The organism is Nocardia sp. NPDC051900 (assembly GCF_044452545.1).
Lineage (GTDB): Bacteria > Actinomycetota > Actinomycetes > Mycobacteriales > Mycobacteriaceae > Nocardia > Nocardia sichangensis.
This window is the reverse complement of record NZ_JBITBU010000030.1, coordinates 1-49,338: the sequence shown is the minus strand read 5'-3', so window position 1 is coordinate 49,338 and position 49,338 is coordinate 1. Positions and strand designations below refer to the sequence as shown.

Annotated in this window: 45 protein-coding genes and 1 pseudogene; 17 read left to right on the top strand and 29 right to left on the bottom strand. The window is 68.5% G+C overall.

Annotation, left to right across the window (positions count from 1 at the left end; translation table 11 throughout):
• Both ACIA5H_RS34800 and ACIA5H_RS34795 read right to left on the bottom strand, forming a co-directional pair.
• Window positions 1-786, bottom strand: a 786-nt coding sequence (locus tag ACIA5H_RS34800) for a pentapeptide repeat-containing protein (RefSeq protein ID WP_397080246.1), incomplete at its 3' end; no start/stop codon positions are given.
• 370 nt (window positions 787-1,156) lie between these two features.
• Window positions 1,157-2,938 (bottom strand): hypothetical protein, encoded by a 1,782-nt coding sequence (locus ACIA5H_RS34795; RefSeq protein WP_397080244.1) that lies wholly within the window; start codon window positions 2,936-2,938, stop codon window positions 1,157-1,159.
• 81 nt (window positions 2,939-3,019) lie between these two features.
• On the opposite strand from ACIA5H_RS34795, the gene ACIA5H_RS34790 reads away from it, so the two are divergent.
• Window positions 3,020-3,271, top strand: a complete 252-nt coding sequence (locus tag ACIA5H_RS34790) for a hypothetical protein (RefSeq protein WP_397080242.1) — start codon at window positions 3,020-3,022, stop codon at window positions 3,269-3,271.
• Between the two features lie 138 nt (window positions 3,272-3,409).
• Here ACIA5H_RS34790 and ACIA5H_RS34785 read toward each other — a convergent pair whose 3' ends face one another.
• From ACIA5H_RS34785 to ACIA5H_RS34730, 12 genes are all read right to left on the bottom strand, one after another.
• Window positions 3,410-4,078: a hypothetical protein gene (locus ACIA5H_RS34785; protein WP_397080240.1), complete on the bottom strand. Its 669-nt coding sequence runs from the start codon at window positions 4,076-4,078 to the stop codon at window positions 3,410-3,412.
• A 776-nt stretch (window positions 4,079-4,854) separates the two neighbouring features.
• Window positions 4,855-5,310, bottom strand: coding sequence for a hypothetical protein (locus ACIA5H_RS34780; RefSeq protein ID WP_397080238.1), 456 nt, complete (start codon window positions 5,308-5,310; stop codon window positions 4,855-4,857).
• A gap of 25 nt (window positions 5,311-5,335) precedes the next feature.
• Window positions 5,336-5,560 (bottom strand): hypothetical protein, encoded by a 225-nt coding sequence (locus ACIA5H_RS34775; RefSeq protein WP_397080236.1) that lies wholly within the window; start codon window positions 5,558-5,560, stop codon window positions 5,336-5,338.
• Window positions 5,560-7,785, bottom strand: coding sequence for an RRQRL motif-containing zinc-binding protein (locus ACIA5H_RS34770; RefSeq protein WP_397080234.1), 2,226 nt, complete (start codon window positions 7,783-7,785; stop codon window positions 5,560-5,562). The genes ACIA5H_RS34775 and ACIA5H_RS34770 overlap by 1 nt, the downstream gene beginning before the upstream one ends.
• Window positions 7,786-7,820: 35 nt before the next feature.
• Complete coding sequence (locus ACIA5H_RS34765) at window positions 7,821-10,817, bottom strand: hypothetical protein (protein WP_397080232.1); 2,997 nt, start codon at window positions 10,815-10,817, stop codon at window positions 7,821-7,823.
• Entirely contained in the window at window positions 10,814-12,472 is a 1,659-nt protein-coding gene (locus tag ACIA5H_RS34760) for a hypothetical protein (RefSeq protein ID WP_397080230.1), read from the bottom strand. The genes ACIA5H_RS34765 and ACIA5H_RS34760 overlap by 4 nt, the downstream gene beginning before the upstream one ends.
• A complete protein-coding gene (locus ACIA5H_RS34755) occupies window positions 12,435-12,995 on the bottom strand; it encodes a DUF4913 domain-containing protein (RefSeq protein ID WP_397080228.1) in 561 nt (186 codons plus the stop codon). Before ACIA5H_RS34755 ends, ACIA5H_RS34760 begins: the two co-directional genes overlap by 38 nt.
• The gene (locus ACIA5H_RS34750) at window positions 12,992-14,998 is read right to left on the bottom strand and encodes a type IV secretory system conjugative DNA transfer family protein (RefSeq protein ID WP_397080226.1); all 2,007 of its coding nucleotides are present in this window, start codon (window positions 14,996-14,998) and stop codon (window positions 12,992-12,994) included. Before ACIA5H_RS34750 ends, ACIA5H_RS34755 begins: the two co-directional genes overlap by 4 nt.
• A 3-nt stretch (window positions 14,999-15,001) precedes the next feature.
• Window positions 15,002-15,259: a hypothetical protein gene (locus ACIA5H_RS34745; RefSeq protein WP_397080224.1), complete on the bottom strand. Its 258-nt coding sequence runs from the start codon at window positions 15,257-15,259 to the stop codon at window positions 15,002-15,004.
• Window positions 15,256-15,456, bottom strand: coding sequence for a hypothetical protein (locus tag ACIA5H_RS34740; protein ID WP_397080222.1), 201 nt, complete (start codon window positions 15,454-15,456; stop codon window positions 15,256-15,258). The genes ACIA5H_RS34745 and ACIA5H_RS34740 overlap by 4 nt, the downstream gene beginning before the upstream one ends.
• Window positions 15,456-15,791 carry a hypothetical protein gene (locus ACIA5H_RS34735; protein ID WP_397080220.1) on the bottom strand — a complete coding sequence of 112 codons (336 nt, stop codon included), beginning with the start codon at window positions 15,789-15,791 and terminating at the stop codon, window positions 15,456-15,458. Before ACIA5H_RS34735 ends, ACIA5H_RS34740 begins: the two co-directional genes overlap by 1 nt.
• Window positions 15,788-16,114 (bottom strand): hypothetical protein, encoded by a 327-nt coding sequence (locus tag ACIA5H_RS34730; protein ID WP_397080218.1) that lies wholly within the window; start codon window positions 16,112-16,114, stop codon window positions 15,788-15,790. Before ACIA5H_RS34730 ends, ACIA5H_RS34735 begins: the two co-directional genes overlap by 4 nt.
• A gap of 115 nt (window positions 16,115-16,229) precedes the next feature.
• Between ACIA5H_RS34730 and ACIA5H_RS34725 the strand changes: the two genes are divergently transcribed.
• The 4 genes from ACIA5H_RS34725 (at window position 16,230) to ACIA5H_RS34710 (ending at window position 20,826) form a co-directional block, all read left to right on the top strand.
• Window positions 16,230-16,601: a GntR family transcriptional regulator gene (locus tag ACIA5H_RS34725; protein ID WP_397080216.1), complete on the top strand. Its 372-nt coding sequence runs from the start codon at window positions 16,230-16,232 to the stop codon at window positions 16,599-16,601.
• Complete coding sequence (locus tag ACIA5H_RS34720; protein WP_397080214.1) at window positions 16,598-17,746, top strand: hypothetical protein; 1,149 nt, start codon at window positions 16,598-16,600, stop codon at window positions 17,744-17,746. The genes ACIA5H_RS34725 and ACIA5H_RS34720 overlap by 4 nt, the downstream gene beginning before the upstream one ends.
• Window positions 17,743-18,342, top strand: coding sequence for a cysteine hydrolase family protein (locus tag ACIA5H_RS34715; protein ID WP_397080212.1), 600 nt, complete (start codon window positions 17,743-17,745; stop codon window positions 18,340-18,342). Before ACIA5H_RS34720 ends, ACIA5H_RS34715 begins: the two co-directional genes overlap by 4 nt.
• Before the next feature lie 453 nt (window positions 18,343-18,795).
• A complete protein-coding gene (locus ACIA5H_RS34710; RefSeq protein ID WP_397080210.1) occupies window positions 18,796-20,826 on the top strand; it encodes a hypothetical protein in 2,031 nt (676 codons plus the stop codon).
• Between the two features lie 8 nt (window positions 20,827-20,834).
• Here the strand turns inward: ACIA5H_RS34710 and ACIA5H_RS34705 are convergent, their stop codons facing one another.
• Together ACIA5H_RS34705 and ACIA5H_RS34700 are read right to left on the bottom strand one after the other, a co-directional pair.
• Window positions 20,835-21,812, bottom strand: a complete 978-nt coding sequence (locus tag ACIA5H_RS34705) for a ParB/RepB/Spo0J family partition protein (RefSeq protein WP_397080208.1) — start codon at window positions 21,810-21,812, stop codon at window positions 20,835-20,837.
• Window positions 21,812-22,531: a ParA family protein gene (locus ACIA5H_RS34700; protein ID WP_397080206.1), complete on the bottom strand. Its 720-nt coding sequence runs from the start codon at window positions 22,529-22,531 to the stop codon at window positions 21,812-21,814. The genes ACIA5H_RS34705 and ACIA5H_RS34700 overlap by 1 nt, the downstream gene beginning before the upstream one ends.
• Before the next feature lie 390 nt (window positions 22,532-22,921).
• On the opposite strand from ACIA5H_RS34700, the gene ACIA5H_RS34695 reads away from it, so the two are divergent.
• The 4 genes from ACIA5H_RS34695 (at window position 22,922) to ACIA5H_RS34680 (ending at window position 29,191) form a co-directional block, all read left to right on the top strand.
• Window positions 22,922-24,391: a hypothetical protein gene (locus ACIA5H_RS34695; protein ID WP_397080204.1), complete on the top strand. Its 1,470-nt coding sequence runs from the start codon at window positions 22,922-22,924 to the stop codon at window positions 24,389-24,391.
• A 59-nt stretch (window positions 24,392-24,450) separates the two neighbouring features.
• Window positions 24,451-26,358: a hypothetical protein gene (locus ACIA5H_RS34690; RefSeq protein ID WP_397080202.1), complete on the top strand. Its 1,908-nt coding sequence runs from the start codon at window positions 24,451-24,453 to the stop codon at window positions 26,356-26,358.
• Between the two features lie 396 nt (window positions 26,359-26,754).
• Window positions 26,755-27,318 carry a MobC family plasmid mobilization relaxosome protein gene (locus ACIA5H_RS34685; protein ID WP_397080200.1) on the top strand — a complete coding sequence of 188 codons (564 nt, stop codon included), beginning with the start codon at window positions 26,755-26,757 and terminating at the stop codon, window positions 27,316-27,318.
• A 10-nt stretch (window positions 27,319-27,328) separates the two neighbouring features.
• Entirely contained in the window at window positions 27,329-29,191 is a 1,863-nt protein-coding gene (locus ACIA5H_RS34680) for a relaxase/mobilization nuclease domain-containing protein (RefSeq protein ID WP_397080198.1), read from the top strand.
• A 570-nt stretch (window positions 29,192-29,761) separates the two neighbouring features.
• On the opposite strand, the gene ACIA5H_RS34675 is transcribed toward ACIA5H_RS34680, so the two are convergent.
• The 5 genes from ACIA5H_RS34675 to mobF form a co-directional block, all read right to left on the bottom strand.
• Window positions 29,762-30,544, bottom strand: coding sequence for a TSUP family transporter (locus ACIA5H_RS34675; RefSeq protein ID WP_397080196.1), 783 nt, complete (start codon window positions 30,542-30,544; stop codon window positions 29,762-29,764).
• Window positions 30,545-30,566: 22 nt separating this feature from the next.
• Window positions 30,567-31,664, bottom strand: a complete 1,098-nt coding sequence (locus ACIA5H_RS34670) for an integrase (RefSeq protein ID WP_397080194.1) — start codon at window positions 31,662-31,664, stop codon at window positions 30,567-30,569.
• Between the two features lie 527 nt (window positions 31,665-32,191).
• On the bottom strand, window positions 32,192-32,524 hold the full coding sequence (locus ACIA5H_RS34665; protein ID WP_397080192.1) for a helix-turn-helix domain-containing protein: 333 nt from the start codon (window positions 32,522-32,524) through the stop codon (window positions 32,192-32,194).
• Window positions 32,521-33,597 (bottom strand): tyrosine-type recombinase/integrase, encoded by a 1,077-nt coding sequence (locus ACIA5H_RS34660; RefSeq protein WP_397080190.1) that lies wholly within the window; start codon window positions 33,595-33,597, stop codon window positions 32,521-32,523. Before ACIA5H_RS34660 ends, ACIA5H_RS34665 begins: the two co-directional genes overlap by 4 nt.
• A 276-nt stretch (window positions 33,598-33,873) precedes the next feature.
• Window positions 33,874-38,580 carry a MobF family relaxase gene (gene mobF / locus ACIA5H_RS34655; protein ID WP_397080262.1) on the bottom strand — a complete coding sequence of 1,569 codons (4,707 nt, stop codon included), beginning with the start codon at window positions 38,578-38,580 and terminating at the stop codon, window positions 33,874-33,876.
• Window positions 38,581-38,947: 367 nt separating this feature from the next.
• Here mobF and ACIA5H_RS34650 point away from each other — a divergent pair, with 367 nt between their 5' ends.
• A complete protein-coding gene (locus ACIA5H_RS34650; RefSeq protein ID WP_397080188.1) occupies window positions 38,948-39,184 on the top strand; it encodes a hypothetical protein in 237 nt (78 codons plus the stop codon).
• Between the two features lie 74 nt (window positions 39,185-39,258).
• On the opposite strand, the gene ACIA5H_RS34645 is transcribed toward ACIA5H_RS34650, so the two are convergent.
• Window positions 39,259-39,588, bottom strand: a complete 330-nt coding sequence (locus ACIA5H_RS34645) for a hypothetical protein (RefSeq protein WP_280476302.1) — start codon at window positions 39,586-39,588, stop codon at window positions 39,259-39,261.
• A gap of 141 nt (window positions 39,589-39,729) precedes the next feature.
• Here ACIA5H_RS34645 and ACIA5H_RS34640 point away from each other — a divergent pair, with 141 nt between their 5' ends.
• The 3 genes and pseudogenes from ACIA5H_RS34640 to ACIA5H_RS34630 all read left to right on the top strand — a co-directional run bounded on the left by ACIA5H_RS34640 (window position 39,730) and on the right by ACIA5H_RS34630 (window position 42,061).
• The gene (locus ACIA5H_RS34640; RefSeq protein WP_397080186.1) at window positions 39,730-41,574 is read left to right on the top strand and encodes a DNA cytosine methyltransferase; all 1,845 of its coding nucleotides are present in this window, start codon (window positions 39,730-39,732) and stop codon (window positions 41,572-41,574) included.
• 44 nt (window positions 41,575-41,618) lie between these two features.
• Window positions 41,619-41,729 (top strand): annotated as a pseudogene (locus ACIA5H_RS34635) (hypothetical protein); the annotation flags it as partial.
• Entirely contained in the window at window positions 41,717-42,061 is a 345-nt protein-coding gene (locus ACIA5H_RS34630) for a hypothetical protein (RefSeq protein ID WP_397080184.1), read from the top strand. The pseudogene ACIA5H_RS34635 and the gene ACIA5H_RS34630, both read left to right, overlap by 13 nt.
• An 84-nt stretch (window positions 42,062-42,145) precedes the next feature.
• Here ACIA5H_RS34630 and ACIA5H_RS34625 read toward each other — a convergent pair whose 3' ends face one another.
• From ACIA5H_RS34625 to ACIA5H_RS34615, 3 genes are all read right to left on the bottom strand, one after another.
• Window positions 42,146-42,850, bottom strand: a complete 705-nt coding sequence (locus ACIA5H_RS34625) for a hypothetical protein (RefSeq protein WP_397080182.1) — start codon at window positions 42,848-42,850, stop codon at window positions 42,146-42,148.
• Window positions 42,851-43,051: 201 nt separating this feature from the next.
• The gene (locus ACIA5H_RS34620; RefSeq protein WP_397080180.1) at window positions 43,052-43,567 is read right to left on the bottom strand and encodes a hypothetical protein; all 516 of its coding nucleotides are present in this window, start codon (window positions 43,565-43,567) and stop codon (window positions 43,052-43,054) included.
• A gap of 33 nt (window positions 43,568-43,600) precedes the next feature.
• Window positions 43,601-43,765 (bottom strand): hypothetical protein, encoded by a 165-nt coding sequence (locus tag ACIA5H_RS34615; RefSeq protein WP_397080178.1) that lies wholly within the window; start codon window positions 43,763-43,765, stop codon window positions 43,601-43,603.
• A gap of 239 nt (window positions 43,766-44,004) precedes the next feature.
• Between ACIA5H_RS34615 and ACIA5H_RS34610 the strand changes: the two genes are divergently transcribed.
• Window positions 44,005-44,466, top strand: a complete 462-nt coding sequence (locus ACIA5H_RS34610) for a hypothetical protein (protein ID WP_397080176.1) — start codon at window positions 44,005-44,007, stop codon at window positions 44,464-44,466.
• 20 nt (window positions 44,467-44,486) lie between these two features.
• Here the strand turns inward: ACIA5H_RS34610 and ACIA5H_RS34605 are convergent, their stop codons facing one another.
• Together ACIA5H_RS34605 and ACIA5H_RS34600 are read right to left on the bottom strand one after the other, a co-directional pair.
• The gene (locus ACIA5H_RS34605) at window positions 44,487-44,969 is read right to left on the bottom strand and encodes a TIGR02391 family protein (protein WP_397080174.1); all 483 of its coding nucleotides are present in this window, start codon (window positions 44,967-44,969) and stop codon (window positions 44,487-44,489) included.
• Between the two features lie 23 nt (window positions 44,970-44,992).
• Window positions 44,993-45,187: a hypothetical protein gene (locus ACIA5H_RS34600; RefSeq protein WP_397080172.1), complete on the bottom strand. Its 195-nt coding sequence runs from the start codon at window positions 45,185-45,187 to the stop codon at window positions 44,993-44,995.
• 462 nt (window positions 45,188-45,649) lie between these two features.
• Here ACIA5H_RS34600 and ACIA5H_RS34595 point away from each other — a divergent pair, with 462 nt between their 5' ends.
• The 3 genes from ACIA5H_RS34595 (at window position 45,650) to ACIA5H_RS34585 (ending at window position 47,015) form a co-directional block, all read left to right on the top strand.
• On the top strand, window positions 45,650-46,444 hold the full coding sequence (locus ACIA5H_RS34595; protein WP_397080170.1) for a hypothetical protein: 795 nt from the start codon (window positions 45,650-45,652) through the stop codon (window positions 46,442-46,444).
• A 5-nt stretch (window positions 46,445-46,449) separates the two neighbouring features.
• Entirely contained in the window at window positions 46,450-46,770 is a 321-nt protein-coding gene (locus ACIA5H_RS34590; RefSeq protein ID WP_397080168.1) for a hypothetical protein, read from the top strand.
• Window positions 46,771-46,844: 74 nt separating this feature from the next.
• The gene (locus ACIA5H_RS34585; RefSeq protein WP_397080166.1) at window positions 46,845-47,015 is read left to right on the top strand and encodes a hypothetical protein; all 171 of its coding nucleotides are present in this window, start codon (window positions 46,845-46,847) and stop codon (window positions 47,013-47,015) included.
• Window positions 47,016-47,038: 23 nt separating this feature from the next.
• Here the strand turns inward: ACIA5H_RS34585 and ACIA5H_RS34580 are convergent, their stop codons facing one another.
• Both ACIA5H_RS34580 and ACIA5H_RS34575 read right to left on the bottom strand, forming a co-directional pair.
• On the bottom strand, window positions 47,039-48,001 hold the full coding sequence (locus tag ACIA5H_RS34580) for a tyrosine-type recombinase/integrase (protein ID WP_397080164.1): 963 nt from the start codon (window positions 47,999-48,001) through the stop codon (window positions 47,039-47,041).
• A 274-nt stretch (window positions 48,002-48,275) separates the two neighbouring features.
• Window positions 48,276-49,238 (bottom strand): helix-turn-helix domain-containing protein, encoded by a 963-nt coding sequence (locus ACIA5H_RS34575; RefSeq protein WP_397080162.1) that lies wholly within the window; start codon window positions 49,236-49,238, stop codon window positions 48,276-48,278.
• Window positions 49,239-49,338: the final 100 nt, after the last annotated feature.

The following is a 49,338-nucleotide window of genomic DNA, read 5'->3' as shown; positions in this document are numbered from 1 at the left end:
GAAGGTGGCCGTGTCGAACGAGGCTTTGCCGCTGAAGGTGGCCTTGCGGAACGAGGTGCCGCCGCCGAAAGTGCCCATGTCGAACCAGGCGTTGCCGGTGAAGGTGGCCGTGTCGAACGAGGCTTTGCCGCTGAAGGTGGCCTTGCGGAACGAGGTGCCGCCGCCGAAAGTGCCCATGTCGAACCAGGCGTTGCCGCTGAAGGAGGCCGTGTCGAACGAGGCGTTGCCGGTGAAGGTGGCCTTGTCGAACCAGGCGTCGCCGCTGAACGTGGCGCCGCTGAAATGAGTAGTGCCGGTGAAGGTGGCGCCGCTGAAATGAGTAGTGCCGGTGAAGGTGGCGCGGCGGAGGTCGACATCTTCGAGGTGGGCGGCGCGGAAGTCGAAGTTGCTTGTCGACCAGCGGTATTCGGCTTCGGGGCGGAGGTGGTCGGCGATCACGCGGATAATCGTCTGGCGAACTTCCTTGTCGTTCTGTCGGTACTCGATATGTTCGGCAAGATCACCGTTGGGCTGACCTTCGTCGGTGACACGCGGTGTTGTGACGACAAGTTTGGTGCGGCCGCTGCTGCCATGTTCGGCATCGTAGGGCAGGCGCAGGTAGCCGCACAGTACGTCGATGCACTGCTGACGGCGCAGGCTGTCGGTTTCGTTGGCGACACCGGCCATCGCGTACACCCCGGCGATGCGGACCGCGACATCGGTCGCACCGAGTTGCGCGGCCGCAGCGCCGAAGCGTTCCACGAACCGGCCCTGCTCGACATCGCGCTGACGCCGGTAGGCGATCACCAGGGCTACGACACCGCCGACTCCGGCGACAATGGTCAACGCGACCTTGGTGATATCGATAGGTGCGGCCTTGGCATCGCCGATCGGCGTGATCCGGTGCACCACTCGGTAGGCGGAGTAGGCGACGAGAAGCCCGGCCGCGAGTGCGAACCCGACCGCAGGGAACAACCCGATTCGTCCTGCGCGCCGACTGATCTTCCTATTGCCCTTACTGATCGGCGCCCGGACTGCCGTTGCCACCGAGCGCGCCTTCGCGCCGACGGCGCTCACCCACCCGAACATCGTTCGATTCTGATCGACACACACCGGCATGCACTGAACCTCCGGAGCTTCGGCGTGCCGAGTCGGCAGCGTCCAGAAATCGATCGTTTTACGACACCGAGAGTCTATGGACTTCGCTGCCCATCAGGAAGGTGCGGATGGGGTCGAGGGCGTTGACGAGTCGGGCGACTTGGCGCGGGTCGAGCGCGTCTCCCATGACCGCGCGGTGGACGAGGTCGTCGATGCTGCGCAGTAGGTGCTCGATTGTCTGGTCGTTGGTGGGTGTCGGTGGAATGTGCGCGCCGGCGTGGCGTAGCTGGTCGATTTTGCGGGCGGCGATCTCCATCTCGGCTTCCGCGATACCGGCGAGCGCACCGGCGCAGCCGCTGATTCGGGATGTCGCTACCACCCGCCGGTAGCAGGACTCCGCACGTGTCAGCAGCATGATTCGCACGCCGTCGGGTGCTCCGAGCTTTCGGCCGAAGCGGTATTCGATGTGTTCGTTGCTCATTTCGGCTTGGGCGGCGAGGTGACGGGCGATCAGGAAATCGCCCGGCCCCCGGAACCGGAGGGCGCGCAGCAGTTCGATGGCATCGACGGGTTTCTCATCGATGAGGTTGAACAGCGACTGGGCGTCACGGTGCAGTTGTCGCGATTCGTGGGTGTTTCGCTTGAACAGCCGCAGCAGCTCCACGCGGGCCAAGTCCAGCTCGCCGTTCTGAAGCAGCTCGGGGTAGGCAAGACAGACACCAGCGAATCGCGCGACGAGCATGGCCACGTCGGCGGGTTCGGGCTGCTCGGGTCGTTCCCCGCGGTGAATTGCCCGCAGGTCGGTGACCGCCCGGGCGAGTGAGGCGATTTCGTCCTCGGGCCGCCGCAGTATCAGGGCTTCGGCTCGGTCGATGTGGAATTGTGCGAGAACGGCTCGTACGCGCAGCCCGAGCCTGTTGCTGATCTCCTTGTCCCAGCGTTTGATCTGGACGATCGCCTGCAGCTGCTGGGGCTCATTCAGTGCTTGGTCGACCATCTGGCGGGCGCGGGCAGCGGCATCACCGGCACGGCCGTGGTCGCCGGCCTTCAGCAACAGTCGGGTCTGGTCGGAGGCGGAGTTGCCGCTGCCGCCGGGGCCCCAGGCAAGGTGACGATGCGCTTCCACCGCGGCGTCGCTGAGAGCGAGGGCCGCTTCCAGGGCTGGCTTCGCGCTGGCCGCGCTGACGCGGCTGCGGACCGTTCTGGCGCACTCGATGATTTCACCAGCGTGGGCGGCGACGCCCGTGGATTTGCCGGACAGCTTGTCTACCAGTGCTTTCGCTGCTTGTGCCAACGCGGTGTCGTCGTTGCCGGTGCTGGCGGCGGCGTACCGGTCGCGGAGCTCGTCGAGTCCGGAGGCCACGGGCACCGCTTGGCCGGTGGCCTCCTTGTCGAAATAGGGCTGCGCCCACGCACGCACGTTCTCCGGTGGATTCAGCCCTCGGCGCCGGTATCGCTCGCACAGGGCGGCGCAGACCGCACTCCAGTCTTCGAAGTGCTTGCGCACGGTCTGGGGGTGCAGACCGGCACGTTCGGCGAGAACCGTTCGGGTGGGGGCTTCGAGGAACTTGCCGTTGTCGGCCGCTTCATCGACGAGGCCCTGAGCCGCATCCAGGACCCGGCTGCGGGTGTTGTGTACGCGCACCTTGTCCGAGGCACGGACACCGGAATCGGCCATCAGATCGGCGCCCCCCTCATCGCGGTCCAGCGGCCAAAGTGAAGCCAATTCACTGTGCCAATGCACTACTTGACAACCCCACCGTGGCGTTCGTTCAACCAACAGTTCCGAGCCTGCAAGCGTAGCTGTACGAGGTCCCTTTTGTGCGTAATGTTCACGTACAGGCCGAAATCCGTCGGCCAAAAAAAGTGGCGCCTCCCCTGGACCGGGAGAACGCCACTACGGCAACACACAAGCTAGCTAGCAACCAGGAAGGTGTGCCACGTGGGCAAGACTACGCCCAGGAAGTCTCGTTCAGATATCAATCGCCGCAAGCGGGACGTTAACAATGTCGACGTCGCGGTGAACATCAGCTATCGCGGCAAGTTCACGCTCAGCGCTCGTCGGCTGGTGAAGAAGCTGAAGTGGCCGATGACGATTCTCGGGTTCGTCGTCGTCGCGTTGTTCATGCCGCGGGTCGACATCCCGGTCTTTCCGGAAGGTCCGCAGGCAGTGCAGGTCTACACGCAGAAGTAGTACCCGCAACAGCGAAAACGCCTCCTCGCCGAACCGCCGCTGGCGGATGGCGAGGGGGCGTTTTGCTGTCCAGGGCCGAAACGGCGAGGTGAAGGTAGTCGGAGGGACCAGGAACCCGACGACTGTTGGTTACTGGTGTCAGGGACGGGTTTTGAGCACGGCGGGTATGCGTGATGTGGTGCCGACCCAGGCTGCTGCGGCGGGGTCGTTCCAGGTGAGGACTTCGGTCAGCTCGGTGAGGAGGGCGTCGTGGTCGAGGGTGTGGATGGGTTCGTGGTGGGCGACCCTGTTGCGCAGTTCGTGCAGTCTGGTGATCGGGTCGTAGACCGAGGTTCGGCGCTGCGGACGCAGACGCGGGAAGGCGCGGCGGTATGCCTGGGCCCACAGCGTGCTCTGGTAGGTGTTGGCCAGCGTGTAGCGCCAGAATCCGAAGGTCAGTTCGGCGACGACTTTCCCGTGTACCTCGGGGATGGTGTTGTTCAGGGTGGCCCGGCCGCGTGCCTTGCGGATCGACTGTGCCAGTCGAGTGTTGGTTCCCCATGGCATCCTGGGGTCGGTGTACCAGTCACCGTTGCCGTTGTGGACACGCTGGTGGTAGGTGACCAGCTGGGCGTCGAGGGCGTTGCGCAGCACGATCTCGAACGATCCCAGCGTCTCGTGCCAGGCCCCGGCGACCAGCTGATTCCACTCATACAGCCGCTCTCCCGCCGCGTCGGATCCAGCGACCTGCGCGTAGCGGTCGAACCGGCCAGCAGACAAGAATCGCCGCAGATCCGCGGCCGACCATCGGGCGGGAGTCGTCGTCACGGTCGCCGAGGTTATACTGGTAGACGCAAAACCCCGGAACGATCCCTACCGGCCACCTCGGTGGTCAGGCACATCACCGGGGTTCCTTTCTGTTCAGGGACCCATCCGTGACGGCCCGCCCCCGGTGGGTGAGGTTTCGGGGCGGGCCTGCCCATCGCCGCGTGCAGAACGTGGACCACGCCGGGGAGACGCCCGGAGGGAGACACCCTGGGACCCCACCCCGCAAAGGAGTGAGTGAACGGGACCCGGTGTCTACGCCCCTCCGAGCGCTGTCACGATGACCGCAGGGAATGGATTGCCTCGTGACAGCCGCCGACACTACGGCCGCACCCGCCCGGATATCCGCTACCACGATTCACGCGTGTCACGGGATCTCGCACACGACACCGCAGGCCCGGTCCTGGCGTCCTGGGCCGAGCCTGCGATGCCCCGGCCAGTGCCCGAACTCCAACGCTTCAGACCCCGACCTCACCCCAAACCCTGCCACTCCGACCATCCTTGTCAAGGAGGAAACCGGCCCTGAACTGGGAAATGTCCGGTTTCGAACAAAAAGGGAGAGGCCTGGTGCCTGTCGACGAGGAGGTTGATACTCGGGTCATGCCGCCCTGCACACGAGCCCGGCCGGCCGGTGCTGGTTCCCGGGCAACCGGTAGTACTGCCCGGCGCGTTGGCCGCGTCCGCACACCCATCTACCTGCGCTGATGCAGCCAACGTCTTGCTGAAAAACAACAAGAGGCCCCGCACGGCGGGGCCTCTTGGCGTACTTGGTCTGGCGGCTACAGCAGGTCGGGGAAGAACGACCAGCGCACGTCCTGACCCGAGGGCAGGCTGACGTAGCGCAGCAGTGGGTGCCCGCAGTCGCAGCAGGTCGCGGCCTCCCACAGAGCGGTGCGGCCGATCTCGCGGGTGGCGTTGGCGATCTTCACGAAATGGTCTCCGCCGCGGTCGCGGCATCCTGGCCCGAGCAGCCGCAGGGCCTCGTCCCGGGTGTCCGGGATGCGGGCGAACCGCAGTGCGATCCGCAGCGTGGTGCAGGCGGTGCGGGCGTCGATGTCGAGCCATTGCCGCATGAACGCGACGTCGAACACCTGCGGGCGCCGAAACCCGCTGTGCAGCGTGGTGATCGTCGCTTCCAGGGGTTCGGTGGTGGGTCCGTGGATCTCGGCGGCGTGGATGCCGAGGTCCAGCATCTGCTCCCAGTCCGGGAGCACGGTGGTGGTGGTTGTGGTCATCAGGTTGTCCTATGGGTGTGGTGGGTTACTCGTAGTAGGAGTTGGTGCCGGGGATGCGTTGCTCGCAGATGTGGTGCCCGCGGCCGGCGTCGACGATCTGCCCCAGCGGGCCGGGGTCGATCGCGCAGGGTGTGCCGACCGGCCACCGGTTGAAGTCGGAGCTGGGCGGGTCCCCGGCAGCGGGGGCACCGGTGAGGACCAGCGCGGTTACGGCGGTGACGAGACTCAACGGGAGCAGCTGGCGGCGCATTACGCTCGTCCTTCCCGCTCGCGCTTGCGGGCCAGCTCCATGCCCGCGCCGTGGGCGGTGCGGCGAGTGTTCGCTGCCTGCGCTGGTTCGGTGGATGTTCCGCACGGGTGGGCTTGGGCGAGGGCGGCCAGCCGCATCGCGGTGGCCTGTTCGCGGTCGATTCGCGGCCGTGAGGTCGACGGCAGTGGCTGGGTATCAGGGCCGTGGTGACGTTGAACGGCGGCGGTGGCCGAGTACAGCCGGTCGCGCCAGTGCTGTTCACGCCCAGCACGGGTCTTGCCGTGCTTCCCGGCCGCGTGCACGCCTTGGTCGACGGCGGCGCGGATCTTCACCCGGGTCGGCGTATCGACTCCGGCGCCGCGCAAGGCCCGGCCGAAGCCGTCCATGTTCGTGTCGAAGCTCTGGCGTGCTTCGGTGAGCTGGGCCGGGGTGAGCCCGCCGCGGGCCAGAGCGTCGATGTCGTTGCGCACCGTCTCCAGCGCCCACCCGGGTTCGGTGCGCGGGGACATGTCCACGCCCGCGCCGATGAGCTGCTTGACCGTATCGCCGGTGCGGGCGGCGATCTGGTGGGCGGTGTGGCCGTGGCGGCGCAGGTCGACGCGGCGTTTGCTGCGTTCGTCGAGCAGCAGCAGTTCGGGCAGATTGCGGTCGTCGACGCGGCCGAGGTCGATGTCGGCGACCAGTGCGGTGAGCGCGGCCTTCTCCGCCGGGTGCAATCCCGCCTTGGTGAGCAGTGCGCCGATGACGGCGCGGTCGCGGCCCATGCCGGCGATCATCTCCGCAACGTCGTCATCCAGCCGCAGCCCGCCGTCGGTGGTGGCGTCGTTGGCGTAGGCGGTGACATCGCGGGCGTCGCGGGCGAAATCGCGGATGCGGTCGGCCAGCTCGTCGCGGTCGATCCAGTCCGGCCACGGCTCCATCTCCGCGTCGTCGCGGCCGTCGCGGATCGCGATGCCGATTTCCCGCACCCGCAGCTGGTCGTCGATGGTCATCACGTCGACCTCGCGGGCCATGGCCGTGGCGAAGCTGTCTCCGCGCTCAGCGAACCGCTCCAGCAGCTCACCGACCCGGCCACGCACCTCGTGCGCGGGGTTGACCAGGACCGGTGTGTCCGTCAGATCGGTGCCGCTGACATCACCACGCAGGTAGTCGACGACGAATTCCACCCCGGACCGCACCGTGTTCGAGGCTCCGGCGTCGGCGAGAGCGGTCGAAAGCTGCGCGCGGCGGGACTTCTCTGTGGCCAAATACATCTCGGCGCTGGCCGGGGTGGGTGGCTGGCCGTGCCAGGCCATCACCGCCTCCATCACCCGCCCGTCCAGTGCCCGTGCCGACAGGACGTCCACGGCGGCGGCTTGGCGGTCGTAGACGACGCTGGCCTCGGTGAACCGCTGCCACCACTGCGCATCGAAGTCCGGGTCGATGCTGACGTCGTTCTCGTCGGCGTCGATGACCACGCCGTAAGTGCCTGCGTAGTGGCTGATCAGCTCGTCCATGCGGCGTGTGGCCACCTCCGCCAGCTGCGGGTCGTAGCGCCACACGATCGCGGCGGCCAGAGCCTGCATGGTCGATTCGCGGCCGGATTCCCAGCTGAACCGGGTGAGCTGGGCTTCCGCCATCACCCGCGCACTGTCGATATCGGTCTGGGCGTCGGTGTGACCCATCGCGGCGTCGGCTGCGGCCTGGTCGAGCTCGTAGGCCTGCTCCTCGGCTCGGTGCAGCGCCACCGACGCCAGCAGGTACGCCATCGTCTGGCTGTGGCCGGCGGGCACACCCAACCGCGGTGGCTCATCGGCGGACACCGGTACGGGCTGCTGCCGAGCAGTGTTGTCGGACATGATTTTTCCTCCCTTGATACGGGTTGGGTTGGCCCAGGACGGGCCGGGATCTACTTCTCGGTGCAGCTCGCCGCGGCTGATGCCGTGCCGTTCTGCGGCTCGGGCTTGGTGTTCGGCAGTGGCTTTGCGGATCGCGTCCAGTTGCGCGGAGCTGGCGGTGCGCTTGGGCGCGGCCTTGGCCAGGTCGAACAGGTGCGCTACCAGCGGTTTGCGGCCGCGTCGGCGCTTGCGGACCATGAATGCTGCGATGTCTTGCCCGTTGGGGCGAAGACCCGCCGCCCGAAGCTGACGGCGGGTCTTCAGATGAGCGGGCGCGGCCAACCACGGATAGGTCGGCACGCCCGCGTCATCAGCGTTACTGCTGGTGGTGATGTCCCCCTTGGTCACAACCCACCTCGTTCAACGACGCGAGCCCTGCGGCTTCACGACCGTCCTTGGCCGCGTTTGCGCCCGAGGTCCACACCCGAGCCCTGGCTGGTGCGCCGCGCTTTGGGCGCCTCACCGGGGGCGGTGGCCGCGCCGCCGGGGCGGGCTTGGGCGAGGTCGGCCAGCAGCAGCGCGGTGGCGGATTCGCGGTCGACACCGAGCGCGGTCAGCTCATCCACCAGCTGCTCGCGGCGCGACTGGCTGTCCCACCCCGGGACAGTCGCCCGCGTCTTGGCCTGATCGGTCTTCTGCCGCCGCACGGTCGCGGCCGCGGTGATCGACTCGGTCTCCAACCGGCGGGTGACCGCGGTGATCTGCTGACGCGCATCGCGGTCGGTGACCCCGGCCTGGTCGAGTGCATCCGACAGCGCACGCCGGTGGGCGGCCAGCGCGTCGGGTTGAGCGTCGCCGTTGACGAACGCGTCGGTGGTGTCACGCGTCAACCGGTTGACCGCGCTCCACACCGGCTCGTAGGCCTTGGCCTGACCGTCCTCGACCTGGTGCCCGGCCGCGGCGAGCGCCGCCACGACCGCCGCGCGGGTCTCCTCGGCGCGACGCTGCGCTTGTTCGCGGGCCTCGGTGCGGCGGATCCGGTATTCGGATTCCTTGTCCGCCCACACGGTTTTCGCCTCCGGGCCGGTACCGGGCGCGTCAGCGTCGGCCAACGCGAGCTTGATCGCGTCGCGTTCGATCGGGGCCAACCCGGAGCCCTTGGCCTTGGCTGCGGCCTCGATCTCCGCCCGCAGCTTGGCGGCCTTCTTCTGGTCGGCCTCGATCTGGGAACGAGCCACCCGCACGTAGTCGGTGATCTTCTGCCCCAGCTGGTCCTTGTCGACCGCGTCCGGCCACAACGGCGGGAACTCGTGCCCGGGTGCGGCTTTGATCGCCTTGCCGCGAGCGCGGGCGGTGTCGCGGTCGGCTTCGGGCAGATCAGCGACCAGACGGGTCAGCTCGGAGACGACCTGGCTGGTGTCGGCGCCGCGCGCCAGACGGGCCTGGTACTCCATCAGCGCGGCGTCCATCTTCGCGCGGGTGTCGGCGTCGGCACCCCAGTTGGCCTGCCCGATCCCCGCGCGCGGGTCGGCGGTCAGGTAGTCCAGCGCGAACAGCACCTTGTCCTGGGCGGCCTGGTCGGCCTCGGCGAGCAGGAACCGCACTCGCGCCCGAGCGGCCTCCTGCGTGGACTCCACACCCGGCGCGGGTGGGGTCGAGCTGCGCCGCATGCCCAGCGATTTCGCCGCCGCCTGCGTGTACTCCTCGATCGCGGCGTACAAGCCCTGGCGCTGATCGGGGTTGAGAGTGGGGATTTCGGCGGTGGCGTTGATCGCGTACTTCTGCGCCAGCCTGGCCCGATTCATCGACGCACGGTCGGAGTAGGCGTTGTGCACCATCCGCTCGACCGCGTCCGCGTCGCCGCCGCGCGACAGTTCGTCGACGTCGACGTTCCAGCGGTCGCGCAGCCCGGCCGCCAGGCTCTGGCGGACCTGTTCGGCTTTCGCGTCGTCCACGCTCCAAGAGACGGCCTCATACCAGGCTTCGACGACGTCGTCGGCGCTGGCGGTCTTCCACCAGTTGCCTGATCCGGCGCCATCGAGGGAGGCGTGCATCGCCTTGCGTTCGGCTTCGAACCGCTGCGCGGCCAGCTCCGCGTCGGCGGCTGCCTGACGTGCCGCCACCTCCATCTCGCGCATCCGGCGGGCAGCGGTGGCCTGCGCCCACTGGGTCATCATGCTCAGCAGCATCCGCGTGAATGAGGCCATTTCGCGGGCGGCGTGGTCGATGTCTGCGGCGTGGTGTTCGCTCACAGGGGTTTCCTCCTCAGGGGTGATGTCGTCGTCGGCCGGATCCGGCGGCGGCTCGTGCTCGTAGTCGGGGCCCGGCTCGGGAAGTTCCGAAGGGGGGCTTGGGTCGGGTGCGGTGGCGTGCTGGCGTTGCGGCTCGGCACGCTGTGGTTGGGCGTGGTGGAGGTGGCCGGCGGGCGGTGCGTTGAGCGCGCCCGCCAGGACCGAGGCATCGACGCGGACGAACTCGTCCAGCTCCACGCCATGCCCGGCGTCGATGTGCTCGGAGAGGTCCTTGCCGGTCGCGGCCTCTACGACGAGCAGCTCCTGCACGCGGCCGGTCAGCATCTGCGCGACCTGGGCGGCGTGCCGGTACCCGGCGGTGTCCTTGTCGGCCACGATCACCACCCGCGCGGCGCCGCGCAGCTGGTGGGCGTGCTCGCGGCGGAAGCTCCCGGCTCCCATCGCGTTGCAGGTCGCGACCAGGCCCGCGGCGCGGGCGCGGTCGGCGTCTTTCTCGCCCTCGACCAGCCAGATGGTTTCGCCGTCGGCGACGGCGTGGCGCACCTCGGGCAGCTGGTAGAGCACCGGCGCGAACCCGCCGCCGGACCAGCGGCCCCCGGCGTCGCATTTGCGCTGCCGGAACTGCTTCTCGATGCCGTTCTCATGCGGGATATGGATCCGCACAACCTCACCCAGCGGGTTGCCCCGCTCATCGGTGTAGCTGTAGATCGCGGCTTGGCGGCGCGGGCCGGTCACCTTCCCCAGCCGGTCACGACGCGACTGGAACGGGATAACATTGCCGCCCTCGCGGCCCTGCCCCTGCTGCCGGTTCTCCCGCTGCCCGGTCTGGCGGGACTCACCGGCCTGGCGAGCCTGCCCCGGCTTGGGGGAGCGGTGGCTGAAGCCGCGGCGCGGGGCGTCGAACAAGTCCCGCACACCCAGGCCGACGGCGTGCAGGACTTCCTCGTCGGTGCACTCGCCGGTGAAGCACCGCACGACGGTCTTGCGCTTGTCCGGGTCATAGATCAGCCCGAGGCTGGGGTTGTGGTCGTCATGCGACGGGCACCGGTACTTGGTCCACTCCCCGTACGACGATGCGGAACCAGGCTTGCGGCCGTTCGCGACGGCGTGAGCGTCCAGGGCTGCGGTGATGCGATCGAACGACGGCCGCGCAGCCGCGGCCGTCGTCTTCGGGTCCGGCTTGCTCACCGGGACGCCCCGCGATCGCTTCGCCCGCCGCCGAGCGCCTGCGTCCACGGGCGCCACCACGGCTGCGAGGGCTCCACGGCCTGGGTGTTCACCGGCACCGGGAACTCCAGCGCTACACCGTGGCTGGGCGGCTGGAAAGCGGCCCGGCCGACCGTGGCGCGCAACTGCACGAGTTCCTGACGGAGGTCGGTGTAGTCCTGGCGCAGGCTCTGCCACTCCCGCAGCTGCATGTGCGCGGTTTCGACGATCGCGGTGACCAACTCGTCGCGGTCCTCACCCGCCAGCAACTGCGGCGCCAGAGCGGGGTTCTCGATGATCCACCCGGCCGCGATCGCCACCTCCGCCTGCTGCCGCGAGTCCCGCTCCGCAGCGGGCCGGTCGGCCGCCGATCCAGTGTGGGTGATCGCTTCGCCGCGCAGCGCGGTGATCTGCTCGGCCATCACGTCCCGCTCGACCGCCTCGACGTCGCCCTCCCGGGCTGCCGCGGCCTCGACGGTGCGGTTGCGGGTGCTCACCCACTCCCGGTAGGCGTTCGGGTCGGTGACCACCTGCCAGGCGCGGTTGTCGCGCACGAGAGCGGCGTCGTACTCGCCCGAGGCCAGGCTGGCGACCACCCGCTCGGCGCGGCCGGCCTCCGAGACGGTCAGTACGTCGGTGGCGCGGGCGGTGACCAGGATCGCCTCCGCCGCTTCCACGAACCGCAGCTCCCCGCGGTCGAGCAGATCACGCGGCCGGGTGAGCAGCGTCTGCTCCATGAACGGGTCAGCCGCACTGCACAGTTGGGCGAAGGCCTGCTCCACCCCGGTGCGGTCCAGCAGCTCGTAGTCGCCCGGGTGCAGGCTGTCGGGACGGAACGGGCGCAGCCCGGCGGCGTCGACGAACTCACCTCGCTCGTTGGTCCAGCCGCTGCGGTCGCTGGTCAAATGCCCCACGATCCGCGTCGCCCGCGAGGTCAGCCACGTCTGGTAGGCGTCCGGGTCGGTGGCCAGCTGCCAGGTGTCCTCCCCCGCCAGACCCCGCACGTCCTCGAAGTTCACCGCCGCCGCGACCAGCCGATCCAGCCGCGCCGCCTCACCGGCGGTGACGACGTCACTGGTGCGGATCGTGGACACGACCGCGTCGGCCATCTCCCGCAGCTGGCTTTCCCACCGCGCCGCACCACCGTCGGCCTGATCGGGGTCGGTGCCGACGTGCTCGACCAGCTCAGCGACCGTGGCGCGCAACGCCTCTCGGGTCAGCGAGAAGTCGTGACCACTGGCCTGAACCGGCCGCAGCCAGATCGCGTCGGGGAAATCCGTGGTGGGGGCGAAGGCCTCGACCCACGCGCCGGGATCGGCGGCGGGGTTCTCGGCTTGCGCGCTCATCCACGCCTCGTACAGCTCGGCATCGGCGACCCGCTCCCAGGCATACGCCGAATCCGCGCCGTCGAGCAGCTCGGTGACCACGACCTCGGCGCGAGCGGCCTCATCGGCGTGCAGCACCTGACCGGCCCGCACCGCGGCGAGGATCTGCTCGCCCAACCCGAGCGCAGCGTCGTCGATCGCGTGGCGGGTTCGCCGCGACAGGTCGTGGATGGCGTCGATCAGCTCAGCCCGACTCCGCAGCGACGACATGGCGTCAGCGGCCTGTGAGGCGGGCGAAAAGGCGTCCGACATGGGTTGTCCTCCCGGTTGTTGTGGTGGAGACAGCCCCGGCCTCGGTGAAGGCCGGGGACGACAGGACCGCGCCGGGCGACGCCAGCGGCAGCGGCTTGAGTTGGCCGTTGATGAAGTGGCCTTTGACGGAGCAGAACTTGAAAGGCCCGGCGGGGTCCATGAGCCGGGTCATGTGCGGGTGGCAGTGATCGCGCCACCACACCGAGATGCCGGTCTTGCCGTCGAGGCGGTAGTGCTCCCACGCCCGCCACATCGCCTCGAACGTCGAGGTCGCCTCCGGGTGCTTGAGGTACCAGGGGCACCACGCGTTGGAGGTGACGTCGTCATCCACGTGCCGCGCGTACGTGGGGGCCAGCCAATGAGTGACCCACTCGATGTAGTTGGGGAAGCACGGCTGCGGCGGCTCCTCCCCGCCCTGACCGCCCTGCCCGGTCGGGGCGGGGTCGGCGGCTTCCATCTCGTCGACCTTCGCCAGGACCTGCGCCTTGAACAGGTCCTCGCCGTCGTCGGGGAACTGGCTCACGCCGCTCCCTCCTCTCGCTGCTCGTCGCCGCCGAGCACCGGCGGCAGCTGGACGGGAAACAGCGCTGCCGCAGCCTTCGCGGTCTCAGCGGCAGCGGCCTTGATGTCGGCCTTCACCCGAGCGCCGTAGGGGCGATCCCAGAACGGGACCGTCGCGCACAAGGTGGCGGGGAAACCGCTGCCGAACACGACCATCCGGCCGCGCGGCAGCGCCTGAATGTCGGAGACGGTGAGGGTCTGGCGCTCGGTGAGGCTGCGCGACACACTGCGACCAGAACTGGAGGTCGACACCGAGCCGGTCAGCTCGTGGTGGGAACCGACCGCTTCGGCGCGCTCCCGCAGGAACGGCACGTCGTCCAGACCAGAGCCGAGCACGCGCACGTTCGCCGCGCCCCACAGCGCCTTCATGCCGCCGGGGCCCCAGCAGCGCTCGCCCTGAGCCCAGGACTGCAACACCGTCAGCACGACGATTCCGCGTGATCCGTAGTGGCTGTAGAGCTTCGGCAGATCCCGCCAGCGCACCACGTTGGCGGCCTCGTCCAGCACCGCGGTCACCGGCGTCGGCAACCGGCCACCGTGGGCGACACCGCGCTGCACGGACGCCTCCAGCACCGCGGCGGTCAGGGCGTTGAGAATCGGTCCCGCCGACCCGGCGCCCTCCATACTCAGCAGATAGAGCGTGTTGGAGTCCGACCACGCGAATGAGCGGTGATCGAAGCGCCGCCGACCCTCGCCGTGCTCGATCCACGGCCGCAAGTCCGGGGACTTGATGATCCGCGCCATCTTCCGTGCGGTGCCGAACACACCCGAGCGCTGCTTGGGGTCTTCGTTGTACATCGCGAACAGACCCTTGGCGGCCATGTGGTGGCCCGCGAGGTCGAGGATCCGGGCGGGTTCGGTGTTGGTCTCGGCGGTCAGCCACTCCCACACCTGCGAGATCGGGCGATCCGACAGCGCCGCCGCCAGCAGCAGCTGCGCCAGCAGATCCTCACCCGCCGGGTCGAAGAACGCATCGCGCTTGGCGTCCTGGCCGTCGTCGCCGTCGGCGAAATGACCCGCCAGCCGCGCGGCGCGCTCCTCGGCACCCCACACCAGCTGCGGCTCCGCGTCGCGGTCACCGATGCCCTGGGGCTCATCGACGAACACCGGGCCGTCCTCGACGACATGCAGTCCGGCAGACGGTTTCGGCAGGTCCGGGCGCTGCTCGGGCGGGATCACATACGACAGCGGGTCCCAGCTGAACGGCTCTGTCGCACCGTTGATGCGCTGGGGGTCGAACACGAAACAGTCGCCGATCTCCTCGCGCATCTTGCGCGTCGCGGTGACCACGTCGTTCTTGTTGCTGGTCGTGATCACCGTGCCCGCTGCCTCCAGCACCGCCGGAATCACGCGGCTGGTGGACTTGCCCTGACGGGGTCCCCAGATGTCGACGTGGAGGTCTTCGAACGACCCGAACAGCCACTGCCGACCCTCGATCGACACACCGATCGACACCCCAGGCCGGGACGGGATCCGCTGCTTGGCAGCAGCTTCCGCGTTGGGGAAGGCCACCTTCAGCCGCTTGGCGGCATCCGAGGCGGCGCGAGCCATCAACGGGGCCAACGCGGCACCGCGGCCCATGAAGCGGGCGCGGTCATCGATCGGCAGCCGCTCAAGCTTCGGCCGCCGGCCACTGCCGCTGCCGATGCGCTGCCAGCTCTTCGTGCGCACCAAGCGGGTGCACACCGCCGTGAAGCCCAGCGCCGCAAACGATCCGCCGACAAGGCAGCACGCCGACGCGGTCGCCGCACCCGACCACACCACATCGCCCATCACCGTCATGTGCGCGGCCAGCGACAGCGGATTCCACGGAACGTCCTGCTCGGGGCCGCCGAAGAACGGCGCCATCCGCAGCGACAGCGACGCCCCCAACGACGTGGTGCCGATCGCGGAGACCGCGATGAGTTCCTTCCACTCCCCTGCGGCGCCCGCGCGTTGTGCCGGGTCCTTGATGCGGCGATCCACTGATCAGCCCTGCCTTTCCACGTCGAAAAAGCGGCCGACGACGACGCGAGTCGCGCCGTCGTGGCCGTGAATGGTTTGGATGTCATCGAGGCAGGCCGCCTCGACGGTCGTGCGGACCGCGCCGCGCCAGCGCATCGACACCGCGCCGTCGGGCCAGATCACGCCGTCAGCGACCACACCCGTGCCGGAGAACCCGGTCACGTCGACGTCGCGGTGCAGCTGGAAAACCCGCACACTCGTGGCCGTTTCGGTGTTCGTCACTGCGCACCCCCGTCCGGAACCGCCGAGGTGGTGGTGCGCAGACTGCAGAACGGCTCACACGGGCCCAGCGGGCGCGGCGTCGCCGGTGCCGAACCGTCATGGCCGGGGAACGCGGTCGCGACCAGCAGCAGCGTCAGCACCGCGACCGTCAGCACCGTCGCGAAAGCGCCGACCATGTGGCCGATCCCGGACCGCATCACCGGTCCAGCCCCATCGCCCGCTCCGCCGCGGCACCGGCCCGCATCGCCGCCAAGCCGACCGCTTCCGCTGTGGTCAGTCCCAGCGCGGCGGCCCACCGGCCGATCTCACGCTCCTGGCCTGTCGCGGAGTTCACGGCCGCGACCTTCATCGCCGCGAGCGCCTGATCCTTGGTCAGCTGACGGCCCGGCAGGTAGTCCACGGTCCATCGACCGTTACCGGCATAGCGGGCCATGTGGCCGGTCTGCTCGCTGGACATGACGTGCCGACCCACATGCACCGTCGCCACCGCAGGAGTCGACGCCGCCCGCGCGAGCAGCTGCGTAGCGTTCATCGCGACCACACCGCCCACTCGGCCGCCGTGGTCGGCCACTCCGACTGCATGCAGCGGATCACCGCGTCCAGCACATCCAGCCCCAGCGGCCGCGCCTGACCGGCCAGCAGTTTCCACACCATCGCGGTGTTCGGGCTATCGACCCACAGCAGCTGGTCCCACTCGGCCACGATTTCGGCCAGCGTGAGACCGGCCACCGCCTGCACTCCGTTGACCAGGCGATCCGGCGCGAACGAAAGCCGGAACACCCCCTCAGACATCTCGTAGGCGACGTGGTCCGACCGCGTCGCGGTCAACCACTGCCCCTCTCGCCGAACAGCCATCCGGTCCCTCCTGAATCAGCACAACCTTTCTATTGAGTGAATCAGAGTGACCTAGTTGAATCAAGAGGGTTGATCAGTTGACATAGGTGACTCACTGGCACTTAATCTTGTTGCTGTGAGCAAACAATCCGGGCGACCGCGCTACCTGCTGATCGCCGATGACCTACGCGAACGAATCGGCCGCGGTGAGTACGCACCCGGCGATCAGATACCCACCAAGGCCAACTTGATGGAGCAGTGGAACGTCGCGCTCAACACCGTTGATCGCGCCGTTGACGCCCTTCGCAAGGAAGGCCTGATCGAAACCTTCCAGGGTGTGGGCACTTTCGTCCGGTCGCAGTCAGAACCCGAGCCGGAAGAGGACGAACTTGCCGATCTTCGGGAGCGCGTCGCTCGACTTGAGACGCAGATGATGGATGTCTACGCGAACATGGGGTTGGACTACCCCACGCCAACGCACGGCAAGCCGATAGAGGAGGCCGGGTGAACGTCCGCCGCCTTCCCACCGAGGCTGGGAACGTCACCGGCCTGCATACAAGGCGGTCGAGCTACCACCCCGACTACGCGGCTCTTGCCCGAAACCGCGTAGCGCTGGCACGGTCCTCAGCAGGTATGTCCCCGACTGCCTTTGCGGAGGCCCTGAGCTCTCTGCTCGGGCGGGATGTCAAGGCCGGCCACGTCGCATCATGGGAAACCCGGACAACTCCACCAGGCGATGTCCTCATCGCTGTAGCGGCGCTCGCACCCACGACCGGCGCCCGGATCGGCGTCCGCTCACACAAATTCATCGCGGCGCACATCAGTCACGAAACGGTGGAGCAGCTCACCAGCAAGCTCGGTATGAAACAGGTGACGGGCTATCTTGGCAAAACGCCTTGCTGGACTGCGTCTCTGGCCGACGTAGGAGATGAGTGCACTCTCACCGTGTGGCCTTGGGGGACGGTGATCATCCATCTCGTCGATGATCTCGACGTTCCCGACGTCACCACGCTTGCCCTATGGCGCTACCGGTCCTACCCCGAGAATCTGGCATGGGCGGGCGATTACCTAGGCGGTCTGATCGGCGGCACCGTGCAGGCCGCGTACGTGCTCAGCCTCTACTGGGTGCATACGGTGCCTTGGGTCGGCGCCACGCTCGGCACCGGACTGCGGCTCATCTGCGCGCCGCGGGTACTCGTCGATCGGGACTTGACCGACCTTGCCGCTGCGCAGGTCACGGGCGAGCGCGCCGAGCAGGAGCTACTCGCTGCGGGTTACCAGCCCACGGAGATGAAAGCATTCGGCGCACCAGGGGTGTCGAGCGCTTGGGCCAGTTGGTCGGGCGTGGTCTACCACGCTCACGACCCCCTACGGGCATTGCAGGAAGGTGACCTAGTGGCCTTCGAGATCGGCCTTCAGGCCATATGGGCATACACCGCCTACATCAACGAACAAATTGAGAGCGATGGGGACCTGAGGATCTGCCCTGGCTACGGGTACGGGTTTCTACGAGCTGCACGGTCTCTGCTGCTCACCCCGCGACCGCAGGAGACCGGCCAACACCAGCAAATGCGCGAGGCGATCGTGTCCTCAAGCGGTCTGCCGGGACAACTGAGCTTGTCCATGGAAACCCTCAAGGAGGCAGGTCAATGACCATCAATGCAGATAAAACGGTCCTTATGGTCGTTGACGCGCAGAAGGGATTCGTCAACGAGTTCTCTGCACCCGCCGTCCCCGTGATCGTCGACTTGGCGACCAAGTGGGCTGACACTGGCAGGCCCACCATCTTCACCCGGTACTTCAACTACACAGATTCACCGTGGGAGAAACTGATCGGCTGGCGGGCACTTTACGGCCCGCCAGAGACCGACATCGTTGAGGACCTCGCGCCACTTACTGCGCGCCCGAACGCCCACACCCTCGACAAGACGGTCTACACGGCGCTGACACCAGAGGGCTTGGAGCTCTTAGGTCGATTGGACGTCACCGACTTGATCATTTGTGGGATCGCAACGGACGCATGCGTTCTAAAAACAGCTCTCGATGCATTCGAGCTCGGCTACGTTCCGTGGGTCGTCCGAGATGCCGTCGCCTCCAATGCGACTCGTCATCCGGCGCAGGAGATCCACGAGTCCGCACTGCTGCATATCTCTCGGCTTGTTGGTGCGAGTCAACTCATAGATGCCGAGGAAGTTAGCGGGCTCATCGAGCAGGCCAGCGGGAATGATCGCTCTCCTCTTCTGCCCTGAGAGCTACCGCAATGCTTTCCACACAAGCTGTGCGGAAAGCATTGCGGCGCGCCTCCCCCGGTTGGCACGATCGGCGTACTAGTACTTGGTGCATGGCTCGAGCTTTCAAACTTCCGGATACGAAGCCTGTCGGGACGAACCTGTCGTATGAGGTCCTGGAAGCGTTGGAGGACGCAGTCCGTGAGCGTGGTCTGAGTAAGCGCGCTCTGTTCGAGATCGCGCTTCGGCGCGAGCTTGGACTTCCGAAGTACCCCGGCGATCCCGAAGGACAGGAGGAACTCTCACTCTCGGCGTAGGCGGAGAACTCCGCGCGCACTTGTAGCGGGCGGGTAGACCCCCATAAATGACGAAGGCCTCCCAGTTGGCGCTGGGAGGCTCTTCAAGGCCCTAGGACCACGCTTGTCGCAAAGCGGATACCAGGGTAGCAAGCGCTCAAGGACGCAACCAAGCGTTGTGGCCGGTGCAGCAGGTCACGATTTGCAGCACGCTGTCACACAGCTACCCCTCAAAACTGAAATTCCAGCTCAGGCCGCCGAGGCCCCAGAGCTGGTCTTCGCGTACCTCGCGGCCGCGATCGCGGCGCACCCGCGTATGCGGGTTATCGACCCAGCGACGAACAAGGCGCGGCGCACACGGAAGCTGACCCGCAAGCCGCCGAGTTGGCCGGCGGCGGTGCCGATCTACAACCTGGTCCGGCTGACGAGCATGCTGGTGTTCGACTTCGACAGCAAACGTCATGGCGCTGCTGCTGTCTCCCGTGACGTCGCGAAGCTGAAGGCGTGGCTGGCCGCTGTCGGCGGGCGCTGGATCAGCGATCATAACCCTGGCAACGGCGGCCGCCACGTGATCGTGTTCCTCGCAGAGGGCGAGGCTTTCCGCAAGGTGAACATCGAGCCGGTGATGCGGCTGCTCAAGAGCCGCCTGCCGACGCTGGATCTCTCGCCGATGCTCAACGAGACGCAGGGCTTCATCACCCCGCCAGGGTCAGCGACCAAAGAAGGCTGCTCCCGCATCCTCGATGGCAGCTTGGCCGCCGCGCTCGAGGCGTGCGCTGTGCGCTCCGAGCCTGGGCTGGTCGCTCGCATGCGGCTGCTGCTGGGCGACTCGCTCGCCCCGACTATTCCGCTCGCGCCGCGACCGGCTGCGGAGTCTACGGAGCACCACCCAGATGTCGATCTCTGGGAAGGCTCGGAGTCCGCGCGGCGGCTGAGGCCTGAATGGCGGCTCACAAGCCCCATGCCCGCTGTCCCGGCGGCCTTCGCAGTGCACGGCACTCTCCCACCGGATAACCGCTACCCCACGCGGTCGGAAGGCTGTCAGAGCGTCTTGCAGCACTCCGCGCTACGCGGGCTCTGCCTCGACGACGTTCAGACCCGCATCTACGCCACCGGAGACGACGCGTGGGCTGGTCTGCGTGCCTGGTACGACGAGCACGGCACCCGCGCCGACGCGCACCTTCGCCACGACTGGGGTAACGCCTGCCAGTGGACATCAGCCCACATCCACTTATTGCGGTCCTCCGGACACAGTGAAGGAGTAGGGCGCACACCCCCCTCGGGGGGAAGTCTCGCAACACGCGAGACCCCGCATTCCCGCTGGCTCACATCGGCAATCGCTTGGGTGCACTTGAATTTCCCTGGGCAGTCATACCGGTGGACAGTGATCGCGGTCCTGCAAGCGTTGGCCTACGCGGCCTACCTTCAAGGTGACATCGGCGGCGACGGCACCGCGTTGGCCGGGGTCGGGATCCGGTCACTGTCCCTGCACGCCGGGTTGATGCCCAAAACGACGATCGCCGACGTGCTTGCGCACATCCGCGAACTGCCCGGCGCCCCAATCGACCTCGTCCGCACACACGCCGGCACAGCCGCCGACCGCTACTCCCTCGTCCCGGCCCGCCGCTACGACGACCTCGACGACGAGGTCAATCCCCTGCCGCTGGAGCGGGTTCGGGTGGAAGGCGTTCACGACGCCTGGCGCGTGCTGGGCCTGCACAAACGCGCCCTCTACGAGCTGATCACCCACACCGGGCTCACCACACGCGCTGAGCTGCTCGCCGCCGCACACACCAGCCCCAGCACTGGTGACGACATCCTCGCCGCGCTCAAACGAGATGGCCTGATCATCAGCAGCGGTCGCGGCACATACGGCCCCGGCCCAGTCACCCTCGACGACATAGCCGTCCGCCACGGCCTGCCCGACGAACGCGCTCGCCTGCTGGCCCTCTACAGCCGTGAACGCACCGAATGGCGGACCTGGCTTGAGATGCGCCACGGCGTGGAGGACACCGCGGCACCGCCCGCCGCTCCATGGGACACAGACAACGAACTGTCTGAGGCGATTTGGGCCGCCCAGATGGCCTCTGGAGCCCCTGAATGGCATCTTTCCCTACCCGAGGACCCCGACCTCGGGCCAGAGCATGACGACGACGCCGTGGCCTTGGCGCTGCTACGCGACCAGCTCGGCGCAATCCTTCTCGATTAGCTGTCGCCTTAGTCGGCGCGGGCCGCGTACCCGCTCAGTCGGGCGTCGCCGGTCAGGAGTCGCACCACTTCGTCGAGAAGAGCCGGGTCGAGCTGGTCACGCAGGACCTGGGCGACGTCGATGGGTGTGCTGCGCTTCGGGATCTTCACCGCCACGCTCGTGGAAAGAGTCTTTCCATCCGTAGTGGCGTTGTCCTCCGGATCGGTCTCGGTGACGAGCCGGGCCGGGTCGTACGGTTGGCCGAGTTCCAGCAGCGCCCGCTGAGCTTCGGCGGGAAGTACTGCGATCTTGAGGGCCTTCTGCACTGGCATCGCCAGGTCCGACACCATGCCCTGGAACTCGGGGATCAACTCGAGCAGCTGGAGACGCTGGTTCACCTGGGTGTGGGAGATTCCCATCCGCTCGGCGAAGGCCCGCTTGCTCTCGCCGGTCATCGCGAGCACCGCGGCCATCTCGCCGCCCTCGCGGATGGGGTCGTAGGGCTTGCGGTGGTAGTTCTCGATGATCCCGCTTTCCTTGCTCAGCCTCGGATCGGCGAGCCGGTCATTGCGGTGCAGCGGCAGCCTGTCGACCTTCTTGTGCCGGGCAGTAGCGAGCCTGCGGTTGCCCATGATGACGATGTAGCGGACCTCGTCGGCGAACTTGTCGTGCGGATGGTGTTCCAGCCACGCCTCACGCGAGCACACCGTCACCGCCTGCAGGATGCCGAACTCGTCGACCGTCGCGGCGAAGGCCGCCAGCTCCGGATCGGCTTCCGGGTCGTACTCGCGCGCCCACCGAGGGTTGTCCGGCCGGTGCGCGAACTCCACCAGTGGCGCGTCCATCTGGGAGGCCGGCGGGGGAGCAGCGGACGCACCATCGGCGGATACCTCGGCTCGCGTGGTGGTCAGCACCGCCGAGACGATCGCCGCGGTATCGCTGTGGGCCGTGGACGGCAGGCCACCGGATCCGCTGCGGCTTTTCTTCGGTCGCTGCGGCGCGGGCATCAGGCCGCCTCGTCCGCGCGCTGGCGGGCGAGGATCTCCTCCGCCAGGTCGTCGTACTCGCCGACGTCTTCGGGGATGAGGCCGTAGAACTCGTCGTAGGCGACGCCGCGCGAGATTTCGGTGTTCAGCACATCTAAGCCCAGCGCGTACGGGGTGTCGGGATCCAGCTCGCCGGTGTCGCTGACCAGGTTCGAGGTGAGCGCTTCGCGCGCCTCCTTGGCCTTGCCCTTGTGCGCGGCGGGGCAGCGGGTCAGCAGGACGCTGACCTCGAGCGGGGATCCGGAGTCGTTGACCGCGACCGCGCTCTGATAGGTCGGCACCAGTCGCCGCAGCTCGGCGCGGAACGGGCCGACCGGGCAGATCAGCCAGTCCGCGTACAGGCAGCCGTGGGTGAAGTTCTCCGGCTGCTCACCACCGGTATCGATGATCACCACATCTGCGCCGGTCGAACGCTCGACCGTCCGGGCGTATTGCGACAGCGGCCCGTCGCTCTCGTGCCAGATCGCGAGCTGGAACGGGACCTTGTCACCGACCCGCTCCGCCTCCTGGACCCAGTCGGTCGCGCCGCGCGTGCGGGTGTCGGCGCAAATGACGACAACCTTCCGGCCCCGGCGCACCAACGCGACAGCCGTGAGGATCGCGCTGGTCGTCTTGCCGGGGCCGCCCTTCAACGTCGAGAACAGGACTCGCAGGACTCGGCGGGTATCTGCCGTCGTCATGGGCTGTGACTCCTAGCTAAGCCCCGCCCCGTGGAAAGACTCTTTCCACGGGGCGGGTGCGGCGAATAGGAAGCGAGCATCTCCTGCCTCCCTACGGGACAGGGGCCGCCACCTGGCTCGATTCAGCCGAGACGATACCGCGCGGTAGTCGGCGAAGAGAACGACCACACCGGCGCATGAGCCGCTTCTCCCACGTCCGCCCCCCGCTCTCGACGAAAACCCCTGGTCGCCAAGCTCGCACCGCTCGCCGACCCGGCCGGTGAGCGGAGTCTCTGTCCGCTGGTCCTGACAGCGTGAGCAGGTTCGATATGTTTCGACAAAACGTTTTATTGAAACGGTACAATTTGTTTTTAACGACAATACGTAACAGAATTGCGGTAGAATCGAGGTATGAGCGAGCAGTCAGAGACCCCAGTCGCCGAGTCGGCGGCTGGTGAGCAGCGCGTGTGCAAGTTCCCGATCGGTCTCGACGCGGAGACCGGCGATTTCCAGGTGTGCGGGCGGGCGGTGTCGCTGGCGGCGCGTCCGGGCCGCCAGGCGAGCTACTGCGGTGAGCCCCATACGGATCCGGATGGTCAGCGCCGCACCCATGACCGGACCACCGCGTTTCAGCGGCGGCGGGAACTGCAACTGGCGGCGGCCGGTCAGGTCGCGCCGCGCCGGGAGCGGTCGAACGCGCCCCGGCCGGTGACGTCGTCGCGGGCATCGCTGTCGGAGCTGCTGGCGCAGGTGGAGATGGTGACGACCGCGCACCGCGAGCAGCTGGGGGAGTTGGTCGGCCGGGTGCACGAGATCGTCGCGACCGCGATCGATCCGGATGCGGCGGTCGCGGAGGTCACGCAGATCCGCCGTGAACACGAGGCCGAGCTGGCGGTGGCGAATACCCGTGCGGACGAAGCCGAGGCCGACGCGATCAGCGCCCGCCGCGAGCGTGACCGCGCGCTCGAAGATAAGGCGCTGGCCGAGGGCGCGGCCGAAGACGCGATCGCCGCCCGGGACCAGGCACGTGCCGACGCGGAGGAGCGCATCGCGGCCGCCGAGGCTTCCGCGGCCGAGCAGGTCGAGATCGTGCGCGCTGAGGCCGTAGCGCAGATCGAGGCCGCCCGCACCGAGGCTGCCGAGCAGGTCGCTGCTGCCCGTGCGGAAGCCGATGAGCAGGTCGCGGCGGCCGAGGCCGACGCCGCCCGTGCCCGCGGTGAGGCAGAGCAGGCCGGTGCACAGCGCGACGCGGCGATCGTCGACCGCGACTCAGCTCGCGCGCAAGCTGCCGAGCGCATCGCGGCGGTTGAGGCACAATCACGGGAGCAGATCGCGGCCGCCGAGCAGGCCGCCGCTGCTCGCGTCGATCAGGTCGAGCACGACGCTGCGGTCCAGATCACCGAGGCTCACGACGCTCGTGACGCCGCGGTCGCGGCGCGGCACCGCGCTGAATCCGCCCAGGCCGCCGCCGAGCAGGCCGCGGCCGATGCCCGGACCGAGGCTGACCGGCTCCGCGGTGAGCTCACCGATCTGCGCACCCAGCTGGCCGGCGCCCGAACCGAGGCCACGGATCTGCGGGGCGAGCTTGCCGCCGCCCGCGCGGATGCGACCTCCGCCCAGCGCGCGGCCGCCGACGCCGACGCCGATGCGCAGCGGCTTCGGGCCGAAGTCAGCGAAGTGCGAGCCGATCTGGCTACGGTGCGGTCAGAAGCTCGCGCCGACCGGGAACAGCTGCGCAGCGACCACGCCGCCGAGATCACCCGCATCCAGTCCGCAGCTGACGCCCGCGCCGACGCGCTCGAGCGCGCCCTGGCCGCCGCCCAGAACACCATCTCCCGCCTGGAATCCGAACTCACACAGAAACGCCCGGGCCAGAAATGACGGGCCACAGCACCGACCAACCCCGCGATCCGCGACACCGCCGAGAAAGGTTCCCCCTGATGTCCTCCCGTTCGAAACCCCGAACCGCCCCTCCCGATGGGGACGCCCTGATCGAGGGGGCGCTGCCCGACCGGGTGCAGATCGCCCATGAGCGTCTGGCCCACCAGGACGACCCGGCGCTGCTCGAAGCATTGTCGGAGCGTGAGCTCGTCGACGCCCGCGAGTTGGCCGAGCTGGTGCGCGACCACGAACGCAACGAGAAGCGTGCGCGGATCCAGGCCGCCGCCGACGCCGCCGAACGGGTGCGGCGCACCGCCGCGCAGCTGGCCGAGCGGGAAGCCGCGGACCTGCTGCGGGCCGCGCAAGCGATCGGGGAGCAGCGCCACAGCAGCAGCCCGCACGCCAAAGTCGCTCGCCTGCATCAGCGCAAACCACGGGTACTGGGGCTTCTGGCCGGTGTGGTCGCGTTCTCGATGCTGTTCTCCGCGGTCACGGTGCAGCAGAACATCGCCCCGACCGGCGGCGCCACCAATCCGATGTTCTGGCTGTCCTACGGCCTGGAGGCCCTGATCAGTGTGGTGCTGGTCGCGTTGATGCTGTCGACCGCCGACACCGCCGAGTGGGGTGTCATCGACAAGCTGTGGCAGGTCTACACCGTCGAGGGCGTCCTGCTGACCGCGAGCATCGCGCTCAACACCTTCCCCTACCTCCGGGAGGGAGATGTGACCGGTTTCGGTGTGCACGTGGTCGCGCCGATCATGATCGGCGTCGCCCTGGTCACCCACCGCCTGGTCGCCGAACGCTACGGCCACGCCATCGAACGAGCCACCGCCGAAGTCCCCGACCACGAGGACCTGCACGCCCGCCTGGTGGCCCTCACTCAGGTCGGTGACGCCGGGAACCAGATCCTGCCCGACATCCTCACCGCGCGGCCCGAACCCGTCCGGCACGAGGCGACGGCCGACGACATCGAGATGCCGGCCACCGAGCATCCTGCGGAGCAGCCGGGCGAGCGGAGCACCGCTACGGAGCGCCCGATGGTTGCTGCTGCGGAGCACGAACCAAGCAGCACGCCCGTCGAGCAGAGCACCGTTGTGGAGCAGCCCGCTACGGAGCACCCTGTGGAGCAGCCGGGCGAGCGGAGCACCGCTACGGAGCACTCTGCGGAGCACCTTGTGGAGCACTCTGCGGAGCACGAACTGAGCAGTCTGCGGAGCACCCCGGCCGCTACGGAGCACCTTGCGGAGCAGCGGAGCACCACGGCACCCGAGACCGAATCTTCTCCTCGTGAGGTCGAGCCGGACGTCGAGCAAGCCGCGCCCGCACCCATCGACGCGCTGGTAGAACCGGTGGCGGCCCAGCCGGACACCGAGGAGACCGAGCCTGCCGAGCAGGTTGTGGAGCACCCTGCGGCGCGAGCGATCGAGCAGCAGAGCACCCCTGCGGAGCACCCTGCTACGGAGCACTCGGCGACTGCTACAGAGCAGTCTGCGGAGCACGAACCGAGCACCCCGCCCGTCGTACGGAGCACTCAGCGGAGCACCACGCCCGCTGTGCGGAGCACCCTGCGGAGCACTTCGGTTCTGGCGGAGCGCCGTGCGGAGCAGCCCACGGAGCACCGCAGGGTTGCTGCGGAGCACGCTCGCGCCGAACGGAGCACCCCGCGTAGCACTCGGACCGGCGCTACGGAGCACTCCGCCGCCGCGGCGCATGGAGCACCACCGGCCGGTATCACGGCGTCGGTATGGGCGCGGGCGCACGAGGTGAAGAAGGCAACCGCAGCACGCTCCTCGGTCGAGCAGATCGCTCAGGTGCTGACCCGCCAGGAGGAGAACCCCGAGCACGGAGCGAGCCGCATCGCTCGCGACCTGCACGTCGGATTCGCCTCGGTGAAGAAGTGGCTGGAAGCCGACACACAGATCTCCAACGCAGGCACTGGCGCCCGCGTGATCGAACTCCGGAAGTGAGGCAGTGACCTTCAGCTGAATCGCACAGTGGAAAGACTCTTTCCACGCAGCTTCCCGAAAATAGAGACGCGACCCCGGCGGGGCTTAGCCGCCGGGGTCGCGTCGTGTCTGGACCCTACCGGTCCAGCCCTCCAGCAGCCTCGAGGTGGGGGAGGAAAGGTGCGCTCGGCCGGCGTGACCCCCCGTTCGCAGGTCGGCGGAGCCTCTCGGTGGCGGGCGGTTGCCGCGCCCTGTCGAGTCGCGTTTGGTGCTGGTCGGAGCGATCTTGCTCCGGTACGCTCAAAATCGCGGCCCCAGCGGAGCAAGCTAACACTTATGTGCCATAAGTGTGGTCACCTCGCGGGGGCGAGGTCCACCCGGGTGCCGGGTGTCGCTGCGCTGAGCCAGGAGAGAGAGGTGGATTCCGAGGTGGTCACCCAGGTGCCGGAGCGGCCGGATTCGGCCGTGCACGAGGCGTCGACGGCCCATGCAGGTGTGTCGTCGACGCGCCGGATGCAGTCGGTGGCGCGGACGCGGAATCGGAAGCGTCAGGAGAACATCGGCGAGGGGGCGAAGCGGTTCCGGGTGACGGTGTCGGCGGCTGATGCGGTGAAGCTGGCCGAGGCCGCTGCGGAGGCGAACATGACGGTGCCGCGGTATCTGGCGGAGTCGGCGTTGAACCCGACCGGCGGGCGTAGGGCCGGTGAGACCGATGAGGCGGGACCGTGGCTGCCGTGGCCGAAGCGCAAGACGTTGGCCGGGGTGCTGTTGTCGGCGGCGGGGGCGATGGATGAGGTGCGGGTGGAGCACCTGGCGAAGATCGGCGGCAATCTGAATCAGATCGCGCACGCGGCGAACATCACCGGGACGTTGGCTGAGGACATCGACGACACTCTCGCCCAGTTGCGCACGGTGCTCGATGACTTGGCGGCGCGGGCGGCGCGGCTGGATGAGCTGGCGCGCGAAGTGACGCGACGGTGAGGGCGGATTCATGAATCCGAACATCAATCGTGGCGCCAAGCTCGGCGGGCTGATGGTGTATCTGCTGGGGCCGGGGAAGGCCAACGAGCACACCGATCGGCATGTGGTCGCGGGGTCGGCGTCGGTGATGCGGGCGGCGTGGTTGGGCCGGTTCGACGGTCCGGAGTCCAACCGGGCTGCGCGCGATGTGGCGTTGGAGATCGCGCGGGAGATGGATCTGCCGCGCAAGCTGCACGGCACCCGGGCTCGGATGCGGGCCCGCGCCGCGAGCGCGAACACCGGTGCGGTGGAGGTGATCGAGCGCCCGGAGAAAGGTGAGAAGGGGGTGCTGCGGGATGCCCCGGTGTGGCACTGCTCGCTGGCGTTGCGTGCCGAAGAGGGCGATCTGTCGGACGAGACGTGGAAAGCGATCGCGGAAGACTTCATGAAGGAGATGGGGTTCGTCGACCCCACCCAGGCCGGGGTGCGGTGGGTGGCGGTGCGCCACGGCCGTGCGGGTGCCGACCGCTCTGGAGGCGACCACATCCACATCGCGGCGTCCCTCATCCGTGAGGACGGCAGCGTGGTGGACACGTTCATGCGTGACCCGGTCACGGGGCGGCCGATGGGTGATTACGCGCGCTCTCAGAAGGTGGTCAACCTGCTGGAGCACCGTTACGGGTTGGAGGTGCTGGCGTCGCGTGAGGACGGCGGCGCGCTGCGCGGGAACTCGCGGGCGGAGACCGAACGTCGTGACCGCTCTGGTGGGGATCTGACCGAGCGGGAGAGGCTGCGGCTGGAGGTGCGGGCGTTGGCGTCGGCGAGCGCGACCGAGGCGGAATTCGTGCGTCGGGTCCGGGACGCGGGCATTTCGCTGCGCCCCCGCTACAGCAAGGGTGGCGAGGAGGTGACCGGGTACGCGGTGCGGTGGCGCAGCCCCGCCGACATCGCCGCCGACCGCAAGACCGAGGCGGCGCGGCTGGCGCGTGGCGGAAAGCCGTTGACGCTGGACGAGCTGACACACACCGGGCCCTGGTGCAGCGGCGGGCTGCTGTCGAAGGATCTGGCGCTGCCTGCGCTGCGGGATCAGTGGGACGACTCCCCGCAGGCGCGGGCGGAGGCGTTGAAGACGTGGAAGGCCGGCCGCCGCAGCGGCGGGCAGCGTGGCCGGGAAGCGCACACCCTCGACGACCCGAAGCTGTGGACACGGGCGCACCAGGATCTACAGCGCTGGAACGACTACCTCGCGAGCATCCCGCCGGAGAATCACGGCGAGTGGGCGCGTGCGGCCGGGCGTGCGGCGGGAGTGTTCGCGGCGTGGTCGCGGCGCGTGGAATCCAAACCGGGGGTGTTCGCGGCCGCAGCGACAGAGCTGACCCGCTCGGCACAGGTGCCCGCCCATCTGCGGTGGCGGCCGCCCGCCGCGGGGCAGCGGCCGCCCGGGTTGGGGGCGGTAGCGGTGATCCTTATCCAGCTCGCCAAGTACGCCGACAGGCACGACCCAGCAACGGAGACGGTTCGGCTGGTCGAGCAGCTGATGCGCACGCTCGTCGCGATCGCTGACGCACACGCCGCCCGCGAGGAGTTTCTTCGCGCCCAGCAACTGCGCGACCGAGCGCTGGAGCCCTTGCAGGTCCTGCGTGAGCGTCAGCACCAGCACGCGCAACACGAGTCCCGGACTTCGGGGATGTCTCGGCAGGAACGCATCGACCAGCAGGCAGAGCAGATGCGCGCGGCCGGGGTCGATGAGGAGTACATCCGCGCCTGGCGCACCACCGCCCGCGCCTTCGACACTGACCCGGGTTCAGCCGTCACCGGGTCGGCGGCGGAGACCACGCGCCCCAACACCACCCCCGACATCAGCCAGAACCGCGACACAGGCCGAGGACGCTGACCGGTGGGTCTGGTCCAGGGGGTGGATTACCCCCTGGACCAGACCCTGGATTAGCGCAGGGTTTGGGTCCAGGGGGTAATCCAGGGCCTAGTCCAGGGGGTAATCCACGGGGTAATCCACCCCCTCGCAGCTCGGTGAGCTGCGGTGTTTCCGTCCCGGCCCGCACCTTCGTCCGCAGGCTCCCGATTTCCCGACCACCCTCGATCTGCGTACCTGGTTCAAGGGTGGTCGAGAAACCGGTTCGGGCCGGGACGGAAACACCGAACAGTGGCATCGGGTTCGGGGAGGGGTGGGGGAGGAATGGCGGCGGCAGCTGGGAGGGTGCGGACGCTGCGGTTGGGCGTGCTGGTCGCCTTGGGAGGTGCTGCCGCACGAGCTTCGCTCGCTTGCCACCGGAGGTGGCATCGCACCGTCGTCACCACTTAGATAATCGATCTCTATAACTTGCTCCCGGAAAACGTGCGTGTTCAGCCTGAATGAAACGTTTTCAGCGGGAACCCGACCGGGTTTGCGTTCTGGCGTGGCGAATGGCGTCGGGTTCCGGCGAACCGCGGACCGTGACGAGAACGCTCAGAGGGCTTGGGCCGTGTAGACGGCGGCGGTCGCGATGGCCAGTGCGCCGAGCAGGAACCGCAGTGCGCGTTCGGGCGCGACGGGTTGTAGGTGCGCGCCGAGGTATCCGCCGACGAGTCCGCCGAGGCCGCAGCTGATCCCGATGGTCCAGTCCGGTGCGATGTCGGTGCCGCTGGTGGTGAGGGCGAGGGCGGTGTAGGTCGCGGCGCCGGCGATGGAGGTGATCAGGGTCGAGGTGAGCGCGGCCGGTGCGACTTCGGTGAGCGGGACGCCGCGCCCGACCAGGATCGGGCTGAGCAGGGAACCGCCGCCGATGCCGTAGATCCCGCCGACGACCCCGACCGCGAGCGCGGTGATGGTGATGAGCCGCCCGGACGGGCGCGCGCCGCGCGGGTGTTCGCGTGCGGCGGTCCGCAGACACAACCACAACCCGAGCGGCAGCAGCAGGCCCGCCGCGATCAGTTTGAAGGTGGCCGCGTCCGGCAGCAGTCGCACGCGGATGACCGCGCCGAGCACGACGCCGGGCAGGGTGCCCAGCAGCAGGAGCTTGGTCAGGGGACTGCGCAGGGAACCGCGGCGGCTGTAGCGCGCCAACGCGCCGGGGATGGAGACGACGTTGAACAACAGATTCGTCGGCGTCACCGCGGGACTCGGAACCGACAGCACACTGATCTGGATCGGCAGCAGGAACACCGCACCCGACACCCCGACCGGCGCGGTCACCACCGACACCGCCACGCCCACCACGAAACTCACCACGATCAGCACTCCCGCATCCACGCCCAGCACTATCGCAGGTCGCTCACATCACGCCGTTGTCGTCGGCGCGGCCGGTGGTCTCGATGGGGCGTTGCATGAGGTTCCGGGCGAGCACGCTGTAGCCGATCGCGGTCTTTTCACTGAGTCCGAACGCGATCGTCAGGTGCAGGGGGTCGGCGTCGACCGCGATGGCTTCTTGCAGGATGCGGTCGCCGCGGATGTGTTCGAGGTCGATGCCGAGCAGCCCGAGGTGCCAGGTCAGGTGGTAGTCGGGGACCGGTTCGGTCGCCAGGACCGAGTCGGCGGAGACGATGAGGTGGCGATTCGGGGTGCCGGGCCATCGCTGCTGGCGGTGGGTCAGCCAGCCTTCGAGGACGTCGTGGGTGAACTCGGTGAGCTGGTGGACGGTGCCGCCGATCCGGATCCGGCGGCGCGGCAGGTCGATATCGTCGAGCACGATGGTGCGCAGCGTGATCGCGCGGGCGGCATAGACCGCGACCAGGGCGACGACCACGCGCTGTAACGGTGTCACGGCTGTCGCGGTGACCGCGTCGATCTGGCGGTCGGTCATCGGCAGCAGTGCGCGCGGCGGTGGGGCACCGACGCGCAGGCGGCGGGTGGGGTCGAGAAAGATCAGTCGGTGGCGTTTGGCGAACCCGAACAGGGAACGCAACGCGACGAACATCCCGACGCGGGTGTGCCCGGTCAGCCTGTTCAGGATCGCGGTCACGTCGGCCTGGGTGACCTCGCGCAGGTGGGAGCGGGTGTGCGCCCATTCGATCAGCGGCGGATGCACTCGGCTGTAGTAGGCGTGCAACGTGGCTTCCGCGCGTGGCTTGGATCGTGGGGTTCCCTCGTGCAGCGCCAGCAGCCAGTCCCGGACCTCGTCACGAAATCCTGGTGGCAGCGTCGCGGTTCGGTGTTCGATCCACTGCCGGGTGCGTGATTCGGTGTCATCGACGAGCAGACCGCACTGGTCGAGCGCGCGCGCCGCGATCCGCGACTTCCAGACATTGCCGAGCTCCGCGCGAACCCGAGTGAGCCGGATCGGTTCGGGTCCGGGCTCGGCGGCCAGGACCCGCCGCAGCTGCTCGGCTCGCCGCCGCAGCGTGTCGACGTTCCAACCCCCGATCTGGGCCATCGCGAACAGCCGCTCGAAAACTGCGCGGGTCCGGTGATCGTGTTCCTCGCCGAATACGTCGGCGAACCGGACGCCGTCGAGCCCACGGTCCGGCCGTCGGGACCGCGATCGGACCTGGCGGCCGCGACAGTCGTCGCAGTAGAGCCGAGGACGGCCGACCGTCTGACCGCTGGCTGCGATCGGCTCGCCGCAACGCGGGCAGGGTCTTTCGCGGTAGGACTCGGGCCGTTCGGTCCGGTCGGCAGCGACCGACGGACGTGCGTAGGCGAGCGGAGCACCGCGGAACCGGCGGCCCCGGCAGGTGTCGCAGTAGATCCGGGGCCGACCGTTTCGCTGCTGGCCGGACTCGATCCGCGCGCCGCAATCGGTGCAGGATCGGGTGCGGTAGGGCCGGCCGGGACCTTCGCGGCGTCGCGCGTTCGTCGACGGTCGACAGGTCAGGCAGTACTGGCGCGGGCGGCCGCCGCGCGGCGATGCGCTCGCCTCGATCGGGCCGCCGCATTCTCGGCAGCCCGCCGGGTCGGCGCTCATCGTGGCGGCAGTGAGCGGCCCGTTCGGGGTTTGGGCGTGATCCGCCGGACCGGGCCAGCGCCCTCCTCACCGACCGCGACGTGTTCGATGCCGGCCGGTGGCGCCGCGACGGTCTCGGGTTCGGCGGTGATCAGATCGGCGATGCCGCAGCCGAGCACGGCGCAGAACACGTCGAGTTCTTCCGGCCGCAGCACCGCGGGCGTGCCCGACCACAGCCCCGACATCTTGCCGACGCTGATGTCGATACCGCGTTCGGCGACCATGCGGCGTAGGTCGCTGGCCTTCCAGATACCGCGATTCGCCGCGACCAGGCGCAGATTCCACTTCACCGGTTCAGTCCTTCCCAACGCTGCGCGGCGCGCTCGTGGCCCACCGTGATCGCGTCCTCGACGCGGGTTCCGTGCGGGTGGACATACCGCATCGTCGTGGCGATCCAGGAATGTCCGAGCAGTTCCTGAATCGCGAGGATGTCCACCCCGGACAGATAGAGCTGGCTGGCGCAGTAGTGGCGCAGCACGTGCGGGCTCAGCCGCCCCGACCAGCTCGGCAGATGCCGGTCCACCGCCGCGCCGAGCGCCCGGCGCGCGACACTGGTGTCCCACCGCGCCCCCGCGCCGTCCTCGCGGCGGCGTTCCGACGGGAACAGTGGTGCGCCGGGAAGGGTGTGGTCGGCGTCGAACTGCGCCCACACGTCCTCGATGAACCAGGTCAGCGCGCTGTCGGCTCCGTTGATCAACGGCACCAGCCGCTGCTTCGGGCCCTTCCTGTTGGAGCCCTTGCCGTGGCGAACATCGAGCTTGCCGAATCTGCCCAGCTCCCACCGCACGTCATCCAGATCCAGCATCCGGGCCTCGTTGATCCGCAACCCGACATCGGCCGACAACCGGGACACCATGTAGTTGCGCGCGTTTGGCGCGAACTTGCGGCAGCTGATCAGGTCCTCGCGCCACCCGGTGAACAGCTGCTCCATCTCGGCCTCGGTCGGCGGGATCCGGATCATGGTGTCCACCGACATCGCGGGCCGGTTCATCTCATCGATCGGGCACTCGACCACACGACCGGTGATCTCGTGCAGGACGACTTTGTACCGGACCTCGAGGAAGTCGAAATAGGTGACCAACGCCCGCGCCCGCGCGGCTCTCGTCGAGTGCGACGCGCGCCGCAGCACCGTGCCCAGATACCGGTCCGCGTCGCGGGGCTCCAGCTCCCACAACGGTCGACCGAACCACGCCCGCACCTGCTCCAGATGCGTGGTGTCCGCGCGGATCGTGCCGTCCTTCGCCCCCGACGCCGCCCGCGCGAGCACCAACTCGGCGAGCACATCGAGCTCGAAATCGGCCAGCTCCTCATCCGACATCGGTCCCCGCGGCTCGCGCAGCGACCGCACCACCGCCAGCGTCAACCCAACCCCTCGATGTTCGGTGTGGACGAAAAGTCTTCACCCAAGCTGAAATCTCTTCAGCCGGGGCGACAGAACTTCATTCGTCGCCCCGACACCGAAGGATGGGCCGAAACCGCTGTAGCGCTACGAGTCAACGCCGTTCGGAGTACACCGGAGCACCGACGAACAGGACGGCTATCGGACTATCATCCCGTTCTGACCTGCGGCGCGGTTGGGTTGTGTGGCAAGCCCTCCCGCGAGGGAGGGCGCGGCAGCCTGGGCGGGGTGACCGACGACTTACAGGCTGTAGCCGGTGTCGCGGGAAGGGCTGTTGTCGAAGATCGGGGTGTCCCATCGCTCGCGCTGGCGTTGCTGCTCGGCCTCACGCTGCTGGCGTCGTTGTTCGGCGCGCTGCTTGGCGGCGATTTCCTCGCGGGAAGGCAGGGGGTTGTCCTGGGCGTGGATTTCGGCGCGGGCGCGGTTTTCCCGTTCGAGCTGGTCGGGTGGAAGCTCGGCGCGGCGCTGCTGTTCGTCGACGGGGGCTTGAGCCCAGGCGCGTTGCTGCGCGCGGTCAGCGTCGGCGCGGTCGCGGTCGTGTTGTCCTGCGGCGATCTCGCGGTCAGCGTCGGCGAGGGCCTGGTCGCGTGCGGCGGTGTCGGTGGCTTCGGTGAGCAGGCGAGGCCAGAGGGATTCGTGCGCACCGATGCGGGCGCGCACTTCGCTGAGTTGCGCGCGGGTAGCGTCGCGGCGGTCGGCGGCCTGGTTGAGCGCTTCTTCAGCGTCGGCGGCGGCCTGTTCGCGCTCAAGACGGGTTTGGCGGCTGTGCCACCACCGCAGGGCCGCGACATCGTCGCATGCTGTTCGCCAGGCGGCACGCGCGGCGGCTTCGCCGCGAGTGTGTTCGGTGTTCTGACGTTCGAGGGTTTGGGCGGTGCGGATGTCGGCGGCTTGGTCGTCGCGGCGGCGGTGGGCCTCGATCAGCTGCTCGCGAGCTCGGAGGGCAAGGGTGAGCCGGTCGGGCCCGAACCGCACGTTGGTGTACCGCAGGTGGTTATGGCGCCTGGTGACCTCACGGGCGAGGTCGGCATCACGCAGGGCCCGCAGTTCCTGGCTGCGGAGTTCGGCGATGAGGTCGACGAATTCGCGGTCGTGGCCCTCGTCGAGGTGCTCGGCCATGCGCCAGCGCAGCGCGGCCGCGGGTTGTTCGAGAGGCAGCGGTCGTTGGTCGTGGGCGGCGCGCAGGGTGGCGGGGACGTCGAGACCGGTTGCGGCGGCGCGGGTCAGCTCGGCGGCCAGCACCGGCCAGTACGGGTCGTCGGTCAGCCGTGAGTCCAGCGCGGTCGCGGTCGCGTGCCAGCGCCGCACGTCGGCGTCGCGGTCACCCAGGACGCGGGCGAGCTCGTAGTGGAAGCCCGCTTGGGATTGATGGGCGAGGGTGCCGGGTCGTTGTTCGGGTCCGGTGAGGCGGCGATCGTTGTCGGGGATGTCGTGGACGGCGCGCCAGATGGCGAGCGAGGACAGCAGGGCCGGGTTGGTGTCGACGAGGGGTTTGGCCCACATCGGCGCGGTGCTGGTGGTCCAGGCCCGTGCGGCGGTGTCGATCTCGGCGACCAGGTCGGTGATCTGCTGCGCCCTGGCGCGCAGGTGCTCGCCGTATTCCGGGTCAGCCAGCAGGCCGGCGGGCACGGTGGGCAGCCACGACAACGGGGCGGCGCCGTCGCGGCTGCTGGTCAGGTCGATGCGCCAGCTCAGGACGGCGGCGCGGTCGGCGGCGGTGTCGAGTTGGTGGCGCGCGACCGCGTCGGTGAGGACCGCGACGGGGTCATTTCCGGCCACCGCGAGGGTAGAGAGCTGCTTGCGCAGTGTCGGGTAGGCGGGCTCGCTGGTGAGTCCCGGTGCGAGTTGTTCGGCCGCGGCGTCGATGCGCTCCAGCACGGTCGGGTCGGTGCGCTGTTGGGTGACCACACTGATCGCGTCGGTGTAGGCGCGTGCGGCGTGGGCGAGCTGGGCGCGGGGATCTTCGGCGTGGCGTTGGGCGGTGGTGGCGGAGACCTGTGCGCCGTCACGGCCGAGGATGCCGGTGAGCACGTCGAGCGCGGTCGGTGGGTGGATCGCGTCGAGGGCTTCGGGTGCGGTGTCCTCGCCGTCGTGGGCGGTCGCGACGTACAGGTGGTTTTCGTGGCGGCCGCGGGTGAGCGCGACGTAGGCCTGCTGGCGGGACTCGCCGCCGACCAGCACGGTGTGCGCGGTGTCGACGGTGAGGCCTTGGGCGGCGTCGATGGTGGTGGCGTAGCCGAGGGTGGTGTAGTCGGCGACGTAGTCCTCGGGCAGGGTGATCAGCCGCCCGGATCCGATGTGCGCGGCCGTGATCCGCCCATCGGCGTGGATGGCTCGCACCCTCCAGCGGTAGCCGTTGCGGACGTGGTCGGTGGCGGAGATCCGCATCCGATAGGCGTTTTTGCGGGTGGTGATGATGTCGCCGACGCTGGCGGCCAGCCCGTCACCGAGCGTGACCTCCCGCCGGACGTAGGCGGCAGGGTCGCGGGCCAGGCGGGCGGCGCGGGCCCGGGTGTTCAGCTCGGTGACCAGGTCGCGGGTGGGTGCCAGCAGCACCGAGTCGCGGCCGGCCGCGGTGTCGGCGGCCCACGCCTGGAAGGCGTCCTCGACGACGGCGCCGATGGTGCCGACGTGGACGCGGTCGTGGTCGACATAGTGCGCGATCGCGGCCGGATCACCCTCGCGCAGAGCGAGACTGGCCGCGCGCTCACCAGCGTCGGTGAACCGCATGACCTGGGTGAGGGTGAGAGCGCCGGTGGTGTGGGCGATGTCGCGGATCACTCCACCGGCGGCAACAGCGGCCAGCTGCTGGTCGTCGCCGATCGCGCGGACGCTGGCGCCACGTGCGAGCAGGAACCGTATGGCGGTGTCGAGTTGGCGGGTGGAGGCTTTCGCGGCCTCGTCGATGATCACCAACGTGCGGTGATCAATCCGCCGCAGCCAGACGGGGCTATCAGGGTCGAAGATCGTGATGGGGTCGTCGATGAGGGCGGCGAGCATGTCGATCGTCGCTGTCGGGGCGTTGATCTCCTCACCCAGCACCGCCGCGGCCGCAGCGGTCGGCGCCAGACCGAGCACGACGCCGCCCTCGCTGGTCCACGCGCGGGTCAGCACCTGCATGGCGGTGGTTTTCCCGGTTCCGGCCGGGGCGATCGCGACCTGCAGCCGCGCCCCGGAGGTGGCGAATCCTTCGACGAGGGCGCGCTGTCCGGGGTTGAGGGTGCGGCCGTGGTTGTTGGCGGCGAACTCCACCAGCGCCAGCTGCACCGCCGTCGCGGGGATGGTGCGGCCGCCGTCGAGGTGGGCGGCGGCGATGAGCCGCTGTTCGGCGTCCACGATCGCGCGGGCGGTGTAGAGGGTGGAGTCGGCGGTGGTGTAGACGCTGGTGCCGTCACGGCGCCGCAGCACCCCGACCGCGGGCACCGGATCCGGAACACCACGCGGGATCGAGCACGGCTCGGCCAACGCCACCTTGACGACCCGCTCGGCCACCTGCGCCCACTGCCGGGTGCTGACCTGGCCGCGCAGCTGGCGCTCGGTCTCGGCGCGAATGTGGTTGAGCTTCCAGGTGGCGCGGTGTGCGGCGACGGTGTCCACGACGCGGCGCGCGGTCTGCTCGATCCACGCCTCATCAACCTCCGGCAGCTCGAGGCTGCCGGGTGCGAGGGTGTCGGTGAGCAGCTCCTCGACCGCGGCGCGGGAACCGAGCAGCTCGATCGCTTCCTGCTCCCAGGTGGCGCGCTGCTCGGCCAAGGCGCGGGGTTCGTGCTTGCGGGCCCGGGTAGAGAGCGTGGCGACTTGGGCGAGTTTCCAGACCTCGGCCGGTATCGGCGCGCGCCCGTGCTTGGCCTGGAACTGGCGGGTCAGGGTCGCGAGCTCGGCGCGGATGCTGGTCGAGCGCTGCGACCACAGCTCGATCAGTTCGGTAGCGACACCGGCGATCTCGCGGACCGGGCGCTTGCTGGCGTCGCGGGCGGGACGGTCGGTGAACCGGACGCCGATCGCGTCGCCCAAATGCTGCTCGAGGCGGGCGTTGTAGATCTCACTGGCCGTGACCGCGTGCTGGTAGACCATCCGGCCATCCAGTGCCCGCCAGCGCCCATCCAATGTCCGGACCTTGTTGGACACCACGACGTGGGTGTGCAGGTTCGGGTCACCGGCGCGGGAATCGCGGTGCAGGAACGCGGTCGCGATCATGCCCTCGGTGTCGACCTGGCGGACCCCGTCGGTGCCCAACCTCGTGTAGCAGCCGTGTTTTTCGAGGTAGGCCAACGCGTCGGCGATGGCGGCGGCGTGCGCGGCCTCGATCTTCTCGGCGATCTCGCGTGGCGCCAACGCCCACACCGCCGACACCGACTTCACTGCCGAGAACGTCAGGTCGAACCCGGCGACGGCCCGGCGCTCCGGACGAGAATGCCGCGAAATCCAGTCGGTCAGCTCCGGCCCCTCGTGAGGTGCGCGGCCGTGCTCCTGGGTGAACATCTCCCGACCCACCCGGGTGCGGATCTCCTCGCGCACCTCCTTGGGCACGGGCGCGTCCTCGGCCTGGCCCGCCGCGACGTTCCACGCCTCCAGTTGCTGAGCGACGATGTGGCGGAAGCTGCCCTCGGGCACCTTGAATTGGTAGAACGGCCTGCCCAGCTGTGTGGCCTTGCGTGCGGCGGCCGCGGAGTCCCCGGCCGCGAGGCGGGCAGCGATGATCGCCTCCGCGTTTGGATGCCGCCCCTCCCGGTACAGGGCGGCCATCTGCTTCTCGTCGACTGCGTCTCCGGCGGTGATGTCGTCGAACGCGACCAGGCCCGAACCAAGCCAGATCCCCGGCACCTCACCGCGATCGGAGTAGTAGTCCGACAGGCTCGCACGGCCCCGCTCATGGCCGTCATGCACCGCAACGCATCTCGTGTAGTAGTCGACACCAGCGTCCGCGCTGAGCCTGTGCGGAGACATCACATAACCGACGGTACGGACGAACCGGACGTTGCAGGTCAGACCACACACAGCCGGTGTGCCCATGAATGCAAAAGGTGTGAACATGTGTTCGAAGGGTGGTAGGTAGAGGATAGCGCAGACGGGTGGAAGTGGGCTGGTCGGAGGGGGTTTGGGGGAGGAAACGCGATGAGGGTCGCGGAGGTAGAGAGTTTGGGTGTGGGCACTGGAGGTGTGAGTTACCGACAGAACCAAAGCCTCACCGTCCACGCTCACGCCATACCGAGACGGTGCCCGTCCTGCAGGGCGGGCAACACACGGCGACGTATGGGGCTCCAACCCCAGCCTTTCTCCGCAGTCGTCGGTGCCGCGGGTGATGATGTGCGGTATGGACCGCTTCGACCAGTTCCGCTACGACCTGGGCTATCCCTGCAATAACCCACGGTGCTACGCGGCGGTCCACGCGACCCCGACGTGCCCGTACTGGCGACCCGAGCCTCTCCCTCTGCCAGAGCCGGTCCCCGGCACGCGGCCGCCTCTGCCGTACGTCAAACCCCTGGACATGCGCTGGATCTGGCTGGTGCCGCCGGTGGTGGTCATCTTCGCGCTGATCGTGCTCCTGTAGCAGCCAACTCGATGGAGGTCCATCAGCGCGAAATCTGGCAGAAGCCAACGGGATAACGCTCTGACCAGGGCGCTTCAGGCTCCGCGCGCGTAGTCCTCGTGCCAGGTCTCGAGGACCGACAGCGGCCAGTAGAGGCGATACAGGATGCGGTGGGGGGCGGGGAAGGGGGCCTTCTTCGGCCCGCCGCGCGCCAACCAGCCGGTGACGGTGCGCGAGGGGATTTCGGTGATCGCCTCGACCCCGGCGATGTCGACCCACATGTCCCCGTTCGGCAGTTCCGGCAGGCCGAGGAGGCGGCCGGCGGGGAGCTGCTCGCCGTCGGCGCGGGCCTGGCGGATCTGCGCGGATCGGTCCGCCAGGTCGAGGTCTTCGACCGGGCGGGTTCGGGTCGGGTCGGGCGGCATTCGGAAGTCGCTTTCTGTCAGGGCTTCACGGCATCGCCGACGAGTCTAGGACAGGTTTGCAGTGTCAAAACTGTAGCAGCCTCCCGAGTCGCACTGTACAGTTTTATTACTGCACAGTTTTGGAACTGCAAGGAGGGGTTCATGTCCCGACGTGACTCGACCAGGACGCGGCCGCGCACCGCCACACATCGGCCCGCCACTCGTCGTCGCCGGTTCCGCCACGACGATCTGGTCGCGGTGGATCTGTTCTCGGGGTTCGGTGGCCTGACCAGGGGAATCGAGATGGCCGGATTCACCACGATCCTGGCGGCCGACCACAACACCTACAAAGTCGATGTCCACGAGGCGAATCACCCGGACGCGCAGCATTGGATCGCGGACCTGGTCGATCCCGAGTCCGCCGATTACCACGATGTTCGTGACCTGCCCGCGGCGGATCTGCTGGTGGCGGGGGTGTCGTGTGTGAACCATTCGCAGGCGAACACGCAGAAGGCCTACGAGCAGGGCGTGAGCCTGTTCGATCTCGACGACCCCGAGTACGAGGATCGCGTGACCCGCTCCGAGCGGGACCGGGCGACCGCCAATTGCGTGCTGCACTACGCGGATCGGAATCGTCCGCGCATGATCCTGGTCGAGTGCACGACCGAACTCACCTCGTGGGGTCCGGCGATTCCGGGCCGCCGCAAGGTCGGTGACGGGTCGACGTACCGGTGGTGGTTGCGCGCGTTCGGCAACCTCGGCTACGAGCACAAGATTCTGTATCTGAACTCGATGTTCTTCGGGGTACCGCAGAGCAGGGATCGGCTGTACATCGTGTTCTGGGATCGCCGTCTGCCGGCGCCGGATCTGGATCATCGGCCGTTGGCGCGGTGCGGGCACTGTGACGAGGTCGTGGAAGCGGTGTGGTCGTGGAAGACCGGTGTGCCGCCGACCGGCGCGGTCCGCTACGGCACCCAGTACAACTACCGGTGCCCGCGCTGCCGCCGCGAGGTCGTGCCGACGATGACACCGTCACTGCACGCGCTGGATCTCACCAACCTGGGCACCCGGATCGGGGACCGCAAGCGCCCGTTGCGGCCTGCGACGATGGCGCGCGCGCAACGCTGCCGAGCGAAGTTCGCCGAATTCCCGGCGATCCTCATGCCCGCCAAGAGCGTGCACGGCACCGAACGAACCCTGAGCCAGCCCCTGGCCACCCAGACCAGCCAGCAGGAAACCGCGCTGCTGTGGACCGGGCACGTGTTCGCCGCGCACCGCCACAACGGCGACGGCCAGCACTTGAGCCGCCCGATGGACACCGTGACCTCCACCCACGAGAAGGCGGTGCTGCTCGCGGTCAACAACTTCCAGGGCGCACCGCGCGGTGCCGGTGACCCGCTGCCCACCCAGGGCGGCTCTCAGACGCTGAGTCTGCTCTCGACGGGAGTGGTGCCGTTCCGGAAGAACACGCTGCCGACCACCTACGCCGAAGCGATGCCGACTGTCACCTCCGAGCAGATCCCCGGCGTGCTCACCGCCGCCGGGGTGATCAAGAACAACGGCGCCATCAACGAAGCGAAGTACCGCGCCCACCCGGTCGCGGACCCACTGGGCACCATCACCGCGTCCGCGTCGCAGGCCCTGCTGTTCGGCGGCTGGTACAAGCAGAACGGGCCCTCGGGGACCGAGACCGCACCACACCCGCTCATCGACCCGTTCGGGACCTTGACCTCCCGCGATACCACGGGCCTTCTCACCGCCGGATGGCGAGCAGCGCTGGCCGATCTCGCGCTGGAGGACTGCTACTTCCGCATGATGGCCGCCCACGAAGTGGGCCGCGGCTGCGGATTCGACACCGACTTCCCCGGCCACACCGGCGAGTTCGTCGTCTGGGGGACCGCACGCGACCAGGTCGACGGATTCGGCAACGCCGTCTCCCCAGCGGTCGGTGCCTGGATCGGGCAACGGCTGCGTGCGGTGCTGCACACCGCAGAGGCGATCGCATGAGCGTCCCGACGCCGACTACCGGGGCAAGCCGTGATTGGACGGCATTCTTCTTCAAGCAGTGGGGTGGACGCACCCCGAAGTCGGCCGGCCGCGAGCTGGACGGCCGGATCTGGAACGAATTCCCGCAGAACAGGAGCAGCTCATGCCGAGGCTGATGTCGGTGTCCCTGACCGAGGACGCGGTGCGCGACCGCCGCAAGACCGTCACCCGCCGCATGGGCTGGCAGTACCTCACCCCGGGCACCCGGCTGACGTTGTGCCGCAAGGTCATGGGCCGCAAGCCCGGCGAGCCGCTGGTGCGCATCGTCGACGTCGAAGTCGTCGATGTGCGCCGCGAGCGCCTGGTGCTCATCTCCCCGGAGGATGTCGAGGCCGAGGGTTTCCTGGACATGACTCCGGAGGCGTTCGTGGAGTTCTTCTGCCGCAGCCACACCGGCTGCACCCCGGACACGGTCGTCACCCGGATCCGCTGGCGGTACCTCGACTGACCAGACGCCAGCGAAAACAGCCCCGGAACTCGCTCAAGCGAAGCTCCGGGGCCGTTTCGCTGTAGTGGCGCGGCTCGAGGTCGGTCATCGGGTTGTTGGGGTCCGGGGGACGATCGTGATGCCCAGATCGACGGTGTTGCCGCCGTCGGCGAGATGCTGGGTGACGACTCCGTTCAGGATCCTCTCGGCGCCGGATCGGCGGGTGTGCAGGGACACGTGGGGAGGTTGGGAGCGTAGGCCGGTGACGACGAGCACCCATAGCGGGATGTCGTCGAGGTCGGTGGTGTTGTGGTCGTTGCGGGTGTATCCGATGGGTCCGATGCGGTCGAGGATTTCTTGCTGGCTGGCGACGAGTCCGCGTCGTTTGAGTCGCTGCGCCGTTTCGCGTTCGGTGGCGCCGGTCGCGGTGACCAGATCATCCCAGCTCGCGCCGCGCTGCCAGCCTTCCAGCAGCGCCTGGTCCATGGCTTCGCTCCAGCACAGCTTGCCCGCGGCGGCGGCGTGGTCGCGTAATTGCTGTTCCCAGTCGTATCCGGGATTGTCGTGCAGCTCGAGGCCCAGCAGTTCCACGGCCAGCCGTTTGCTGTTGTGTTCGGCGCGTCGCTGCGGTGGCAGCAGCATGTGGCAGCGGGCCCGGATCGCGGTATCGGTGCGGCCGAACTCGGCGGCCAGCTCCATCACCTGTTTGCCCGCGCGCACTTGCTCCACCAGGCGGCGGCACTCCGCGGTCAGCCACGGCTCCCCGGCCCGCACGGTGGCGACCCGCTCCGAATCGTAGGTCTCCGACATGAGGTCCCTCCCTATGTGTTCCCCTGCGCGCCTTACATTCTCGCGCTCCGCGAAGCGTCCGGGGCGAGTATCGACCGGCACACCGACACCTCCCCCGACTCGCGGCAGCCGGGGGCGTCATCAGGGTGTGGACCCGAAAGCGTGCAAGCTCGCCTCGGTCGCAGTGGGCCGGAGCGAGCTTGCAGGAGTCGCGAGGTGGTTTCAGGATTCGTCGAGCAGCTCGAATACCCGCACCGGCGTGGTGTCCATGTACTTCTCGTACTCCTTGGGCTGATCGGCCTTGAATTTCGGGCCGTCGAACTGCAGGGTGAGGTACTGCGCATGTACCTCGGGTGCTTCTTGCGCGAGCCGCTCGGCGTTGAACTTCGCGCGGGACTTACCGATTCGCCACATCGCGACTCCGTCGATGCCACTGGATTTGCCGATAGCGATCTTCAACGCCGAGGTCAACCGGCTGATCTCGTTCTCTGCGTCTTTCACCTGGTTTTCCAGCCGGGCCTTCTCCACCAGTATGTCGTGCAGCTGGCGGTGCAGCATCGCCGTGTCCGCCGTCGCCTCCAGCACCTGCTCGTCGGGAGTGGCGGCCTCGAGCTCGGCCACCGCCGCCTTGTCGGCCTGCTCACGCGGCAGCTCCTGCTCGATGTACTCCTGCGCGGCCGCCAGCACCCCCACCACCTCCGCCGGAGTGAACCGGAAGATCTCGCTGCGCGGCCGCACCAGCCGCAGCGCGTAGCGCTGCTGATGAAGTGCTCACCCGCCAGCGCCTCCGCACTGGTCTTCGTCGACACCGACCGGAACAGCGTCAACGTCGACGGGCATCTGCAACTGGTTGCGGCGCTGCCCGAGACTGTTCGAGGTCTTACCGATCTTGAACAGGTCCTCGTTGCCGAGCTGGAACGCATAGATGTGTGCCATGAGAACGATCCCTCCCTGGAACCCGGGGCGAACACAGAAGGCGGCCATCCCGCACCGCCACGAACGATCGCGAGTGTGACACACCCAACCGACACGAGATCTACTGCTACGCAAGGAAAAACAGACCACACGCTACCGAGCAAATGAAACTGCCCGAGCCCGAACGGCTGCGGATCGGGGTGTAGTTGGACCAGGAAGCGATGTGGCAGAGGCGATTCGGCTAGGGGAAAGGGAGCACGATGATTCCGGAGACAGGCAGTATCTACGCCGTTTTCAAAGGAACCCACTCGGCAGTGCAGCGGAAGGTGGTCGCCTGGGACACCGACGGCAACGCCTTGGTGGCTCACTCCAAGGGCTATCTCGTGCCCGCCCGGAGCCAGCCGGGGTTCTCCCACCTCGATAACTTCGAATGGTTCGGGAGCGTGGACATCATGCAGATCGCGCCCGGTGGCGGGACGCGGATCGTGCACGAGAACTCCCACCCGCCGGGCCTCACCTCACCGGTACTGCTGTGGGGCCTGAACCATGAAGGCAGCATTGTGGCGGTGGTTCCCGATGGAACCGGCATGCTCGACGTGAAAGAGAATCCGGTCGTGCTCATGACCGAGGACGGCGAGCACATCATCCGGGACCACAACAATCAGCAGCCGAGCGGCCCTGCGAAAACAGAGCCGCCGGGACATGGCGGTGGCCAGGTATAGCGACTTCAGCCGCCTGATGCTCAGGTTAACCGCTTCTCGGCGAGGTCCAGGCGACGCATGAGGTGGCTGGCCAAGGCGAGCAGCTCGAACGCTTCAGTCGGGGAGATCTCTGGACGTGACCCGTGCGCGTGGGTGTTCCTGACCCCGATCGCCGCGCCCATGAAGAGAAATCTGTAGCCGTTGCGTTCGTGGCCCCGTCTGCTTTCCTCCAGGTCGTCGCCGGACACATCGAGCAGGGAGCTGGCCGGGTCGTGTTGCTTGAAGACCGTATTCACCAGAGAGTCGCCGATTTCGGTTCTTCCGGTCAGCTGCTGTATGCGGCTCTCGATCGCTTCGAACGCCCGGAAGACAGCATCATTGCCTTGACCGGCATGAAGGCGGTCGTTGGCGATTTTTGCGATTGCCGGGTGCAGCGACGAGGCCTCGAAGTGTTTGGGAGGGGTGATCTCGGCGCGGGAGCGGACTTCGTAGCGAAGTTCCAGATGATCGTTGTACACGGACATGATTCCGCCGAACCGCTGAGGGATCACGTCGAGGATCTGCAGCGCTTCACGCGCCCGCCCACACGATCCTCGATCACGTCTCCCACCTCGACATCTTCGTCCAGATGCACCTTCAGGATGTCGGTGCCGACGTGGAAGACATCGATGTCTCGTTCGGTGCTCGTCCCGTCGTCTTCCTGACGGATGTGAGTGAATACCTGCCTCGAAAATGCAAGCAACGGCGTCCCTTCGGCCTCTGAAATCTCGCAGACGTATCGGGAGGTTCCCGCCCTCCCTCTGCTGCAGCAGAACTCTACGAACTCGGCCGGACTCGTTTCCGGAAAGCCCAGCCGTAGAGGGCAGGGGGGCACATGCTGACCCGGCGAGGAGAGCGGGCAGCTCGAAAATCGACACCGCCACATGGCGGGCCTCCTCGCATGGTGAGTGGAGAGCCCGGCCCGCGGCCAGCGGCATGTTCGACTGCGAGAATAGCCCGCCAAGCGGCGGGGGACGGCGGAGGCGCAGCCGGTGAATCCAGACCGGCTGGCGAGCTTCTCTTTCGCCGTACACCCAGACCGGGTCTGGTGAGGTCGGTCTCCAGCACGGGTCTCGCTGTATCGCGGTATCGCAGCGCATCTACAGCTATCGATAGTGTGCCTACGCTCGACGCAGACCAGCCGGTATGTCATTCTTACGAACATATGTTCGATAACTGTGGTGGAGATGATGGCGAGCGGCCCGGCGGCGCGACGACTGCCGCTGCGTCGCTGGCGGGGCTGCCGCGGGAGGACAAGCTCGCCGCGTTGCGCGCCCGCATGGCCGCCATCCCCGGCCGGGTCGGCGCGAGCGAACCACCACCACTGCCTGCAACCGCGTCGGGTGCGGTGATCCCGGTGGCCGGCGGGCTCGGTGAGGCACTGCCGGAGCGCGGGCTGCCGCGCGGCGGTGTGGTCGCCTGCACCGGCCGCGCTACCCCGCTGATCGGGTTGCTCGCGGCGGTGACCGCCGCTGGGGAGTGGGTCGCGGTCATCGGGTGCCCGCGGTTGGGGTTGCTGGCGTTCACCGAGATGAACGGCGACCTTGCCCGGCTCGCGCACATCCCGGATCCCGGCGAGGATCCACTCGCCGTGGCCGCGGTCCTGCTCGACGGTGTCGACGTCGTCGTCCTGGACGTCCCCGGCGGCGCGGCGCCGAGCCGGATGCGCGCGGTGCTCGCCCGCTCGCGAAGCCACGACGGGGTGCTCGTGGTCACCGCGGCGGGGTGGGCGCGTCCGGATCTGGAAATCCGGTCCGAACTCGCCGGATACGGCGGCCTGGGTCGTGGGCGTGGCCGGTTGCGGTCGATGACCTTCGACATCCACGTCACCGGCCGCGCGACGCGGCTCCCACGCACCACCCGCGTGCAACTCGCCGGTGCCGGTACCCGCCAGTGCTGCTGGACCCGGCAGGCCTCGCCCGCTGTCACGGTGCCGACGTCGATCGCGCAGACCGGGTGAGCGCGATGAGCGAGGAGCGTTACGCGGCCATCCGGCATTTGCGCCCGCCCCGGAACGTGCGGGTGGACCCGCGCCGGGTGTGGGTGATGCCGGTCCAGGCGCCGCAGCGGGTCGTGCCGGTCACGCTGGGAGAGAAAGCATTCGCCCTCGATCTACGCCTGGGCGAGGAGTGGATCCCTGCCCAGGCCTACCGGTGGGCCCGGCTGAATCTGGGCGCCGCCCCGGCATGGTTCTGCGAGGTCGAGTTCCAGCTGATGAGCAAGAACGGCCTCACCGGCGTCGCGCTACGCCAGTGGGTGCCGTGGGACGCGGTCCAACCCGAATGAGCATTGCCCGCGACCCCGGCGCGGCCCGTGGTGCGTGAACGTACTGGTCGGTCTGACCGGATAGGGTCACCGGCATGGTTCAGGTCGGCGACAAAGTGCTGCTGGTGGCGGGCGGGGTGTCGGTATTCCAAGTCCTGGAACTCGAAGACGACACCCACGCCCTCGTCGAGTCTGTCCTCGAGGCACCGGGCCGCTACCCCTTCAGCGTCCGTATCGACTCCCTCGTACCCGCAACAGACGCGTAGCGCGCTGTTCGGCGCCGCGCGTGCTACATCGCGATGTCGCCGAACAAGTCGAGCTGCTCACTGCCGGTGAGCGCGAGACGATTACGCGGGCGCGATGTGACGCCGCCGAGCAGGGCTCGGATCCGGTCGCGGTCGGGTGCCTGCTGCCCGAGGCGGGCGGCGACGACCGCGGGTGGGAGGCCTTCGCGCAGCATGCGTTGTTCGGCGGTGGCGCGCAGCGTGCCGGGGGAGATGTCGAGGCCGGCGTCGGCGCCGACGGCGCGGACGGCGTCGTCGACGGTGCGCACCGCCAGCCGCCGGTGCGGAGCCTGCTCGGTGAGGAACAGCGCGATCTGTTCGGGGTGGCCGCGTAGCAGGCGGCGGCGTTCGGCCAGCCAGGCGACCAGCGCGGCGCGGGTGCCCGGCTGCAACGGCACGGTCCGCGAGCCGCCGGTGGAGTCGGTGATCGCGAGAGCGCCGGGCCACTCCGCCAGATCCAGGCCGGTCAGGGCGAGGGCGGCGATCTCGGATTTGCGGGGCCCAGCGTCGAGGCCCAGGACGATCATCGCGAACGCGCGCGGCCCGCGCGCCGCCGCAGCGCGCAGTAGGGCGCGTTGCTCGGTGGGGCCGAGGGTGCGGGGGTTGATCGGCTCCACCACCACCCGCGGTGTGGCCGGGGCGCCCAGGCCGAGCCAGGTGTAGAAGACGGTGAGCGCGGTGAGGGTGAGATTGACGGTGCGCCCGACGATCCCGCGTTCCTCGACTGCCGCGGTGAGGTAGGCGTCGACGGCGCGGTCGCGACCGGTGCGGGAGTGCAGGGCGTCGTCGTGGCCTCGGTTGGCCGCCAGCCAGCCCAGGTAGTGCCCGACGCGTTCGAGGTAGGTCTCGCGCGAGCGGGTGGCGAGGTCGTCGCGGTCGGCCAGCGCCGCGGCAAACCCCGTGAGCATCGGGTCGGCGGCGATCTCGATCGAGAAAAGCCCCAGTATGTCCTGGGCGTTGTTCTCCACCACCGACCTCCATGCCGAAACCCGTTGGGTAGCAGCATCGCAGCAGGCACCGACAAGTCGCCCAGGAAGATTAGCGGCGGACTGGTCTGCCGGGATCGCCGCTAATCCTCAGCCGGAGTGTGCGGCGGCCCGCTGGGAACATGCCGCCAGGGGGCCGCGCTGGGGAGTTGGATTCGAAAGCTGCGGGTGGTCAGCGGTCGACGAAGGTGGTCGGCCGCGGCGAGGGCCACGCCGACGCTGCAGTGCAGCAGGCATCGGCCTGCTGCACCGGAACTCATTGCCGCCGTCGTCCCTTCATCGACGGCATGGGCCGCGGCTTGGGTGGGGTGGCCTTGGACTGGCGGTGCAGTTCGAGGACCGCGGTGAGTATTTCTTCGGCTGTTTTCGCTGGCAGGGAGGTGATGATGCCGCTGACCACGTGGGGTTGCATCGTGGAGAGCAGGTTGGCGGCGACTTTCGGCTTCTCTTTTGCGATCTCGCCGGTGGGGAAGCGTTCTCGCTCGCTGGGCACCACCAGGGGGTCGTTGCCGGGATGGCGGTCGCGGCCGGGGCTGATGCTGTATTTCTCGCGGTCGAACTCGGCGCGGCTCCAGGCGTCGATCCAGTCGTACTCCGACTGCCAGGGCCGGTGTCGCTCCGAGGCCCCGTAGAGGGTGTGTGAGCGCATCAGCATGATCTGCACGAGCGTGCGGTACATCCCGACCCGGGGGCGGCGTTTGCCGTTGAACACCTCCGACAGTGACGTCACCGAGTACGGGTTGTTCCAGATGGGCTGGGCCATCAGGCGCTGCAGATCCCGCAACGTCGGATTGCCGACCGCGAGCTTGAAGCGGCGCAGCTCGTAGGCCAGGTCATCGAAGGTCCTGATCCGATCCGGGCGCGGACGCCAGGAACCGTCGCCGGTGGTGTCGGGCTCCGGCGGGATCTCGGTGGTCAGTTCCTCCTCCGGTATCGGGCTGAAGCGGGCGCCGAGGCGATGGGTGGCATGCCAGTACTGCTTCCACTCGCGGATCTCCTCCTCGTCCGCCTTGCAGCCCTGCAGTACTGCCAGCGTCAGGTCCCAGGTGGGCAGCTTCTTTCCGCTGACGGCCTCTGCCAGCGTCGAGTGCGAGTAATTCACCTCCTCTGCCATCTTTCGATAGGTCAGGGTGGGGTCCTGATCGATCCGGTCGCGCAGTCTCGCGGCGAACCGTCCGGCCGGAGAGCCGTCGGAGATCGGCTTGCGGCGTCTGCCCATGGCTAGGCCCGTGACCAACGATCTTGTGAAAACTGGCGTTTAGCCTCTACTGGGGTGAGGCCGGAAAGGGGCAATGACGATCTGATGGTGCTGGGCCGCC

Bases quoted from the DNA above. Each gene is read 5' to 3' on its own strand.
- ACIA5H_RS34780 (WP_397080238.1), bottom strand. From the start codon at position 5,310: ATGACCACAACCACCACCACCGTGCTCCCGGACTGGGAGCAGATGCTG.
- ACIA5H_RS34775 (WP_397080236.1), bottom strand. From the start codon at position 5,560: ATGCGCCGCCAGCTGCTCCCGTTGAGTCTCGTCACCGCCGTAACCGCG.
- ACIA5H_RS34760 (WP_397080230.1), bottom strand. From the start codon at position 12,472: ATGTCGGACGCCTTTTCGCCCGCCTCACAGGCCGCTGACGCCATGTCG.
- ACIA5H_RS34740 (WP_397080222.1), bottom strand. From the start codon at position 15,456: ATGCGGTCCGGGATCGGCCACATGGTCGGCGCTTTCGCGACGGTGCTG.
- ACIA5H_RS34735 (WP_397080220.1), bottom strand. From the start codon at position 15,791: ATGAACGCTACGCAGCTGCTCGCGCGGGCGGCGTCGACTCCTGCGGTG.
- ACIA5H_RS34730 (WP_397080218.1), bottom strand. From the start codon at position 16,114: ATGGCTGTTCGGCGAGAGGGGCAGTGGTTGACCGCGACGCGGTCGGAC.
- ACIA5H_RS34715 (WP_397080212.1), top strand. From the start codon at position 17,743: ATGACCATCAATGCAGATAAAACGGTCCTTATGGTCGTTGACGCGCAG.
- ACIA5H_RS34705 (WP_397080208.1), bottom strand. From the start codon at position 21,812: ATGCCCGCGCCGCAGCGACCGAAGAAAAGCCGCAGCGGATCCGGTGGC.
- ACIA5H_RS34700 (WP_397080206.1), bottom strand. From the start codon at position 22,531: ATGACGACGGCAGATACCCGCCGAGTCCTGCGAGTCCTGTTCTCGACG.
- ACIA5H_RS34695 (WP_397080204.1), top strand. From the start codon at position 22,922: ATGAGCGAGCAGTCAGAGACCCCAGTCGCCGAGTCGGCGGCTGGTGAG.
- ACIA5H_RS34690 (WP_397080202.1), top strand. From the start codon at position 24,451: ATGTCCTCCCGTTCGAAACCCCGAACCGCCCCTCCCGATGGGGACGCC.
- ACIA5H_RS34680 (WP_397080198.1), top strand. From the start codon at position 27,329: ATGAATCCGAACATCAATCGTGGCGCCAAGCTCGGCGGGCTGATGGTG.
- ACIA5H_RS34670 (WP_397080194.1), bottom strand. From the start codon at position 31,664: ATGGCCCAGATCGGGGGTTGGAACGTCGACACGCTGCGGCGGCGAGCC.
- mobF (WP_397080262.1), bottom strand. From the start codon at position 38,580: ATGTCTCCGCACAGGCTCAGCGCGGACGCTGGTGTCGACTACTACACG.
- ACIA5H_RS34650 (WP_397080188.1), top strand. From the start codon at position 38,948: ATGGACCGCTTCGACCAGTTCCGCTACGACCTGGGCTATCCCTGCAAT.
- ACIA5H_RS34645 (WP_280476302.1), bottom strand. From the start codon at position 39,588: ATGCCGCCCGACCCGACCCGAACCCGCCCGGTCGAAGACCTCGACCTG.
- ACIA5H_RS34640 (WP_397080186.1), top strand. From the start codon at position 39,730: ATGTCCCGACGTGACTCGACCAGGACGCGGCCGCGCACCGCCACACAT.
- ACIA5H_RS34630 (WP_397080184.1), top strand. From the start codon at position 41,717: ATGCCGAGGCTGATGTCGGTGTCCCTGACCGAGGACGCGGTGCGCGAC.
- ACIA5H_RS34625 (WP_397080182.1), bottom strand. From the start codon at position 42,850: ATGTCGGAGACCTACGATTCGGAGCGGGTCGCCACCGTGCGGGCCGGG.
- ACIA5H_RS34615 (WP_397080178.1), bottom strand. From the start codon at position 43,765: ATGGCACACATCTATGCGTTCCAGCTCGGCAACGAGGACCTGTTCAAG.
- ACIA5H_RS34610 (WP_397080176.1), top strand. From the start codon at position 44,005: ATGATTCCGGAGACAGGCAGTATCTACGCCGTTTTCAAAGGAACCCAC.
- ACIA5H_RS34605 (WP_397080174.1), bottom strand. From the start codon at position 44,969: ATGTCCGTGTACAACGATCATCTGGAACTTCGCTACGAAGTCCGCTCC.
- ACIA5H_RS34595 (WP_397080170.1), top strand. From the start codon at position 45,650: ATGTTCGATAACTGTGGTGGAGATGATGGCGAGCGGCCCGGCGGCGCG.
- ACIA5H_RS34590 (WP_397080168.1), top strand. From the start codon at position 46,450: ATGAGCGAGGAGCGTTACGCGGCCATCCGGCATTTGCGCCCGCCCCGG.
- ACIA5H_RS34585 (WP_397080166.1), top strand. From the start codon at position 46,845: ATGGTTCAGGTCGGCGACAAAGTGCTGCTGGTGGCGGGCGGGGTGTCG.
- ACIA5H_RS34575 (WP_397080162.1), bottom strand. From the start codon at position 49,238: ATGGGCAGACGCCGCAAGCCGATCTCCGACGGCTCTCCGGCCGGACGG.